Origin of the sequence: Streptomyces sp. NPDC048018 (assembly GCF_043202995.1) — a bacterium.
Taxonomy (GTDB): Bacteria; Actinomycetota; Actinomycetes; order Streptomycetales; family Streptomycetaceae; genus Streptomyces.
The window spans coordinates 113,391-167,731 of sequence record NZ_JBIDBK010000001.1; the positions used below are offsets into that span (position 1 = coordinate 113,391).

Annotated in this window: 56 protein-coding genes (2 of these 56 cut by a window edge); 31 read left to right on the plus strand and 25 right to left on the minus strand. The window is 73.0% G+C overall.

The window, feature by feature from the left end:
* The 3 genes from ACGF1Z_RS00515 to ACGF1Z_RS00525 all read left to right on the plus strand — a co-directional run.
* A protein-coding gene (locus tag ACGF1Z_RS00515) for a helix-turn-helix transcriptional regulator (protein WP_392998318.1) crosses the window boundary here: on the plus strand, positions 1–978 show its 3' portion. 60 nt of this gene lie to the left of the window's left edge; 978 of the gene's 1,038 nt are visible here — the last part of the coding sequence; its start codon lies beyond the left edge, outside the window; its stop codon occupies positions 976–978.
* Positions 979–1,109: 131 nt separating this feature from the next.
* Complete coding sequence (locus ACGF1Z_RS00520; RefSeq protein WP_392998320.1) at positions 1,110–2,093, plus strand: hypothetical protein; 984 nt, start codon at positions 1,110–1,112, stop codon at positions 2,091–2,093.
* A 145-nt stretch (positions 2,094–2,238) separates the two neighbouring features.
* Entirely contained in the window at positions 2,239–2,742 is a 504-nt protein-coding gene (locus ACGF1Z_RS00525) for a hypothetical protein (RefSeq protein ID WP_392998322.1), read from the plus strand.
* Here the strand turns inward: ACGF1Z_RS00525 and ACGF1Z_RS00530 are convergent.
* On the minus strand, positions 2,675–3,064 hold the full coding sequence (locus tag ACGF1Z_RS00530) for a hypothetical protein (RefSeq protein ID WP_392998324.1): 390 nt from the start codon (positions 3,062–3,064) through the stop codon (positions 2,675–2,677). The genes ACGF1Z_RS00525 and ACGF1Z_RS00530 overlap by 68 nt on opposite strands.
* A 177-nt stretch (positions 3,065–3,241) precedes the next feature.
* Here ACGF1Z_RS00530 and ACGF1Z_RS00535 point away from each other — a divergent pair, with 177 nt between their 5' ends.
* The 4 genes from ACGF1Z_RS00535 (at position 3,242) to ACGF1Z_RS00550 (ending at position 5,446) form a co-directional block, all read left to right on the plus strand.
* Positions 3,242–3,463 (plus strand): hypothetical protein, encoded by a 222-nt coding sequence (locus ACGF1Z_RS00535; RefSeq protein ID WP_392998326.1) that lies wholly within the window; start codon positions 3,242–3,244, stop codon positions 3,461–3,463.
* An 88-nt stretch (positions 3,464–3,551) separates the two neighbouring features.
* Positions 3,552–3,908, plus strand: coding sequence for a PRC-barrel domain-containing protein (locus ACGF1Z_RS00540; protein WP_392998328.1), 357 nt, complete (start codon positions 3,552–3,554; stop codon positions 3,906–3,908).
* Between the two features lie 14 nt (positions 3,909–3,922).
* A complete protein-coding gene (locus tag ACGF1Z_RS00545; RefSeq protein ID WP_393000353.1) occupies positions 3,923–4,093 on the plus strand; it encodes a hypothetical protein in 171 nt (56 codons plus the stop codon).
* Between the two features lie 261 nt (positions 4,094–4,354).
* On the plus strand, positions 4,355–5,446 hold the full coding sequence (locus ACGF1Z_RS00550; protein WP_392998330.1) for a PP2C family protein-serine/threonine phosphatase: 1,092 nt from the start codon (positions 4,355–4,357) through the stop codon (positions 5,444–5,446).
* Positions 5,447–5,505: 59 nt separating this feature from the next.
* Here the strand turns inward: ACGF1Z_RS00550 and ACGF1Z_RS00555 are convergent, their stop codons facing one another.
* Positions 5,506–5,910: a nuclear transport factor 2 family protein gene (locus ACGF1Z_RS00555; RefSeq protein ID WP_392998332.1), complete on the minus strand. Its 405-nt coding sequence runs from the start codon at positions 5,908–5,910 to the stop codon at positions 5,506–5,508.
* An 81-nt stretch (positions 5,911–5,991) separates the two neighbouring features.
* Between ACGF1Z_RS00555 and ACGF1Z_RS00560 the strand changes: the two genes are divergently transcribed.
* Positions 5,992–6,558, plus strand: coding sequence for a GNAT family N-acetyltransferase (locus ACGF1Z_RS00560; RefSeq protein WP_392998334.1), 567 nt, complete (start codon positions 5,992–5,994; stop codon positions 6,556–6,558).
* A gap of 39 nt (positions 6,559–6,597) precedes the next feature.
* On the opposite strand, the gene ACGF1Z_RS00565 is transcribed toward ACGF1Z_RS00560, so the two are convergent.
* On the minus strand, positions 6,598–8,994 hold the full coding sequence (locus tag ACGF1Z_RS00565; RefSeq protein WP_392998336.1) for a SpoIIE family protein phosphatase: 2,397 nt from the start codon (positions 8,992–8,994) through the stop codon (positions 6,598–6,600).
* A gap of 435 nt (positions 8,995–9,429) precedes the next feature.
* Between ACGF1Z_RS00565 and ACGF1Z_RS00570 the strand changes: the two genes are divergently transcribed.
* The 5 genes from ACGF1Z_RS00570 to ACGF1Z_RS00590 all read left to right on the plus strand — a co-directional run bounded on the left by ACGF1Z_RS00570 (position 9,430) and on the right by ACGF1Z_RS00590 (position 13,392).
* Positions 9,430–10,938: a DUF4246 domain-containing protein gene (locus ACGF1Z_RS00570; protein ID WP_392998338.1), complete on the plus strand. Its 1,509-nt coding sequence runs from the start codon at positions 9,430–9,432 to the stop codon at positions 10,936–10,938.
* Between the two features lie 169 nt (positions 10,939–11,107).
* Positions 11,108–11,938, plus strand: coding sequence for a Rieske 2Fe-2S domain-containing protein (locus ACGF1Z_RS00575; protein WP_393000247.1), 831 nt, complete (start codon positions 11,108–11,110; stop codon positions 11,936–11,938).
* A 280-nt stretch (positions 11,939–12,218) separates the two neighbouring features.
* Positions 12,219–12,635 (plus strand): phage holin family protein, encoded by a 417-nt coding sequence (locus ACGF1Z_RS00580; protein ID WP_392998340.1) that lies wholly within the window; start codon positions 12,219–12,221, stop codon positions 12,633–12,635.
* Positions 12,632–13,129 (plus strand): DUF3618 domain-containing protein, encoded by a 498-nt coding sequence (locus tag ACGF1Z_RS00585; RefSeq protein ID WP_392998342.1) that lies wholly within the window; start codon positions 12,632–12,634, stop codon positions 13,127–13,129. Before ACGF1Z_RS00580 ends, ACGF1Z_RS00585 begins: the two co-directional genes overlap by 4 nt.
* Entirely contained in the window at positions 13,126–13,392 is a 267-nt protein-coding gene (locus ACGF1Z_RS00590) for a DUF4235 domain-containing protein (protein ID WP_392998344.1), read from the plus strand. The genes ACGF1Z_RS00585 and ACGF1Z_RS00590 overlap by 4 nt, the downstream gene beginning before the upstream one ends.
* A gap of 304 nt (positions 13,393–13,696) precedes the next feature.
* Here the strand turns inward: ACGF1Z_RS00590 and ACGF1Z_RS00595 are convergent, their stop codons facing one another.
* The 3 genes from ACGF1Z_RS00595 to ACGF1Z_RS00605 are packed head-to-tail and all read right to left on the minus strand — an operon-like array spanning position 13,697 to position 15,661.
* Positions 13,697–14,734, minus strand: a complete 1,038-nt coding sequence (locus ACGF1Z_RS00595; protein WP_392998346.1) for an iron-containing redox enzyme family protein — start codon at positions 14,732–14,734, stop codon at positions 13,697–13,699.
* On the minus strand, positions 14,734–14,931 hold the full coding sequence (locus tag ACGF1Z_RS00600; protein WP_392998348.1) for a CDGSH iron-sulfur domain-containing protein: 198 nt from the start codon (positions 14,929–14,931) through the stop codon (positions 14,734–14,736). The genes ACGF1Z_RS00595 and ACGF1Z_RS00600 overlap by 1 nt, the downstream gene beginning before the upstream one ends.
* Positions 14,932–14,974: 43 nt before the next feature.
* On the minus strand, positions 14,975–15,661 hold the full coding sequence (locus ACGF1Z_RS00605) for a HemK2/MTQ2 family protein methyltransferase (RefSeq protein ID WP_392998350.1): 687 nt from the start codon (positions 15,659–15,661) through the stop codon (positions 14,975–14,977).
* A gap of 713 nt (positions 15,662–16,374) precedes the next feature.
* Here ACGF1Z_RS00605 and ACGF1Z_RS00610 point away from each other — a divergent pair.
* From ACGF1Z_RS00610 to ACGF1Z_RS00655, 10 genes are all read left to right on the plus strand, one after another.
* Positions 16,375–17,925: an amino acid adenylation domain-containing protein gene (locus tag ACGF1Z_RS00610; RefSeq protein WP_392998352.1), complete on the plus strand. Its 1,551-nt coding sequence runs from the start codon at positions 16,375–16,377 to the stop codon at positions 17,923–17,925.
* A complete protein-coding gene (locus ACGF1Z_RS00615; RefSeq protein ID WP_392998354.1) occupies positions 17,915–18,211 on the plus strand; it encodes an acyl carrier protein in 297 nt (98 codons plus the stop codon). Before ACGF1Z_RS00610 ends, ACGF1Z_RS00615 begins: the two co-directional genes overlap by 11 nt.
* A 53-nt stretch (positions 18,212–18,264) precedes the next feature.
* Positions 18,265–19,575 (plus strand): flavin monoamine oxidase family protein, encoded by a 1,311-nt coding sequence (locus tag ACGF1Z_RS00620; RefSeq protein ID WP_392998356.1) that lies wholly within the window; start codon positions 18,265–18,267, stop codon positions 19,573–19,575.
* 567 nt (positions 19,576–20,142) lie between these two features.
* On the plus strand, positions 20,143–21,849 hold the full coding sequence (locus ACGF1Z_RS00625; RefSeq protein WP_392998358.1) for a class I adenylate-forming enzyme family protein: 1,707 nt from the start codon (positions 20,143–20,145) through the stop codon (positions 21,847–21,849).
* A 13-nt stretch (positions 21,850–21,862) separates the two neighbouring features.
* The gene (locus ACGF1Z_RS00630; RefSeq protein WP_392998360.1) at positions 21,863–23,293 is read left to right on the plus strand and encodes a KamA family radical SAM protein; all 1,431 of its coding nucleotides are present in this window, start codon (positions 21,863–21,865) and stop codon (positions 23,291–23,293) included.
* Complete coding sequence (locus ACGF1Z_RS00635; protein ID WP_392998362.1) at positions 23,290–24,345, plus strand: RimK family alpha-L-glutamate ligase; 1,056 nt, start codon at positions 23,290–23,292, stop codon at positions 24,343–24,345. The genes ACGF1Z_RS00630 and ACGF1Z_RS00635 overlap by 4 nt, the downstream gene beginning before the upstream one ends.
* A 5-nt stretch (positions 24,346–24,350) precedes the next feature.
* On the plus strand, positions 24,351–25,568 hold the full coding sequence (locus ACGF1Z_RS00640) for a phenylacetate--CoA ligase family protein (protein ID WP_392998364.1): 1,218 nt from the start codon (positions 24,351–24,353) through the stop codon (positions 25,566–25,568).
* Positions 25,565–26,863: an MFS transporter gene (locus tag ACGF1Z_RS00645; RefSeq protein WP_392998366.1), complete on the plus strand. Its 1,299-nt coding sequence runs from the start codon at positions 25,565–25,567 to the stop codon at positions 26,861–26,863. Before ACGF1Z_RS00640 ends, ACGF1Z_RS00645 begins: the two co-directional genes overlap by 4 nt.
* Positions 26,860–27,792 (plus strand): SDR family NAD(P)-dependent oxidoreductase, encoded by a 933-nt coding sequence (locus ACGF1Z_RS00650; RefSeq protein ID WP_392998368.1) that lies wholly within the window; start codon positions 26,860–26,862, stop codon positions 27,790–27,792. Before ACGF1Z_RS00645 ends, ACGF1Z_RS00650 begins: the two co-directional genes overlap by 4 nt.
* Positions 27,792–29,048 (plus strand): phenylacetate--CoA ligase family protein, encoded by a 1,257-nt coding sequence (locus ACGF1Z_RS00655; RefSeq protein ID WP_392998370.1) that lies wholly within the window; start codon positions 27,792–27,794, stop codon positions 29,046–29,048. Before ACGF1Z_RS00650 ends, ACGF1Z_RS00655 begins: the two co-directional genes overlap by 1 nt.
* 69 nt (positions 29,049–29,117) lie before the next feature.
* Here the strand turns inward: ACGF1Z_RS00655 and paaI are convergent, their stop codons facing one another.
* Complete coding sequence (gene paaI, locus ACGF1Z_RS00660) at positions 29,118–29,561, minus strand: hydroxyphenylacetyl-CoA thioesterase PaaI (protein ID WP_392998372.1); 444 nt, start codon at positions 29,559–29,561, stop codon at positions 29,118–29,120.
* Positions 29,562–29,840: 279 nt separating this feature from the next.
* Between paaI and ACGF1Z_RS00665 the strand changes: the two genes are divergently transcribed.
* On the plus strand, positions 29,841–30,032 hold the full coding sequence (locus tag ACGF1Z_RS00665; protein WP_392998374.1) for a hypothetical protein: 192 nt from the start codon (positions 29,841–29,843) through the stop codon (positions 30,030–30,032).
* A 126-nt stretch (positions 30,033–30,158) separates the two neighbouring features.
* Here ACGF1Z_RS00665 and ACGF1Z_RS00670 read toward each other — a convergent pair whose 3' ends face one another.
* The 6 genes from ACGF1Z_RS00670 to ACGF1Z_RS00695 all read right to left on the minus strand — a co-directional run bounded on the left by ACGF1Z_RS00670 (position 30,159) and on the right by ACGF1Z_RS00695 (position 34,419).
* Positions 30,159–30,932 carry a uracil-DNA glycosylase gene (locus ACGF1Z_RS00670; RefSeq protein WP_392998376.1) on the minus strand — a complete coding sequence of 258 codons (774 nt, stop codon included), beginning with the start codon at positions 30,930–30,932 and terminating at the stop codon, positions 30,159–30,161.
* 300 nt (positions 30,933–31,232) lie between these two features.
* Entirely contained in the window at positions 31,233–31,736 is a 504-nt protein-coding gene (locus ACGF1Z_RS00675; RefSeq protein WP_392998378.1) for a DinB family protein, read from the minus strand.
* A 106-nt stretch (positions 31,737–31,842) separates the two neighbouring features.
* Complete coding sequence (locus ACGF1Z_RS00680) at positions 31,843–32,070, minus strand: DUF6479 family protein (protein WP_392998380.1); 228 nt, start codon at positions 32,068–32,070, stop codon at positions 31,843–31,845.
* Between the two features lie 162 nt (positions 32,071–32,232).
* Positions 32,233–33,234 (minus strand): PHP domain-containing protein, encoded by a 1,002-nt coding sequence (locus ACGF1Z_RS00685; RefSeq protein WP_392998382.1) that lies wholly within the window; start codon positions 33,232–33,234, stop codon positions 32,233–32,235.
* 106 nt (positions 33,235–33,340) lie between these two features.
* Complete coding sequence (locus tag ACGF1Z_RS00690) at positions 33,341–33,757, minus strand: type II toxin-antitoxin system PemK/MazF family toxin (protein ID WP_392998384.1); 417 nt, start codon at positions 33,755–33,757, stop codon at positions 33,341–33,343.
* 221 nt (positions 33,758–33,978) lie between these two features.
* On the minus strand, positions 33,979–34,419 hold the full coding sequence (locus tag ACGF1Z_RS00695) for a VOC family protein (protein WP_392998386.1): 441 nt from the start codon (positions 34,417–34,419) through the stop codon (positions 33,979–33,981).
* A 450-nt stretch (positions 34,420–34,869) separates the two neighbouring features.
* Between ACGF1Z_RS00695 and ACGF1Z_RS00700 the strand changes: the two genes are divergently transcribed.
* The gene (locus tag ACGF1Z_RS00700; protein WP_392998388.1) at positions 34,870–35,481 is read left to right on the plus strand and encodes a hypothetical protein; all 612 of its coding nucleotides are present in this window, start codon (positions 34,870–34,872) and stop codon (positions 35,479–35,481) included.
* 235 nt (positions 35,482–35,716) lie between these two features.
* Here ACGF1Z_RS00700 and ACGF1Z_RS00705 read toward each other — a convergent pair whose 3' ends face one another.
* A complete protein-coding gene (locus tag ACGF1Z_RS00705; protein WP_392998390.1) occupies positions 35,717–36,931 on the minus strand; it encodes a glycoside hydrolase family 64 protein in 1,215 nt (404 codons plus the stop codon).
* A gap of 469 nt (positions 36,932–37,400) precedes the next feature.
* Between ACGF1Z_RS00705 and ACGF1Z_RS00710 the strand changes: the two genes are divergently transcribed.
* On the plus strand, positions 37,401–37,796 hold the full coding sequence (locus ACGF1Z_RS00710; protein ID WP_392998392.1) for a hypothetical protein: 396 nt from the start codon (positions 37,401–37,403) through the stop codon (positions 37,794–37,796).
* Positions 37,797–37,889: 93 nt separating this feature from the next.
* On the opposite strand, the gene ACGF1Z_RS00715 is transcribed toward ACGF1Z_RS00710, so the two are convergent.
* The 4 genes from ACGF1Z_RS00715 to ACGF1Z_RS00730 form a co-directional block, all read right to left on the minus strand.
* Positions 37,890–38,306: a hypothetical protein gene (locus ACGF1Z_RS00715; protein WP_392998394.1), complete on the minus strand. Its 417-nt coding sequence runs from the start codon at positions 38,304–38,306 to the stop codon at positions 37,890–37,892.
* Between the two features lie 218 nt (positions 38,307–38,524).
* Positions 38,525–39,220, minus strand: coding sequence for a DUF998 domain-containing protein (locus tag ACGF1Z_RS00720; protein ID WP_392998396.1), 696 nt, complete (start codon positions 39,218–39,220; stop codon positions 38,525–38,527).
* 320 nt (positions 39,221–39,540) lie between these two features.
* A complete protein-coding gene (locus ACGF1Z_RS00725; RefSeq protein WP_392998398.1) occupies positions 39,541–39,912 on the minus strand; it encodes a hypothetical protein in 372 nt (123 codons plus the stop codon).
* Between the two features lie 341 nt (positions 39,913–40,253).
* Positions 40,254–40,901 carry a TetR/AcrR family transcriptional regulator gene (locus ACGF1Z_RS00730; RefSeq protein WP_392998400.1) on the minus strand — a complete coding sequence of 216 codons (648 nt, stop codon included), beginning with the start codon at positions 40,899–40,901 and terminating at the stop codon, positions 40,254–40,256.
* Positions 40,902–40,969: 68 nt separating this feature from the next.
* Between ACGF1Z_RS00730 and ACGF1Z_RS00735 the strand changes: the two genes are divergently transcribed.
* Positions 40,970–42,574, plus strand: coding sequence for an FAD-binding oxidoreductase (locus tag ACGF1Z_RS00735; RefSeq protein ID WP_392998402.1), 1,605 nt, complete (start codon positions 40,970–40,972; stop codon positions 42,572–42,574).
* Between the two features lie 33 nt (positions 42,575–42,607).
* Here ACGF1Z_RS00735 and ACGF1Z_RS00740 read toward each other — a convergent pair whose 3' ends face one another.
* Complete coding sequence (locus tag ACGF1Z_RS00740; RefSeq protein ID WP_392998404.1) at positions 42,608–43,003, minus strand: hypothetical protein; 396 nt, start codon at positions 43,001–43,003, stop codon at positions 42,608–42,610.
* A gap of 694 nt (positions 43,004–43,697) precedes the next feature.
* Here ACGF1Z_RS00740 and ACGF1Z_RS00745 point away from each other — a divergent pair.
* The 4 genes from ACGF1Z_RS00745 to ACGF1Z_RS00760 all read left to right on the plus strand — a co-directional run bounded on the left by ACGF1Z_RS00745 (position 43,698) and on the right by ACGF1Z_RS00760 (position 48,273).
* Positions 43,698–45,734, plus strand: a complete 2,037-nt coding sequence (locus tag ACGF1Z_RS00745) for an RICIN domain-containing protein (protein ID WP_392998406.1) — start codon at positions 43,698–43,700, stop codon at positions 45,732–45,734.
* Between the two features lie 104 nt (positions 45,735–45,838).
* Positions 45,839–46,435, plus strand: coding sequence for a hypothetical protein (locus tag ACGF1Z_RS00750; RefSeq protein ID WP_392998408.1), 597 nt, complete (start codon positions 45,839–45,841; stop codon positions 46,433–46,435).
* 281 nt (positions 46,436–46,716) lie between these two features.
* Entirely contained in the window at positions 46,717–46,872 is a 156-nt protein-coding gene (locus ACGF1Z_RS00755) for a DUF6131 family protein (protein ID WP_392998410.1), read from the plus strand.
* A gap of 21 nt (positions 46,873–46,893) precedes the next feature.
* Positions 46,894–48,273 carry an AI-2E family transporter gene (locus ACGF1Z_RS00760; protein ID WP_392998412.1) on the plus strand — a complete coding sequence of 460 codons (1,380 nt, stop codon included), beginning with the start codon at positions 46,894–46,896 and terminating at the stop codon, positions 48,271–48,273.
* 76 nt (positions 48,274–48,349) lie between these two features.
* Here the strand turns inward: ACGF1Z_RS00760 and ACGF1Z_RS00765 are convergent, their stop codons facing one another.
* The 6 genes from ACGF1Z_RS00765 to ACGF1Z_RS00790 form a co-directional block, all read right to left on the minus strand.
* On the minus strand, positions 48,350–48,955 hold the full coding sequence (locus ACGF1Z_RS00765) for a hypothetical protein (protein ID WP_392998414.1): 606 nt from the start codon (positions 48,953–48,955) through the stop codon (positions 48,350–48,352).
* Between the two features lie 457 nt (positions 48,956–49,412).
* Positions 49,413–49,742: a hypothetical protein gene (locus ACGF1Z_RS00770; protein ID WP_392998416.1), complete on the minus strand. Its 330-nt coding sequence runs from the start codon at positions 49,740–49,742 to the stop codon at positions 49,413–49,415.
* A 287-nt stretch (positions 49,743–50,029) separates the two neighbouring features.
* Positions 50,030–50,890 (minus strand): oxygenase MpaB family protein, encoded by an 861-nt coding sequence (locus ACGF1Z_RS00775; protein ID WP_393000249.1) that lies wholly within the window; start codon positions 50,888–50,890, stop codon positions 50,030–50,032.
* Between the two features lie 633 nt (positions 50,891–51,523).
* On the minus strand, positions 51,524–51,961 hold the full coding sequence (locus ACGF1Z_RS00780) for a hypothetical protein (RefSeq protein WP_392998418.1): 438 nt from the start codon (positions 51,959–51,961) through the stop codon (positions 51,524–51,526).
* A gap of 106 nt (positions 51,962–52,067) precedes the next feature.
* Complete coding sequence (locus ACGF1Z_RS00785) at positions 52,068–52,730, minus strand: deoxynucleoside kinase (protein WP_392998420.1); 663 nt, start codon at positions 52,728–52,730, stop codon at positions 52,068–52,070.
* Positions 52,731–53,051: 321 nt separating this feature from the next.
* Positions 53,052–54,341: the 3' portion of a hypothetical protein gene (locus tag ACGF1Z_RS00790; RefSeq protein ID WP_392998422.1), read on the minus strand. It continues 36 nt past the right edge of the window; the window shows 1,290 of its 1,326 coding nt (coding positions 37–1,326); the start codon falls outside the window, past its right edge; the stop codon is at positions 53,052–53,054.

Consider the following 54,341-nt stretch of genomic DNA (forward strand, 5'->3'; position numbering starts at 1 on the left):
CTGCTGCAGCAGCGCCAGGTCTGGACCGGCCCCGAACTCGCCGACCGGCTCGGGGTCACGACGCGCACGGTACGGCGCGATGTCGAGCGGCTGCGCACCCTCGGCTACCCGGTCCACGCCGCCTACGGGGTCGGCGGCGGCTACCGGCTCGGCCCGGGGCAGCAGCTGCCTCCGCTGCTCCTCGACGACCAGGAGGCCATCGCCACCGCGGTATCGCTGCTCGCCGGGGCGGGCGGCGCGGTCGCAGGCGCCGGGGACGCCGCGCTCCGGGCGCTGACCAAGCTCGACCAAGTCCTGCCCACCCGCCTGCGGCACGAGGTGCGCGCGCTGTCCGGCTCCGTCGAGTCCTTCGACGGAGGCCGCGTCCCGGTCGACCCCACCGTGCTCATGACCCTGGCCAGAGCCTGCCGCGACGAGGTCGAGACGGCCTTCGGCTACCCGTCAGGGAACGACGTGCGCCCCCGGCGCGCCGAGCCCTACCGTCTGGTGGCCTCGGACCGGCGCTGGTACCTCTTCGCCTACGACCTCGACCGCGCCGACTGGCGCAGCTTCCGCGTCGACCGGATGACCGATGTCTCCGCACGGACCTGGCGCTTCCGCCCGCGCCCGTCGCCCGACGCGGCGGCGTACGTCCAGGAGGGGGTCGCGAGCCGGGTCTACCCGCACCGGGCGCGCTTCCTCGTGCACGCGTCGGCCGACACCGTACGCGCGCAGATTCCGGCGGCGGCGGCCGTGGTACGGCACCGGGGGGACGAACAGTGCGAGGTGCTCAGCGGCGCCGCACGCCTCGACGCCGTACTCCTGCACGTCCTCCTGCTGGGGCACGACTTCGAGGTCCTCGACCCCCCGGAGCTCGGAGCCCGTTGCCGCGCGCTGGCACAGCGCCTTTCGGCCGCCGGCGCGTCGTTCGAGCCGCCGCCGGACGGGGACGGGCGGCCCGCCGGGCCGGAGGAGGTCCGCGGGACCGGGAACGAGTAGGAACGGGGGCGGCGCCGCCCGACGCCCCACGCGGTCGGAGGTCGCAGGCAACGCGGGCGCCCGATCCGACGTCTGCCAAGCGGAGAACGAACCAGGTGGACCGACCCCCACCGTGTGAAGGGAGCCTGCTGGTGCTCATAGGACTGCTGACCGCCGTCGCCGCCTCGATCTGTTACGGCACGGGGTCCGTGCTCCAGGCGGTCGGCTCCCGGAAGTCCGCCCGGCGCGAGGCGGCCGTGGCCGGCCAGGTGACGCAGCATGGCGGGCCGAGCCTGTCGTCGACCGCTAAAGCCGCGATGACCTGGGAGTTCATCGTCGGGACGATCCTGGACTTCGTGGGCTTCGGACTCGGCGCGCTCGCCGCCCGCATGCTCCCGCTGTTCCTCTCCCAGACGGTGATCAGCGCCAACCTGGTCATCACGGCCGTCCTCAGCGTGCGGTTGCTCCGCATCCGGCTGACCCGCGCGGAGTGGGCCTCGATCGGTGTGGTCTGCTCGGCCCTGGTGCTGCTGGCGAGCGCGGCGGGCCCGGAGGGCAGCGGACGCACCCCGATCGCGACGCACTGGTGGCTGCTCGCGGTGTCGGTGCTGCTGATGGGCGGCGGCACGGTCCTCGTACGGATGCTCGGCAACCGGGCCGCGATCCTCGCGGGCCTCCTGTCCGGTCTCGGCTTCGGCGCGCTGGGGGTCGGAGTGCGGATCCTGAACGGCATCGACCCCTTCGATCCGGGTGCGCTCCTGACCGACCCTGCGCTGTACGCGATCCTCGTGGCCGGCATCGGTGGCATGTACCTGCACACGCTCGCGCTCCAGATCGGGTCGGTCAACGGCGCGACGGCGGCGCTCGTGGTCGGCGAGACGGTGCTGCCGGGGATGATCGGTGTGTGGTGGCTGGGCGACGCCTCCCGCCCGGGCTTCGCCTGGCTCGCCGTCCTCGGCTTCGTGCTGGCGGTGACGGGCGCGGTGGCGGTGGCGTGGTTCGGTGCCCCGGAGAGCCACGGTTCGGAGGCCGGGAGCCTGCCGGGGGACGAGGGCCTGCCGGCGCCCGGGAGCCTGCCGGAGGGCGAGGGCCTGCCGGGGTCCTCGCCCGTTGCGGAGCCCGCGCGCGTGCCGTAGTCCCGGCCCTCACCCCCACGGCTCCGCACCGGTCCGGCCCCGCCGGCGGGTGCGGGATGGGGAGGTTTCCCGTCAGGGGAAGGCGGAGCACTCCAACGGGGCACCTGCGGCTGCGGTCTCCCGAGCCCGCCCGGAGCCTGAGGGCATGGAACGCCGTACGAAGGTCACCGTGCGTCCGCCGGACAGCCGCGGACTGCGCGAGGTGCGCATCGGCCCCGAGACCCTGGACAGCGCCTGGTCCCTGCGGGAGCTGCGGAGCATCCTCCGCCGCAACGGCTACCCGCGGAACCTGGACCTCGACGACAGGGCGGCGGTGGTCTGGTGCGGCGGCGGCAGCGAGGTCTGGCCCGATCGCGCGTGGCGCAGACGCCTGCTCATCGGGTTCATGTCGTTCGGGCTGGTGGCCTGCATGGCCCTGCTGGTCGTCATCGGCGTTCCCGACGCCTTCGACGCGATCACGTTCGCGGGACGGATGACCGGCTTCCTGTTCATCCTCGGCGGCCTGGTCCAGGGAGCGGCCGCCGTCGCGACCTTCGACTACTGGGGAAAACGCGGGGCAGGCGGCGGGGCACGCCGGCGTTCTAGCGTGGCGCGCGGAGCAGGGCTGCGAGGGACGCGGCGAACTCCACCGGATCCACGGGCAGGGTGACCACGGCGTCTGCGTGGCTCCAGGTGGCCAGCCACGCGTCCTGCGGCCGTCCGATCAGGAGAAGGACCGGTGGGCACCGGTAGACCTCGTTCTTGATCTGCCGGCAGACTCCCATGCCACCGATCGGGACCGCTTCTCCGTCCAGCACGCAGGCGTCGATGCGGCTGGTGTCCAAGGCCAGCAGGACCGCGGGCAGGGTCGCACATTCGACGAACCCGACCGGCGGGACGTCGGACGCGGGGCTGCGGCCGGTGGCGAGCCGGACCTGTGCCCGGACGGCGGCGTCGCTGCTGTACAGGAGCACTGAGACGCTCGACGGCATCGTTTCTCCGACTGCGTGATCGGCCGCTGCGGACCGGAGACCGCACCTGCCCGGCGACCTCCGGAACCTGGATGTTCAAAATTTCATGAATCGGGTATTCGCGCATGTTCGGCACTATCCGGGCACCTGCTCCGCTCTGCGGAGCAGGCACGCGACACGGCACGGCGGTGAGACCCGATGACCCGATGCAAGACCCCCGACTACCGCACCGGACACCGCGGCCGGCACTGGACCCACGCCCTGCGCTGCGCCCAGAAGACCGGAGCCGTCATCGTCACCGACGAGACCGGCGAACCGGTGGCCTACGCCCACGAGGCGTCCGGGCCCGGTCGCTTCAGGCCCTGGGTCACCGAGAGGGGATCGCGGTACGACAGCCATGACGTGCACCCCGAGTGGTGACGCACGGGCCTCCCCGCCTCTCCGTCCGCGGGCGGAACATCGCTCTCGGCCACATGATGGAGTCCCGCCAGCGAACGGAGCCCGACAGATGATCCAGATCGCCGATATCCGCGAGTGGCGCGAGCACGACGTCGTCGATGCGGACGGAAAGAAGATCGGCACGCTCGAGTCGGTCTACGTGGACACCGCGACGGACGAACCGTCGTTCGCGACGGTGACCGTCGGTCTTCCCACCCGGCACCGGCTCGTGTTCGTCCCCCTCGACGACGTCACGGTCGGCCCTGGCTATCTGAAGGTCCCGTTCGCCAAGTCCCTGGTGAAGGACGCGCCGGCCATCGACATGGACGGGGTGCTGGCGGCCGAACGGGAACCCGACGTCTTCGCGCACTACAAGCTGGAGTACCAGCCCGGCGCCGGTGGTGAGCGGCGTCTGGCCAGGCGCTGACGGCGGGAGAGGCCGTGATGATCTGGGTACTGCTGCTCGTGATCGCCGCGATCGCGCTCGGCATCGTCGGCGCCGTCGCCGACGGGCTCTTCTATCTGCTGGTCATCGGCGTGCTCGTGTTCGTCGTTGCGCTCGCCCTGGGGGCCGTGCGCTTCCGGCGCGGCGGGCGCCGCCCGATGCGCTAGCGACAGGACGCGAAGGGCGCGCCGCGTCGTCCGTCCGTTCGTCGCGGCCGCGCCACGGCGTGGCCGCGACGACCACTCCTGTTCCGGACGTGGCAGGGTGAACACTCCTGGTGTCCCCCTCTCGCCTTCCGTGATGACTCCCGGGCCCGTGCAGGTGCCAGCCCCCCCGGTGACGCCACGGAGGCCTGCAGGGGTGCCCGTCGCGCGCGACGCCCGCTCGTCGCGTCGCTGAGCCGGCTCCGCGCGGATACGCTGGGATTCATGATCGAGTCCGGACGGCTGTGGCTCCGCCGGAGCCACGGCTACGGCAGGCTGGTGCGGCTGTCGCCGGTGATTCTGACCGTCGTGATCGCCGGCCTGGCCTACGCCACTCCGCCGGAGTTGGCGTTCAGCCGTCTCCTGCCCGCGGCGCCGGCTCTGGCCGCCTCCATGTGGCCGGTCCTCCCGACCATCCTGCTCGGGACCGTCTGTCTGCTGCTGATGGTCGGACTCAGCTTCGTCTTTCCCGATCTGGGCACGTGGTGGACGTGCGGCGGGATCATCGCGGTCACCGTGGCCGCCGCGTACGGAAGCCATGTGCGGCTTCAGCGGGAGCGCACCCTCTTTCACGTACGGCTCGTCGCCGACGCCGCCCAGCAGGTGGTGCTGCGGCCCCTGCCGCGCCGTTTCCAGAACGTCGAGATCGAGTCGCTGTACCTCTCCGCCGCCGCGGAGGCACGCATCGGCGGGGACTTCTACGAGGTGGTCGATACGCCGTACGGGGTACGGCTGCTCATCGGCGACGTACGGGGCAAGGGGCTGCCCGCGGTGGGGGCCGCTGCGGCGATCGTCAACGCGTTCCGGGAGGCGGCGTACAGCGAGGCCGCCATGACCGACATCGCCCGCAGGCTCGACGCCAGCTGCGCCCGGCACAACACCGCCCATCCGCCCGAGGCGCCGATGGAGCGCTTCGCCACCGCTCTGCTCGTCGAGATCCCGCATCGAGGGAGCCGCATCACCGTCGTCAACTGCGGACACCCCCCGCCGCTGATCCGCAATCCGAAGGACGTACGGGTCCTCGAGCCGTCCGACCCGTCCCCCCTGCTCAGCCTCGCGGAACTGATCGGTGACCACTACCGCGTGGACGCGTTCGACTTCTGGCCCGGTGACGTTCTCCTCCTCTACACGGACGGCATCGCCGAGACGCGCGCCCGGGACGGCGAGTTCTTCCCGTTGACGGCCTGGATGCGGCGTCAGCCCCCCGTGCCTCCCCGCGATCTGCTCACGGCCCTGCACCACGACCTCCTCCGTCACAGCAGAGGCAATCTCGACGACGACATCGCCGCCCTGGCGGTACGCCTGCACACTCCATGAGCCGTGCACCGCGTCTGTCGACACGAGACCCGGCCGACGGGGGTCACGGGCCCGCGCCGTCAGTCGCCGAAGTACGCCTTGGCCACGGCGTAGGTGTCCTCGTACAGGTGGTAGCGGGTGATCCGTCCGTCGCGGACGGTGGTGTGCAGGGCGAAGGCCGTGTCGATGGTCCGGCCCGTCGTCCTGACCTCGGAGACCATGTGCCCGAAGAGCACGACGTCGTCGCCGTCGACGAGCACCTGACGGAGGTCGAACCGCTCGGCGCGCACATGCGTGCGGAGCAGGTCGAAGAACGTGCGCATGCCGTCGGCGGAGTCGACCTCCGGCACCCAGGGCACGCCCGGCGGGTGCGGAACCGAGAACGACACCGAGTCGGCGAACAGGGCCGCCGCCTCCGCGGTCCGGCCTTCGGCGAGCAGCGGGAACAGGCGGGTCACGGTCGTCGCCGGTGATGCGTCCGTCATGCGTGCCGATCCTACCGACGGTCACGGCGGATCACCATGAACAACCCCCTGCATAGGGCGGATTCCACGTACGATCCGGCGATGAACACTCCCGTCCAGCTCCACGTCGCCGCGACGCCGGCCGCCCCGGCCCTCCTCCTCCGCCCCTGGTGCACGGACGACGTCGCCGCGCTCGTCCAGGCGTTCCAGGACCCCGTTCTGCGGCGCTCCACCAGTGCCCCTCCGGAGAGCGAGGAGGACGGCCTGCGGTGGGTGCGGGAGCAGGAGCAGGGCTGGGCGACGGGAAGCCGGCTCGCCTTCGCCGTACTGGAGACGGCGGCCGAAGCGGCGCCCCCTCGCCCGGTGGGCAACGTGGTCCTGAAGGGGGTCGCGCCCGGCAGACCGTCCGCCGAGGTGGGCTACTGGACGGCGGCGCACGCCCGGGGGCGAGGTGTCGCCCCACGGGCGCTGGAGGGTGTCACCGGTTGGGCTTTCGCCGCCTTCGGGGCCGACGGCCTGGAAACCCTCGAACTCCTCCACCAGGTGGACAACGCGGCTTCCTGCCGCGTCGCCGAGAAGAGCGGTTACGGCCTGGACGGGATCCTTCCGGCGTTCCCTCCCGTTTACCCGCTCGACGGACACCGGCACGTACGCCGCGCACCGGCCTGAACACGGTTCCGGCGCCGCCCGCCGGGGCGGCCCGGTCCGTCAGATCCCGGGCAGGGCCTGTTCCGCCCAGATCGTCTTCCCCGTCGGCAGGTAGCGCGTCCCCCAGTGCTCGGTGAGCTGGGCGACCATGAACAGGCCACGTCCGCCCTCCTCGTCGCTTCCGGCGTAACGGGCGTGCGGTGAGGTGTGCTGCGAGTCGGAGACCTCGCAGATGAGGGAACGGTCCCGGATCAGCCGGAGACCGATCGGACCGGCGGCGTACCGGATGGCGTTGGTGACCAGCTCGCTGACCACCAGTTCCGTGGTGAAGGCCAGGTCGTCCAGTCCCCACCGTTCGAGCTGCTCCACGGCCATCGAACGGGCGCGTGCGACCAGGGCGGGGTCCGGGGACAGCTCCCAGGCCGCCACCTGGCGTGCCCCCAGCGCACGGGTGCGCACGACCAGGAGCGTCGCGTCGTCCTGCACCTCGCCCGTGGACAGCTCCGCGACGATCTGGGCGCAGAGGCGGTCGGGCGACGTTCCCCGCTGCTCGCCGAGGACCGCGGCCAACCGGTCCAGTCCCACGTCGATGCCCTGCCCGCGGGCCTCCACGAGGCCGTCGGTGAACAGGACGACCAGGCTGCCCTCGGCGAGCTCCACGTCGACGCTCTCGTAGGGAAGCCGCCCCACGCCCAGCGGAGGGCCCGGCGGCAGGCGGAGGAAGCCGACGGGGCCGTGCGGCTGCGCCACGGCCGGTGACGGGTGCCCCGCCGCGGCCCAGGTGCTCGTCCGGGACGCCGGATCGTAGATGCCGTAGACGCAGGTCGCTCCGACGGCGCCGCCGCCGTCCGCCCCGTTCGCGTTCTGGTCCGGCGCCTCCCTGCCGACCTGGTCGTTCAGCCGGGCCAGGAGTTCGTCCGGCGCGAGGTCCAGCTCGGCCAGCGTGCGCACCATGGCCCGCAGGCGTCCCATGGAGGCGGCGGCCCCGAGTCCGTGGCCGACGACGTCGCCCACGACGAGGCCGACACGAGCGCCGGAGAGCGGAATGACGTCGTACCAGTCGCCGCCGGCGCCGAGGTGGCTGTCGGCCGGCAGGTAGCGGCTCGCCGCCTCGACCGCGCTCTGCTCCGGCAGCGATCGTGGCAGCAGACTGCGCTGGAGCATGAACGCGGCGGTGTGCTCCCGGCGGTACCGCCGGGCGTTGTCGATGCACACGGCGGTCCGCGACGCCAGCTCCTCGGCCACTGACCGGTCGCCGTCGTCGAAGGGCTCCGAGGCGTCGCCCCGGACGAAGGTGACGAGCCCCAGGGATGTCCCGCGCACGATCAGCGGGACGTACAGCCGTGTCGACGCGGCCAGGGCATCGGTGGTCGGCCGGCCCCTGGCCAGGCTCTCGGCCTGCGGGGATCCGGCGGGGTACGCGACGGCCCGGCCCACCCCGGAGGGGGGTCCGGCGGAATCCGCCACGCGGACGAGGTCGGCCGCGGCGACGGTCTTCGGTTCCTCGCCCTCCAGCACGTCCGCCGCTACGTCGACGAGGACGGCGTCGGCATAGTGCGGTACGGCGACCTTGGCGAGTTCCGCCGCCGTTCCGGACGGATCGAGCGTCGAACCGATCCGTGCGCCGGCCTCCGCGAGGAGTTCGAGGCGCTGCTGAGCACGGTAGTGGTCGGTGACGTCGATGGACTGTTCGCACACGCCCACCGGCTCTCCCCGGCCGTCCAGCAGGCGGAAGTAGGACGATGACCAGACGTGCTCGCGCCCGGGGTCGGCCGGGGCACGCCCGCGGAAGTGCACGTCGATGACCGGCTCGCCGGTATCCAGGATCTGCTGGAAGAGGTCCTCCGGCGGCGCGAGATGCTGGGTGGTGAGGACATCGCCGGGAAAGAGCTCGGTCATGGAGCGGCCCAGCAGTTCGGTGAGGTCGCCGCCCATCTCCCGGATGCTGGATTCGTTGGCCCACAGGAGGCGCGCGCCGGGGCCGTAGATGGTGAGGGTCACCGGCGACTGGGTCACGAGTCCCTGCAACATCGCCTGGCGGGTCTCCCACCAGCGAAGCTTCTCCAGCTCGGACGCCATGAGGACGGCGGTGGGGGCCCGGCCGGAGGCTGCCTCGTCGGAGGCGGGCGTCAGCGGATGCAGAGTGACCGCCACCCGTACGGTGTCCCCGTTGCGGTGGCGCACGTCCATGACGGCACTGTGCGTCCCGCCGAACCGCGGCGGCCGGCCAGGCCGTGACTCGTCGGATGCGGCGCGGTCCGCCGGGGAAGGCGCGATCAGGTCGGCCGCGCGGCGTCCCAGTACCTGCGAAGCGGAATAGCCCAGGAGGGCCTCGGCCTCACGACTCCACCCGACGAGAACGCCGTCCGCCGCGAGCAGCGCGAACGCCGCCGGGGGCGGGCCCAGGTGCCCGCCGTCGTCCGCCCCGGCGTGAGGCGTGAAAGGCAGCCCTTCCATGGTCCCATCATGCTGCCGAGCGGTTCCGGCCGCAGTGCGCTCGGTCCGGCCCCGGGTGGCCACGGTACAGCGCGGGCGGGAGGCGGCGGGCCGCCGGGCGCTCCGCTGCGGGGTCGGTGCGGGCAGGGCGCCCGTCGTCGTCGGGCCGTCGCGCTGCCCGGCCATCCGTGTGGCGACAGGTGTCGTACGGCCGCACGGTGCCGGGCGTCGAGTCCGGTCGGCCCAGCTCTCACCGCCCTCAGAGGCCTCCCCGCTCCGGTCACGTCCTCGTGGGCCCGGTTGCCGTGCCGGCGGAGCGGTGTACGCATGCCGTTCCGGCGCGACGGGGCTGGTCTTCCTGGCCGCCGAACGACCACGACGGGGACCACGGCGGCGGTGTCAGTCGGTTCACGTATTCTTCCGGCCACCGCACACCGACTCGAAGGAACAAGAGAATTGACTGGCCTGCCCGCCTTCCCGCTGCCCTTTCAGGCGTCCCGTTCGCTGTCGTTCGCAACACCCCGAACGCTGCGGGAGCTTCAGATGATGCGGTGCAGCGCGCACATCCGGGCGAAGCCGGGGTGGTTCGAGAAGATGCACGACGCCGACATCGTCGCCAGGTGGACGCGTGAAGCGGTCGCCCAGGGCCTCACCGAGGCGCAGGTCCGCTATGTCCTCGACGAACTCGGCTATTACGCCGCCCTGCGGGACGCAGGTACCGGCGTCGAGGTGTCCGCGGTCGACGGGGTGTGGCAGTCGGACACGCTCGTCGACGACGAGCTGAGGGCCCGGCTGCGCGAGGCGGTCGCGGTCCTGGAGCAGGTCCCCGAGGCGGAGCGGGACTGGCATCCCGGATCGGGCGGTCAGGTACTGGATCTGGTTCATCCTTCACTCTTCTGCCTGGTGAGGGAGGCGAGTGGCGGCCCCGAGCGGGCTTGGCGGAATCCGACGAACCCGTACTCGAAGCACGAGTTCTCGGAGAGGTTCCAGTGGCTTCCCACGGACGTCGACGTCAGTGACGACGGCGAGGTCGCCTTCCGTTCCTACGTCAACAACGTCCACCCGGAGGCGCACCGAGAATTGGCGGCCGTCCTGCCGGACCTGTTCGCCCGGATGCGCCCGCTCCTGGAGAACGTGCTCACCGATCTGCGCCATCCGCGGCCGCTGCGGATCGAGGCCGATCCCTACGGATGGTACGACTCCCGGCCGGAGTATCCGCGCAAGTCCTCCTACAGTGACGCCGGGGCCTACGCGGATGCCGTTGCCGTATGGGAAGAGGCCCAGGAGGACTGGTGGGGGAACCGTCGGCCGGTCGTCCCGGACGCCCCGGCCTTCACCCCGCCCGCACTGCCCGACACCTCCGCCCGAGTCGACCTGCGCGGTCGCGGCCTCCAGGTCATCGTCAAGCTCGCCACCATTCATCTCACCCCGGACCGGCCGGAGTACGCCGGCGGTTCCTGGCACGTCGAGGGGATGCTGAACGAGCGGATCGTCTCGACCGGCATCTACTACTGGGACAGCGAGAACATCAGCGAGAGCCGGCTGAGTTTCCGGGCGGCACTCGACGACCCGGACTACGAACAGAACGACGACGACGGCATGCGCGAGGTCTACGGGCTGGAGGACGAAGACGCCCTGAACCAGGTCCTCGGCTCGGCATCGACTCCGGCGGGCCGCTGCCTGGCGTTCCCCAACATCCTGCAGCACCGGGTCGACCCGTTCCGCCTCGCGGACCCCACCCGCCCGGGATACCGCAAGATTCTCGCGTTCTTCCTGGTCGACCCGTCGGAGACGATCGTCTCGACCTCCGACGTGCCGCCGCAGCAGCCCTGGTCCGACACCTCGACCATGACGCTCGAACAGGCCAAGGACTTCCGCGAGCAACTCATGCAGGAACGCAAGTTCTTCGTCGACGAGCACAACGAACAGCTCTACGAGCGCGAATTCTCCCTCTGCGAGCACTGAACCGCGTCCCTGAAGCACCGACCGGCGGCTCCCCCGGTCGCGCAAGGCGAGTCCCGCTCACCGTTTCGACTCGTACGGGGCGGTTACACGCGGGGGTGTGAAGAGCTACGAATCCGCCCTGCGGTCGGTTCTGCCTTCCGGGCAGGAGGCCGGCGTCGTGCTGAGGGCGATGGATCGTCTGGAGAAGTCTCCGCGCAGCGACCGGGTCGTGGACGCCCTCCGCGGAGTGGTACGGCGTCTTCCGCTGGGGTCCGCGCGGGACGCCCTGCACGGGCGGTGGCTCGGGCACCCGGTGCATCCGCTGCTCGTGCAGTTTCCCGTCGGCGCGTGGCTGTCGGCCGCCGTGCTCGACCTCGTGCCCGGCCAGTCCCGCGCCGCACGGTTGCTCGTCGGCGCGGGACTCGCCGGGGCGGGGCCCGCCGCCGTCGCCGGGTGGGTCGACTGGGCCGAGATGCCGCGGCCGCAACTGCGCGTCGGCCTGGTGCACGCCGCGTCCAACATCGTGGGGGTCGGGCTGTACGCCGCCTCGCTGACCGCCCGCTGCCGGGGCCGGCACTGGCGTGGCCGGATGTGGGGCTTCTGCGGCCTCACCGCAATCGGCGTGGGCGGCGCGATCGGCGGACACCTCGCCTACCGGCAGGCCGCCGGCGCCAACCACGCCGAGCAGGTCCCCGCGCTCGTCCCGCCCGGGTGGCACACTGTCGCGGCCCTCGCGGACCTGCCGCTCGGGCGGCCGTACCTCGGGCACGTCGGAGAGGTCGCCGTGGTCGTCGTGCGCACCGGTGAGGACACCGTCCGGGTACTGGCGGACCGGTGCAGCCACATGGGCGGACCGCTCTCCGAGGGCGAGGTCGTCGACGGGTGCGTGGTCTGCCCCTGGCACGGCAGCACGTTCCGCCTGGAGGACGGCTGGAACGTGACGGGGCCGGCCACCGCTCCGCAGCCCGCCTTCGAGTGCCGGATCGTCGAGGGGCGCGTCGAGGCCCGCTTCTCCTCGTGACGGGCGGACCGGGGCCCGCGGTGACCGCAGGGCCAGGGCGTCGCGGCCTGGTCCCGGGCCACGGGACGCGATCGTGCCGGTCGACGGCCGGGGCCGATTCCTTCGCGCGTAGCAGACCGGCGGCCGCCGTCGAGCCCGCGGCCGCCGGTCTGCTACCGCGCGCGCCCGCATGTTCCCCAGATGGCCGCCATGCCGATGCGTGATCGGTGGGTGACCGGCCGGTTGGCGGGTAGGCGCGGCTGGGACACCCCACGCGAAGCCGACGACAAGGAGGAACCGGATGACTTCCGTCGGAAGCCGGCCCGGCCACGGCGGGGACGAGCCAGTGGGCGAGCTCGTCAAGCGCGCGTCGCAGCAGATCTCGGAACTGGTCCGCGAGGAGATGCGGCTGGCCGGGGCGGAGATGGCCGGGAAGGGCAAGCGCTACGGGATCGGCGGCGGTCTGTTCGGCGGAGCCGGCCTCGTCGGCTTCCTGGCCGCTCAGGCCCTGGTCGCCGGGGCGATCGCCGCCCTCGCGCTGGCCCTGCCGGTGTGGGCTTCGGCGCTGGTCGTGGCCGTCCTGCTCGCGACCGCGGCCGCCGTGCTGGCGGCGGTGGGCAGGAAGCAGGTCGCCAGGGCCGGGAGTCCCGCGCCCGGACAGACCATCGACAGCATCAAGGCCGATGTGGCCGAGATCAAGGAAAGGGCACACCGATGAGCCATCAGTCCCCCGGCGACGAACCCGCGCCGACCACGGACCAGTTGCGCGAACAGGTCGAGCGCACGCGCGAGAACCTGGGGCGGACCGTGGAAGCGCTCGCGGCCAAGGCCGACGTCAAGAAGCAGGCCAAGGACAAGGCAGCCGTGGTGAAGGATCAGGCCAAGGACAAGGCAGCCGTGGTCAAGGAGCAGGCCGCAGCGAAGGCGGCCCAGGCCGCCGGGCAACTCCGGCACAAGGCCGTCCAGGCCGTCGAGGCGGCCAAGGACAGGACTCCCGATCCGGTGCGGGACGCGGCTGCCCGCGCCGCCGCGCGCATACACGAGGGCGCGGTCGACGCCGGGCACCTGGCAACGGCCACGGCCCCGGAACAGGTCCGCAAGGGAGCCGCTTCGGCCGCGACCAGGGCGCGGTCCATTCGCCCCGCACTACTGGCAGGGGGCGCGGCCCTGGTGGCCCTCCTGCTGCTGCGGCGCACCTGGCGGCGCAAATGAGGGTATCCAAGATCGCCTACAAGCCCGTCGGCATGACGCTCGGCGCCGTCAGCGGCCTCATCGCCGGTGCGGCCTTCCGGCAGGTGTGGAAGATGGTCGGCCACGAAGACGACGCCCCCCACCCCACCGACGAGGACCGGAACTGGCCCGAGGTCCTGGTGTCCGCCGCTCTGCAGGGGGCGATCTTCTCCCTCGTCAAGGCCGCGGTGGACCGCGCGGGGGCCGCGACCACCCGACGTCTGACGGGCACCTGGCCCGGCTGAACCCGTCCGCCGTGGGCCGGGCCACCCGGCCCACGGCGGGCCGGCCGTCCCCTGCCCCCGCGCCGTCCCCGGCCTCCGCGCCGGCACGGAGGAGGCGGCCCCGGAAGGGCGCGGGGCGCCCGCGCACCCCGCGCCGATGCCGCACCCCGACGGCCGATGCCCGGCGCCCGGCGCCCCGGGGCCGATGCGCCGAGAACCCGGGCCTGCCCCGGGTTCTCGGCGCATCTCCCCACCGCCGCGAACCCGGCCACCCGTCACGGCCGTCCACTCCCCCGGTCGGCCGCTCCCACCCCCCGCCGAAGGGTCATCGCCCGGCTTCGGTCAGGGGTGCACGCAGAGCGCTCCGCCCCTGTTCCCAGGCCTGGCGGATGTGGTGGGCGAGGCGGTCCTCCGTCAGGACGGTGGCCGCGCATCCGAAGGCGACATCGGCCTCCAGGGCGGGCTCGTCGGCGAGCAGCCCGCCGATGACCTCGTGCCGTACGACCTGTTCGTGCACGGCGTCGGCCTCGACGTGCTCCGCGTAGAAGTGTTCGGCGGCGTCTCCGGCGCCACAGCGCCGCATGGCACGGGCCAGGCGCCTGGAGCCGGGGGACGAGGTGACCTCGACGCAGGCGAAGTGGCCCACCAGGGCGCCCCGCAGCCTGCGGTGGAGGCCGAGGAGGGACATCAGGTTCACGGTCGCGAGGAGCGGCGCGGGGGCGTGTTCCAGGTAGCGGCCGTAGGTGGTGTCCAGGCCGAGATCGGCCATGAGGTCGGCGAACAGCCGCGCGTGGATCCGGTCGGCGCGGCCGGCGCCGAACTCGTCGTACTCGATGGCGACCATGGCCGCCTTGGACCGGCCCGTGAGGCGGGGGATCACCCAGGCGTGCGGGTCCGCCTCCTTGAGGTGGTAGAGGGAGCGGAGCGCGGCGTACTCGCGCAGCTGCCACAGCTCCCCGTGGGTCTCCAGGTGGCGGCTGAGGCTCCCGGAGAGGTCCACGGGTTCCACGAGCAGCGGGGCGAAGGCGTCCTCGACGGTCCTGGGGGCGTCGGACAGCTCCGTGCGCAGGGCGTCGAGGAAGCGGGCTTCCAGCGCGGCGCGCAGTCGCAGGAGCTCCGGGTCCCATTCGAGCGCGTCCGAGACCTCGTCGAAGCCCCGGTAGTGCAGCTCGTACAGGAGGTAGAGGGCGAGCTGGAGGTCCTCGCCCCACGGGTCGGCCCGTGACACGGCCGCGGCCTCGTACGCGGGCGCCTCACCGCTGCGCAGGGCTTCGCAGACCGCGCGGGAGAGCGGGCCACGGTCGGCGGCCAGGCGGGGGCCCTGTCCGGTGTCCGGCCGGCCCGGGTGCCGGGGATCGGGCATCAGCGGTTCCTGTCCTCGGGTGGGCGAGCGGCTCGCTCGCGGCGGCGGTGGCTGGTGTCGCACCAGGGGTACGTACGGCTGCGACGGCAGGTGCACACCGCGACCATGAAGCGGTCGGAGCGGGCGGTCGTGCCGTCCTCCAGCACGATCTCCACCGGTCCCTCGACGAGGATCGGCCCGTCCGGTTCGGCGAACACGCGGTGGGCTGGTCCCGTCGGAGGGGCGGGACGCGGCCGGGGGTCAGAGTTTCCGGGCACGGACGACCACCAGCTCTTCCCATTCGTCGGTGCGGTCCGCGAGGCCCCGGCGTTCCAGCCAGTCCCGCCGCCCGCGCAGGACCGGGCCCCAGGGCACGGTGGCCCGGTCGGTGATGCGTGCGTCCAGTCCCGCCCCGGTCAGCCGGTCCAGGGTCTCCTGCGGGCCGCACATGACCGAGTGCACCATGAGCAGCACACCGCCCGGCCGCAGCAGGGCCGGAGCGTCGTCGCAGATGCGGTCGATCAGCAGGCGCCCGTCGTGACCCGCGTCCCAGGCCCGTTCCGGCCCGCGCGACGGTGGCTCCGCCCCCGGGGCGGGCACGTACGGCGGGTTGGCGACGACGAGGTCGAATCGGCGGCCGACCGTACGGGCCGCGAAGTCGCCGTGCAGGACGCGCAGGGACAGCCGGTACAGAAAGGCGTTCAGGCGCGCCGTGACGACCGCCCGCCACGAGACGTCGACGGCAGTGACCGCGGCCCCGCTGCGTGCGGCGTGCAGGGCGAGCGCTCCGGTCCCGGTGCCGATCTCCAGCACGCGGTTTCCGGGGCCCAGGTCCTCTCGGGCGAGTGCTCCGGCGAGCAGACGGGTGTCGGCCTGGGGCCGGTACACCCGCGGAAGGGCGACCAGACCGCCCGGCAGCGCACCCCGGGCCGGGGCCGTACTTGACATCGCGTACCTCCAAGTCGAACGCGGCACCTTGTCGGGCCACCCGCACTGATCCCGACCTGCGCATGCCCCGACCGCGTCACCTCATTCCGGACGCGCGCCTCCGGCCCGCCCGATCGGCCGGATTCCGCAGCGGGGCGGCCTCTGCACGCCTGCCCTCCGGGCGCCTGCGACCAGGGCTCTCGCCGCTCTCCCGCCCCGGACGAGGAGTCCGGGGCGGACGGCTCACCGAACGCGGGGCACCGCCCGTACGGGCGGGAACGCTCCGGATCCCGTCCGGGCGGGAACGCTCCGGACCACGCGGGGGACCCGTCGCACCTGGCGAACGGGGCACGCCGCCGACGGGCTCCGTGCCGCCTGAGCGCACAGGCCCCGTCACTCCGCGCTGCGGCAACCGACGTGCCCGGCGTCCCCTGGGCGCTCACCCGCCACTTTCGGCCTCCGTGCGTGCCGGGGCCCGGAACCGCGGCCTCCGCGGGTTGCCTCCCCGTCGTCGCCGGCCGCTTCCCGACGACTCGGAACCGCGGCCTCCGCCGAAGCGGAAGCCAGGCCTTCGCAGGGGCTCTGACCTGCTGGAGCGCAGGCGCTCACGCCGCGTCCACGGAGATCACCCAAATCTCCTCAACTTCCGTTGTGGCAACACTTGTTCGGAGGTAGAGTCCCCGTTCGTCGGGCACGGACAGGCGCTTTCAAGCTTATTTGGGGCGATCAAGTCGATGCAGTGCGAGACCTACCGAACCACCCCTGACCTCATCGAGGTCTTCACGGAAGCCGCACTCCGCGACCCGGAGCGCGCGGCACTGGTCCACGAAGGGCAGGTCCTGACCTACCGACGGCTGCACGGGCTCGTGACCGGGCTCGCGGAGCGGCTCGGCCCCCGGCCCGGAACGATCGCCGTACCCGCGACGCACACCCCGCAGACCGTGGTCGCCGCTCTCGGCGTTCTCGCGGCCGGCGGCGTCTACTGTCCGGTGGACCCGGCCTTCCCCCTCTCACGCCAGCAGGACATGGCCTCCGCGGCGGCATGCCGCGCGATCGTCGCCACCGGTATGACCCTCAGCCCTGGACTCGGCTTACCCACCGTCGTGCTGGACGACCCGCGCCCCACGGCGGCCATCCCGGAGGGAGCCGGGGGCGTCGGGCCGGCGCCGGACCCGGAAGAGCCCGCCTACGTCCTCTTCACCTCCGGTTCCACCGGCCGGCCGAAGCCGGTGGTGACACCACGCCGGGCCATCTCGGCCTCCGTGCACTCGCTCCGCGAACTCTTCGCCCTCACGCCTGAGGACCGGGTGCTGCAGTTCGCCTCGCTCAACTGGGACACCTCGCTCGAAGAGATCTTCCCGACGCTGACCGCGGGAGCCACCCTGGTCTTCGCCGACGAGGCCCACTCGGGCTCCTTCCCCCGGTTCCTGCGCATGGTCGAACGCGAGCGGGTCAGCGTCCTCGACCTGCCCACGGCCTTCTGGCACGAGCTCGTGATCCACCTCGCGGAGGAGGCAACGGCGCTTCCCGACTGCGTCCGGCTGATGGTGATCGGCGGCGAGGCCGTCAGTCCGGCCCGGCTGGCAGACTGGAGCCGCCTCGGCACCGGCCGGATCCGCCTGGTCAACACCTACGGGTGCACCGAGACCACCCTGGTCACACACGCGGTCGATCTGCACGGCCCCGGCGCCCCCGTCCCGGGCTGGGACTGGGACAGCGGCACCAGGGCGCCGATCGGCCGGGCCCTCCCCCACGTCGTCGAGGACGTAGGCGACCGGGGCGAGCTGCTGATCGGCGGTCCGGCGCTGGCCCTCGGCTACCGGGGGATGCCCCGGGCCACCGAGGAGGCGTACGCCGTCGTGGGCGGAACACGCCGGTTCCGGACGGGCGACCGGGTCAGCAGGACGCCGGACGGCCTCCTCACCCACGAGGGCCGCCTGAACGACGAGATCAAGATCCGGGGCATCCGTGTCGATCCCGGCGAGGTGGAGACGCACCTCGCCGCCCATCCCTCGGTGAACGCGGTGGCCGTCACCGGGGTCACCGCCGCCGGCCGCGCCGCCCTGGTCGCCTACGTCGTGCCGCGGCCGCACACGGAGACCGGGGGCCTGGACATCGACCTGCGGACCTACCTGCGCGAGCGGGTCCCCGCCCATCTCGTGCCGAGCCGGATCACCGTCGTCCCGCAGCTCGTGCTGACCACGAGCGGCAAGGTCGACCGCAAAGCCTCGCACCTCCGCTACGCAACCGTGAACAGGTCAAAGGAGACCGTTGATGAGCGTTGACACCACCGCCTCAGACGCCGGGGGCACGCCCGCCGGCCCAGGCGCCCCCGCCGGTCCCCGGGCCGGCGCCGACACCGAGGGTGTGGTGGCGATGTTCCGGCGCGTACTGGAGGTCGAGGAGATCTCCGCGGACTCGGACTTCTTCCTCCTCGGGGGTGACTCACTCGTCGCCACCCGGGTGCTCAGCTCCGTCGCCCGGTCCTACGGAGTGGAGCTGACCTTCGAGGACTTCATCGGCGCCCCGACCCCCGCGCGCCTGGCCGCGAAGATCGCGGCCGCCCGGTGAGCGCCCGCGACGGGTCCGTCGCCGCCGGGCGATCACGAGGCGTCACCCGGGCCGTGGTGGTCGGAGCGGGCTTCGCCGGTCTGACGGCCGCCACCGAGCTGACCGCCGGCGGGGTCGACGTGACCGTACTGGAGGCACGCGACCGGGTCGGTGGCCGGGCCCGCGGACTCCAGGTCTCCGCCGGGGGCTGGGTGGACGCGGGTGCCGCGTACCTCGGTGACCGGCACACCGAACTCCACTCCCTGCTTGCCGAGTTGGATCTGAAGACGACACCCACCACGATGCGGGGAGCGAGCCGCTTCGCACTCGGGACCGGGGAGACCACCCGGGACGGACGCTTCCCTCCGCTCAACGCCGTGGCCCTCGGCGACCTCTTCGAGCGGCTCGACGAACTCACCGCCGCCGTCCGCCCCGACGCGCCGTGGCTCACCCCCGGCGCCGAGGAGCTGGACGCCCTGACCGCCGCTTCGTGGGCCGAGCGGCACCTGGCCCACCCGGACGCCCGGCTCTTCTTCCCGCTCTTCCTCGGCGAGATGATGGCGGCCGACCCGGCCAGGGTCTCGATCCTGCACGTGGCCTTCTACCTGCGGTCGGGAGGCGGACTGCGCTACCTGAACGCCTTCGAGGGCGGCGCCCAGCAGGACCGGATCGACGGGGGCGCCCATCAGGTGTGCGAACGGCTGGCGGCTCGGCTCGGGTCCAGGGTGCGGCTCGGTGAGCCGGTCAGCGCCGTGCACCAGGACGAGGACGGGGTCACGGTCCGCACCGCCGACGGGGAGTACCGGGCCGACGTCGCCGTGATGGCCGTCCCGCCGCTGCTGGCCGACGCGATCGCCCATCGGCCCGAACCGCCGACGCGCAGGGCCGGCGAGCGCACCGCGCGGGGCTGCGCGGTCAAGGTGCACCTGGTGTATCCGGCACCGGTCTGGCGCGACCACGGCCTGTCGGGGTGGTCGGTGAACGCCGAGGGGCCCCTGCTGTCCACCGTGGACGACTCCCCGACCGGGGCGGGGGTGGGCGTGCTCACCGGTTTCGTCACGGGCAGCGAGGCCCATCGCTTCGCGGCGCTCGATCCGCGGGAGCAGCGCTCGTCGGCGGTCGGGCAGGCCGCCCGGCTGTTTCCGATGCTTCCCGAACCGGTGGCCTTCCATGTGACGGACTGGGTCAACGACCCCTACAGCAAGGGGTGTTACGCGGCCCTGTTCGGTCCGGGCGACTGGGTGCGGCACGGCCCGACCCTGACGGAGCCGTACCGGCGCGTGCACTGGGCCGGTACGGAGACCAGCACCGAGTTCTTCGGACTCCTGGAGGGGGCCGTCCGCTCGGGCCGCCGGGTCGCGGCGGAGGTCCTGGCCCGACCGTAGAGCCGGGGGCACGGGCCCGTCCGCGCCGGTCCGTGTCGGGGGCCGGTCCGCTTCGGGGACCACCGGGCTTCCGGGAGCCGGGGCCTCCGGAACCCCGGGCCCTCGGGGCAACGCTCGCCCCGCCCGAGCCGTACGCCGAGGAGAGCCCCGGTGCGCAGCCTCCCTCCGGCAACCGTCCCTCGCACCTCGCTCCCGGACCGACCGCTCCCCCGCGGCGCCTTCCGACCGCCGCACCACCCGACCACCGCACTCTCGACCAGCACACCCTTCGCCCATCGCCCCCGGCCGGCCTCCGGCCCCGAACACCCACCCTCCGAGCCGCCGCGGGCCGCGGCCCGGCCGGTCGTCGCGGCGCGCCGCCCGTCCGGCCCCACCGGTCCACGCCCGGCCCGCCCCCAGGTGCGTCGCGGCGCACCCGCTCACCGCCCGTGCGGCGGCCCTCGCCACCCACCGCAGGGGCCGGGCAGCCGAACCACGAGTTCCGCCGAGCACAGCAAGTCATCGACCAGTCTCCGGGTCCGGGCCCCACCAGGGCGCCGCCCCGGAGACGCGTAACGGGAGACCTTCATGAGCGACCACACGTCCATCGCCCCGCTCTCGGCCAGACAGCAGCTGATGACCGAGCCCACGCTCGGAGCCGGGAACTTCCTCGACCACGCCATCGCGGTCAATCCCCACCGCGCGGTCCCGTACGCCTTCACCCACCGCGTCGACCACAGGGGAGCCGTCGAACTGCGCGGCCACAGCCTGCTCGACCTCGCCGCGCTGCGCGACCACTACGCCAAGTGGTACTGGGCCAACGGGGTCCGGCCCGGAGACCCGGTCGGCGTGGTGGTCGGGGAGGGGCTGGAGCCCGTGCTCCACTTCCTGGCGCTCTCCGCGCTGGGCGCCGTTCCCGCGCTGGTCAACGACGCCATGCGGCACGAGGTGATGGTGCGCTACCTCAACCACGTGGGCGTCGTGGGAGTGGTCGCGGACGACCCGACCCGGCTGGCCGCCGCATACCGTGAGACGCCCCACCGCCGTCCCCGCTTCATCGCCATGGCGGCCGAACTCCACGCCTTCGACGCCGAGTCCGCCGGGCTTCCCGAGGTCTATCCGTACCGGCACGACGCGGACGACGTGGTGGCGCTCATCCACTCCTCCGGTACCACCGGCACACCGAAGTCGACCAAGCTGGCGCACCGCCAGTTCTGGGAGGGCAAGCAGCCGCGCATGGTGCGCTTCCCCGCCGAGGACCACGACCGGCTGATGTCCCTCATGCCGCACACCCACGCGGGCGGTCTCAGCTACTTCCTCACCGCCACCCTGCTCGGCCTGCCGACGGTGGTCATGTCGGACTGGCGGCGCACCGTCGTCGAGCCGGTGATGGAGGCCTTCCTGCCCACCATGGTCGCCTCCTTCCCCCGCACCTTCGTGGAGCTGGCCACCGGTGAACTCCCGGTCAGGGGCGCGGCGAAGGTGCACTCGTGGTTCAACACCGGCGACAGTGCCCACTACGGACACATCCGCCGGCTGGTACAGCTGGGCGAGCGGCCCGCCGGCCTCATCAGACCCTGGCTGCTGCCGCGCGAGAAGGAGGAGCAGCCGGCCCTCCCCGGCTCGCAGTTCGTGGACGGACTGGGTTCGTCCGAGATGGGCATGGCCCTGTTCGGGCAGATGACCACCCCGGAGAGCGCGCGCGACGACCGCTGCGTCGGCAAGCCCCTGGAGGTGGTGCTGAAGGCGGCGGTGCTCGACGAGGACGGCGAGGAGGTGCCCGACGGCACCGTGGGCCTGCTCGGCGTGGTCACGCCGTCGCGTACTCCCGGGTACTGGAACGACGACAAGCTGACCCGCACGTTCGAACTGAACGGCTACTGGCTCACCGGCGACGTGGCGCGCCGTGACGCGGAGGGGCGTTTCTACCATCTCGACCGCACGGTGGACGTCATCGACACCGCGGACGGTCCGGCGTACAGCCTGCCGATCGAGGAGGTGCTGCTGGCGGACTGCGCCGCGCTGGTGCAGGACTGCTCGGTGATCGGCGTTCCCGCCGGGACGGGTCAGGGCCAACGTCCCGTCGCGGTGGTCCGGTTGCAGGAGGAAGCGGCCGGGAGCACGGCCGAGGAGGTCCGCGAGGCGGCCAACAAGGCACTGGCCGCGGCCGGTCTGACCCCGCTCGCCGCGGTCGACATCGCGCGTGCGCCGGAGGACTTCCCGCTGGGCCCGACCGGAAAGGTGCTCAAGCGAGAGCTCCGGACCCGTCTCGCCACCCTCCTGACCGCCCGTTAGGCCGGGGCGTCAGATGATCCGGCAGCCGTACCAGTACGCGCGGGCCCCGCTGACCGAGCCGGACTGGCGCCGGCTGCCGGGCTGGCGCCACGTCACGGAGGGCGAGTGGCGCGACGCCCAGTGGCAGCGGGCCCACTGCGTGAAGAACCTGCGCCAGCTCGCCTCCGTCACCGGTGGACTGCTCACCGAACGCTTCTGCGGTGATCTCGCCTCCGACCAGGCGGAGTTCGCCACCATGCCGATGCTGCTCACCCCGCAGATGCTGAACACCATGGCGCCCGGGGCCGCCCTGGAGCCGGCGGCGTTCACCGAGGCGTTCCTCACCGACCCCGTCCGCCGGTACATGCTCCCCGTGCGCTCGGACCGGCATCCGCGGTGGCCGAGCCACCCGAAGGCAGGGCGGGACTCGCTGCACGAGGCCGACATGTGGGTGGTGGAGGGCCTCACCCACCGCTATCCGACCAAGGTCCTGGCCGAACTGGTCGCCACCTGCCCGCAGTACTGCGGGCACTGCACCAGGATGGACCTGGTCGGCACCTCCACCCCGCAGGTCACCAAGGCCCGGCTCGTGCTCCGCCCGCGGGACCGGCAGGAGCAGATGCTGGACTACCTCAAGCGCACGCCGACCGTGCGCGACGTGGTGGTCTCCGGCGGAGACGTCGCCAACGTGCCCTGGCCGCAGCTGGAGGCGTTCCTCATGCGCCTGCTGGACCTGGGTTCGGTGCGGGACGTCCGGCTGGCGAGCAAGGCCGTGGTGGGCCTGCCCCAGCACTGGCTCCAGCCCGAGGTGGTCGACGGCCTACGGCGGGTCGCGGCGGTGGCGGCGCGGCGGGGGGTGAATCTCGCGGTGCACACCCACGCCAACCACGTGCAGTCCGTCACCCCGCTGGTCGCCGAGGCCGCCCGGGCCCTCCTCGACGCAGGGGTGCGGGACGTCCGCAACCAGGGCGTGCTGATGCGCGGGGTCAACGCCACCCCCGAGGACCTGCTGGACCTCTGCTTCGCGCTCCAGGGCGAAGCGGGCATCCTGCCCTACTACTTCTACCTCTGCGACCTGATCCCCCACGCCGAGCACTGGCGGACCTCCGTCCACCAGGCCCAGTGGCTCCAGGAGGCGATCATGGGCTACCTCCCCGGCTACGCCACCCCGCGGATCGTGTGCGACGTCCCGCACGTCGGCAAGCGCTGGGTGCACCAGGCCGTCGCGTACGACCGCGAGCGCGGCATCTCGTACTGGACGAAGAACTACCGCACCGAGCTCGAAGTGCGGCAGTCGCCCGAAGCCGACCTCGGGACCGCGCTGGCCCGGCGGCACCCCTACTACGACCCGCTGGACACCCTCCCCGAGTCCGGTCGCCGCTGGTGGACGGACCGCGCTCCCACCGAGCACAGGCCCGCCGGCGCCCCGCACCCCCGACCCACCTCCCCCGAGGACACCCCGTGAATCCCACCCCAGTCCGCTCCCCCGCCGGCCCGCTGCGCCGGATGTGCTGGATCTTCCCCGACCGGGAGTCGACCCGGTCCACCGCGTCCTGGCAGGCCATGTTCTGGGACCTCTACGCAGAGGTCGCCGAGGACCTCGGCATGACGTGGACCCGCCACTCCCCGGACGCGGTGACGGTGGAGAGCACGCAGCCCGGCCGCCCGCGCGTCTACGTGGACGGTGAACCGGTCACCCCCCGCGACACGCTCTTCATCACCGCCCTCTACTCGCTGCCGTACCAGCAGGCGGACATCTTCAACCAGTTCGCGCTGTGCACGGTGCTGCAACAGGCCGGCTTCTACCTGCCGTTCCCGCCCGAGACCTCCCTGATCGGCAACGACAAGCTGGCCACGCTGCTCCACCTCGGGGGCTCGCCGATCCCCCCGATCCCGTCCGTCCGCATCGGCACCGGCCGCGACGTGAGCAGGCACCTGTACGAGGCGGCCCTCGGCACCATGACCTATCCGGCGGTCGTCAAGCCGGCCGGCTGGTGCGGTGGCGGCGGCATCAACCTGGCGCGCAATGCGGGCGACATCCGCGGTCTGGCCAGCCTCGCCCAGGGCGGGGACACCACCCTGGTGGTCCAGCCCTATCTCGGCGACGGCACCGTCGACTACCGGGTGTACGTGATCGACGGGGCCGCCCACGCGGTCCTGAAGCGGACCCCGGAGCCCGGTTCGGCGGTCGCCAACGCGAGCCGGGGCGGCGCCATGGAGTTCGTCCCGGTGCCCGAGGAACTGGCCAAGGCCACGGCCTATTTCGCGGAGCGGCTCCCCATCCCCTTCTTCTGTGTCGACTTCCTCCATGACGGGCAGCGCTTCTGGTTCTCCGAACTGGAGCCCGACGGCGTCATCCCCCACGTGCCCGGGGATCCGGACCGCACGGTCCAACGGGACGTGACCCGGGCCCGGTTCGCCGCGTACCGGGACGCCCATGCCCGGCACCTCGCCGCCGCCGACGGACCCGGCGACGGCGCAGCGGCCCCGATCACCGCACCGACGGAGAGGAGTTGACCACGATGTTCTCCCACACGCCGGAGGCGGCCGCGCCCCGGCTCACGGTCGCCCGGAGCACGCTCGAGCGCCTGCGCCAGGTCCCGGAACTGGCGGCCCGCTACCGCGACCACGCCGGCCTCCGCAGCCTCGACGACGTCGCCGCGCTCCCTCCGCTGCTCAAGGACGATCTCAACCTGGCGCTGGCCCACCTCCGGCCACGCGCCGAGCACGGAGCCACCTGGCTCTTCCAGAGCGGCGGCAGCACCGGGGCGCCGAAGCTGGGCCACGCGCCGACCGGTTTCTACATGTCCGGCGTCCACGCGCACTGGCAGCCGCTGGACCGCGAGGACGTCTTCGTCAACGCCTGGGGCGCAGGCCGCATGTGGGGCGCGCACTTCCTGGCCGCCGCCCTGGCCGACCTCTCCGGGTGCCAGGTGATCGCTCTGGGCTCGGTCACCCGGGACGAGTACGCCGAGTGGCTGGCCTTCTTCGCGGCGCGCGAGGTCACGGCGATCGGCGGGACCCCGAGCGTGCTGCGGCTCTGGTTCGCCCACGCCCGGGCCGCGGGCATCGAGCTGCCCGCCCTGCGCAAGGTGCTCTGGCTGGGCGAGGCCTGGCAGCCGCAGATGGAGGAGGACATGGCCGCGGTCGCGCCCGGGGCCCGGCGCTGGGGCATGTTCGGCAGCACCGAGACCTGGGTGGTGGGGACCAACGACCCCGACTGCCCGGCCGACACCTTCCACACCCTGCCCCATCAACTCGTCCACGTGGACGAGGACGAGCTGCTGGACTTCACCACCCTCGACCCCGAGATGCTCAACCCGGTCCTGCGCTACCGCACCGGCGACGCCGGACGGCTGGTGACCTGTCCCTGCGGCCGGCCCGGGCCGGCCATGCAGGTCGCGGGCCGCCGCGACAGCGTGGTCCAGGTCCGTGGTCTGGGTCTGCACGTGGACGAGCTGATCGCCCGCGCGGAGCGGGAACCGGGCGTCACCCGCGCCCAGGTCCTGATCTGTGAGACCGGCGGCCGCGCCGCGGCCGTGGAGCTCCTCGTGGTGGCCGGACCGGGCGCGGCCGTGGACGTCGAGCGGCTGCGCAAGGAACTCCTGGCCGAGACCTTCACTCTGGGCACCGCCTTCCAGCACGATCCGGAGAACTTCCGGGTGCGGCCCGTCGCCGACCTGATCAGCAACGGACGCACCGGCAAGACCGCCGGCCTCGTGCTGCGGGAGGGACCGTGAAGCCCCTGCGTCCGGCGTCCCTGGGAGCCGAGTTCAACCGATTCTGGATCGGCCAGGCGGTGAGCACGGTCGGCGACCGCATCACCGTGTTCGTCGTGCCGACCGTGATGATCTTCCTTCTGGACGCGTCCGCCTTCCAGGTCGGCATCGTGGCGATGGCCCAGTACCTGGGCATCCCGCTGCTCGGCCCGCTCGCCGGCGTGCTGGTCGACCGGTGGGACAACCGCCGCACCCTGCTCGTGTGCGACCTCGCCCGCCTGGCGGCCGTGGCCGTCATTCCCCTGGCGTACTGGCAGGGCCTGCTCTCCACGCCGCTGCTCTTCGTCTGCGTGGCGGTGATCAGCGGCGCGACGATCTTCTTCACCGTCGGCTACCTGGTCGCCGTGCCCGCCGTGGTGCCGAAGGACCACCTGGTGCGCGCCTACTCACGGCTGGAAGGCACCCGGTCGGTCTCCGAGGTCTCCGGCCCCTCCCTCGCGGCCGGCCTCTACGCAGCGCTGGGCGTGGCCGCCCTGCTCGTCGACGCCGCCAGCTATCTGATCTCCGCCCTGTGCATCCGGTCGATGAAGCCCTGGGGCGAGCGGACCGTCGCCGAGGGGTCGGTGTGGCAGCGGCTCACGGCGGGCTTCCGGCTGAACTGGTCCGACCCCGTGCTGCGACGGGTGGTGGTGGCGGCCGTGACGCTGAACTGCGGCGGCCCGGTCTTCGTGACCGTGCTCCCGATCCTCGCCTACCAGGGACTCGGCGTCTCCGTGGGGGTCTTCGGCGCCGCCATGTCGGTGGCGGCCGTGGGGGCGCTGGCCGGCGCGGCCCTCGCGCCGAAGGCCGGCGAACGGCTGGGAACCGGGCGGATGCTGGCCTGGGCACTGCTCCTGCACTGTCTCGTCGGCCTCGGCGTCCTCGCCGCACCCGCCCTCCCGGCGGGCGCCGTCATCGCCGTGACCATGGGCTGCTACGGCTTCTTCATGTCCTGCATCAACGTGTGCAGCGCGCCCATCCGGCAGTCCCGGATGTCCGCGCACCACCAGGGCGTCATGCACGCCGCCTTCCGCACCGCCACCTGGGGTGTGATCCCGCTGGCGGCGCTGGTCGGAGGCGTGGCCGTCAGCCTGCTCAGCGGCCCGCTCGGGGTGCTGGACGCGGCGCGGGCCACCATGGCCGGCGGCACCCTGCTCGCGGCCTGCTCCTTCCTCCCGGCCCTGCGCATCCAGCCCCTGCTGGACGCGGCCGAGCGGCAGGCTCCGGAGGCGGGCCGGGGGGACGCCGAAGCGGCCCTGGCCGAGGGCACCTCATGACCGCGCCCCTGCCTCCCCCGGGGGACCGCGGGGAGCCGAAGGCCCCGCGGGTGGTCCTGGTCACCGGGACGTCCTCGGGCATCGGTCTCGCCACGGCGATCGCCGCCGCACGGGCCGGATTCGCGACCGTCGCCACCCAGCGCGAGCCCGCCCGTGCCGGGGCGCTCCAGGAGGCGGCGGACCGGGCCGGCGTCGCGCTGGACATCCGCCGGCTGGACGTCACCGACCCCGGGTCCGTGGCCCGCTGCGTGGACGGCGTGCACGAGGCGTACGGGCGCCTGGACGCCGTGGTCAACAATGCCGGCGTCTCCAACTTCGACCCGACCCTGGAGATGTCCACCACGGATGCGCTGCGGGCCAACCTGGAGGTGAACTTCTTCGGTGTGGTCGAGGTGAGCCGGGCCGCGATGCCGCTGCTGCGGGCCGCACGGGGCCGCCTGCTCACCATCGGCAGCGTCCACGGGATCGTCGGACAGCCCTTCAACGAGGCCTACTGCGCGGCGAAGTTCGCCGTCGAGGGATTCATGGAGGCCCTGGCCCCCGTGGCGGCGGCCCACGGCGTGAAGGTGTCCGTGGTGGTCCCCGGCTTCGTCAGGGACACCTCGTTCGGGATCTTCCCCGACATCAACCGCAGGACCATCGAGGCCGCCTCCGGCCCCTACGCCCCCACCTTCGCCGACTACCTCCACTGGGTCGCCCACCAGGGTTGGGAGGGTGCCGGTCAGACCGCGGCCGAGGTGGCGGACGTCGTCGTGCGGACCCTGCGGTCCGAGCGGCCGGCCTTCCGCGTCTCCACCAACCCCTGGGCGGCCGCCTATCTGGAGCACAAGCTGACCGACCGTGACGGCTCCGTCGTCCAGGGTCTCGCCCGTACCTGGATCGGGCGCCCGGCGGAACCCGATGCCGCTGACACAGAGCAGGAGACGTAGTGCCCGCCAAATCGCTCCAAGAACTGGTCGACTTCGTCCGCGCCCACTCCCCCTTCTACGCGGAGGCGTACCGGGACGTACCGCGAACGGTCGCGCACCTGAGCCAGCTCCCCGTCATCGACCACACGGAGTTCTGGGCGGCCAACACCTGGCCGGACAACCGGGTGCTGACCGGACCACTGACCGACGCGGGGGTCTACAAGACCGGGGGCACCACCGGTGTGCCCAAGCTGTCGGTCTGGTCACGGTCGGAACACGCCGACTCGGTCACCGCGTTCGGCGCGGGCATCGTGCAGGCCGGACTGAAGCCGGGGCACCGGGTCGCCAACCTCTTCTGGGCCGGCGAGCTGTACGGCGGGATGCTGTACATCGAGCACGCGCTGCACGCCGCACCCGTGGACAACGTCCGCCTCCCGGTCGGCGCCGGCGCCCCCAACGAGTTCATCGCCGACCTGATCGGCGACTTCGGGGTGAACGTCCTCGCCGGCGTCCCCATGAAGCTGGCCGCCGTGGCGGAATGCCTCGTCCGCCGCGGGCAGACGGCCGACACGGTGGAACTGCTGCTCTTCGGCGGCGATCTGCTCTTCACCGACCTGCGGCCCATCCTGCTGCGCGCCTTCCCCAAGGCGGCCATCGCCTCCGTCGGCTACGCCTCCATCGACGCGGGGCTCGTCGGACGACCCGTACCCGGCGAGGACGTGCGGGTGCACGAGGCGTTCCCGCACCGCACCGTGGTGGAGCTCGTGGACGACGTCACCGGCGAGCCCATCACCACACCGGGAGTGCCGGGCCGGGTGCTGGTCACCAACCTGTTCCGGACGCTGATGCCGGTCATCAGGTTTCCCGCGGGCGACCGCGGCGAGTGGGTCGACGCCGAGTGCCGGCGGTTCCGCCTGCTCGGCCGGTCCATGGAGGGCGGTCGCGTCGGTACGGTCTCGATGCCGATCGAGGACGTCCGCGCGGTGCTCGTGGAGGCGGACCCGGAACGCCACATCGCGGGCATGCAGATGGTGCAGCGGCGCTGGGACGGACGGGACGGGCTCATCCTGCGCCTGGGGTACGTCGAGGAGCCCCCCGCGGACCTGAGCGCCCGTCTCGTCGCGGCGGTCTACGCGGCACGGCCGCTCTTCCCGGCGGAGGTGGCGGACGGCGCCATCCACGAACTGGGCATCGAGTGGGTGCCCCGCTCCGAGCTGACCACCAACCCGCGGACGGGCAAGCTCCAGCAGGTGGTGGACGAGCGTCCGGCCGACTGACCGGGGCGCGCCGCCCGGCGTCTGCCGATCGAGCCGGCAGACGCCCGGGGCGTCCCTCATGCCGTGGCGTCAGTCCGTCCGCGGCTGCGCTCTGCCCGAGAGCATCACGCTCTGTCCGCGGAACTCCGCGACGACCGTTCCGTCCGTCCGGCGGACCGTGACGTCGTAGATCCCGTTGCGGCCGGAGCGCGTCCGCTCCACTGCCTCGGCGATCAGCTCGTCGTCGACGGCGGCCGGCAGCAGAAAGCTGACCTGCGCGGACTGCGCCACCGTGACCGGCCCGTAGCCGTTGCAGGCGAAGGCGAACGCCGCGTCGGCGAAGAGGAACACGAACCCGCCGTGCGCCATGCCGTGACCGTTGACCATGTCCTCGGTCACCCGCATCCGCATCAGCGCCCGGCCCGGCGCGGCCTCCTCCAGGGCGATGCCCAGGGTCCGGCAGGTGCGGTCCCGCTCGTAGAGCTCCGCGATGCCCGCCGGTGCATCGTCCGGTACTCCGCTGTGCCCGCCCACGGCTTCGCCCCTCCCTGGTGGCCGGGCCGAGCGGGCCCGAGCGCTACGCGTCCGCATTAGACCGATCAGGGCCGAGGCCTGTCAACGAGGGGCGACAGCAAGCCCGGTGCGGTCGCCGTCTGCCACCCCGGCCGCGGGGGGCCGGCCAGGACCGGCCACGGGCGGCCCGGCGTGCCCCGATCGGCTGAAGGCCCAGGCCACACGGGCGGACACGCGCACGACGGACAGCGGGACGCCCTAGCTTGGGGAGCGTTTCGTCCCCCACGAAAGGTGCCCCCCTTGCGTTCCCTGCTCCCCGTCCTCGCCGCCGGCGCCATCGTCCTCGGCAGCGCCGGATTCGCCCACGCCGACGTGAACGTCGAATACGAACCCGAGACCTCGTACACCGTCGTCTTCGGCGGCTGGAATCAGGTCGCCGCCGACGACGTGTTCAACGCCGGTCACGACAACACCGTGGGCTCGGACAACTGACCCGTACGCCCCCGGTGCGGCCGGATCGCGGGTCTCCTGCGGCCCCGGTCCGTACCGGGGGCGGGGCGTCCGGCTCGCCGGGGGCGCCGCTCACGCCTCTCCGGTGCGCCGGGGGCGCCAGGGTGGTCACCCTGAGCGTGGCGGATCCGCGACCCGCAGACCGGCGGCGTGCGCGGCCTCGGCGAGGACCCGGCGCAGCATGTCCTGCGTCAGCCTGCCGGTGAACACGTTGCGCTGGCTGACGTGATAGCAGCCGAAGACCGCCAGCGGGTCGCCCGGCCCCTCCGCGGGGGTCAGCAGCGCCCGCACGCCGTGTCCGAACGTCGGCCGAGGCCGCGGCACGGTCCACCCGGCCTCGCCCAGCGCTGCCAGCGCGGCCTGCCAGCCGAAGGCTCCCAGGGTGACGACCGCGCGCAGGGTGGGGCGCAGCAGGTGCGCCTCGCGGGTCAGCCAGGGACGGCACGTGTCACGTTCGCCGGGCGTGGGGCGGTTGTCCGGCGGGGCGCAGTGCACCGGGGCGGTGACGCGTACGCCGAGAAGCTCCAGCCCGTCATCGGGGCCGGTGGCGCGAGCCCCGGAGGCCAGCCCCAGCTCGTACAGCGTCGCGAACAGCAGATCACCGGCCCGGTCACCGGTGAACATCCGCCCGGTCCGGTTCGCGCCGTGGGCCGCCGGTGCGAGGCCGGCGATCAGGAGGGGGGCGTCCGTCGGCCCGAATCCCGGCACGGGCCGACCCCAGTACTCCCGGTCCCGGAACGCCGCCCGCTTCTCGCGGGCCGTCTCCTCCCGCCACCGCACCAGCCGCGGACACGCCCGGCACTCGACGAGGAGCGCGTCCATCTCCGCCAGCGTGCGCGCCTGGGCGGCTGCCCGCGGCGGGTATCCCTCCGCAGTGGACATCGTCGACCCGCTTTCCCGGTGCTCGGTTGCCCCTCCACCGTATTCCGGCCGCGGAACCGGGGCGTCGGCGGCGCCTTCCGGCGGGACCTCTCAGCCTGGCCGACGCCCGGACCCGTCGTCCTGGGGATCGACGCCGGTGAAGGCCGACGCGTCCTTGGTCCCGCTGGGACGTCCGCTCCGCCCACGCGTGCGGTGCAGTGGCCACAGGTCTACACCTACCCCGGAAGTTGCGGGATCGGAGACGGATCCGTGGCATCGAACAACGTGCGCCGGGCGGATCGAGCAGGGTCGCCCTGGGCCCTATTCGCCAACCTCTCCATCGATCGCTTCGCGGAGCAGGTCGGCGTGGCCGTTGTGGCGCGCGTACTCCTCGATCATGTGGGTGAGGACATAGCGGAGCGAGATGACCTCGCCCCGGAAGTCCACCGTGTCGTCGAGGGACTCGACGGCGTCCGCGGCGGCACGGGAGCCCTCGCACGCCTCGCGCCAGAACGCGAACGCCTCGTCCACGTCGGCGTTGTCCACATGGAATTCGGCGAACTCGCCGTTGGTCCTGGGCCAGAGGGCTTTGCAGTCGTCGCCGTTCAGCACCAACCGGAACCAGCTCCGCTCGACCTCGGCCGCATGCCGTACGAGGCCCAGGAGGGACAGGCCCGACGTCGGAACCGCCTTCTGCTTCAGTTGCTCGCCGGTCAGCCCCTGGCACTTCATGGCGAGGGTCGCGCGCTGGTAGTCGAGGAACGCGATCAGCGACGCACGGTCGCCGGCCACCTTGGACGGGTATATGCGCTGGTCATCACTCATCGGGTGATGATTGCAGCAGTCCGCTGTCGCGGGCCTCCCCGTCCGGAGGTTGGACGGGGGCCGAACAGGACAGATCCCTTGCCGACCAAGGATCCGAGACGAGCCGCTAGCGACCCGCGCCCCGGTCGTCGGGTGAGGCCCAGGAGTCGCGCCCTGCCTTGGTGCCCGCCTCGGTGGGATCGCCGACCGGCCGGCGCCTGCGCGCCACTCGGCGACTGCCCCACCAGAACGCACCGACAAGAAGTGCGACGACCACCAGGCCGATGACGACGGCGAAGAGTACGCCGTTCGATCCTGCCGAGGCGAGAACCGGCATAGCTGCGAGGTCTGTCATGATCCGCTCTCCCTGTGCACCGCCCCAGCCGGGTGCTGCGGGCATGCACCGCTGCTGTCCCCTTCCGCTCCCGGCAAACGCCACTGCCCTTCCTGATCATCCGGAAGGACCAACCTCCGGGTACCCGGCGGGGCGGCGGCGCCGGGCTCGGTCACGCCCTCGTCAGCGGGCACCCGAGCGGCCGGCCAGCAGACGCCGGAGCGGCCAGGTCGTGATCAGCCGGTCCGCTTCCAGGCCGACCCGTGCGGCGCGCGCATAGCCCGAGCTCTGCCAGTGCAGCTGTTCCGGGGCGTGGGCATCGGTGTCCACGGCGAAGCGGCAGCCCGCGGCGGCGGCCTGCCGGAGCAGGTCGTCCGGCGGGTCGCGGCGTTCGGGCCTGCAGTTGATCTCCACGGCGGTGCCGGCCTCCGCACACGCGGCGAACACGGTCTCGGCGTCGAAGCGGGACCGGGGGCGCCCCCGACCGGTGATGATCCGTCCCGTGCAGTGCCCCAGGACGTCCACACGGGGGTTGCGCACCGCGGCCACCAGACGCGCGGTCATCGGCTCGGGCTCCGAGCGGAGCTTCGAGTGCACCGAGGCCACGACGATGTCGAGCCGGTCGAGCAGGTCTTCCTCCTGGTCCAGCGAGCCGTCCTCGAGGATGTCGCACTCGATGCCCGTCAGCAGCCGAAAACCCGGGTTCAGCGTGGCATTCAGGGCGGCCACCGCCTCCAGCTGGCGCTTGAGCCGGTCGGCGCTCAGCCCGTGGGCGATGGTCAACCGCGGCGAGTGATCGGTCACGACCGCCCATCGGTGGCCCAGAGCGCCGGCCGCTTCGGCCATCTCCTCCAGTGGGCTGCCGCCGTCCGACCAGTCGGAGTGGACGTGGCAGTCGCCGATGCTCGCCGCCGCGAGGTCCCAGCCGGCGCGGGCGGCCGGGCCGGCTTCGGCCTGCAGGCGTGCGAGGTACGTGGGAACGGCCCCCGTCGATGCCTGGGAGATCACCTCCGCGGTGACCGGCCCGACCCCGCGCAGCCGTCTGACCTGCGCAGCGTCCACGGGGCCCGGCGGCAGGTCGCGTATGGCGTCGGCCGCCGTGTGAAAGGCGCGCACCCGGTACGGGGACACGCCACGCCATTCGAGGAGAAAGGCGATGCGACGCAGGGATTCCTCCGGATCCATGATTCCAGTGTCGGCCTCCGCCGAGAGTGCGCACACGCCACGGCCGGGACCACCGCCACCACCGGGGCCGGGACCACCACCTTCGCGGGCGTCGCTCCTTCATCGTCTACCCGTTCGTCCACCCGGGTTCGCCGCGCCGGAGGGCGTCCCTCATCTCACTGAGCTTCGCGGTCGTCGCCGGGGTCCGCTCCTGTGCCTGTGCAGCGCGGCGGAGGGCATCATCGATCTCGCCGAGCTTGTTGGAGGACAGGACGGCCGCCCGCTCCATCAGGTCCTCCCGGGACACCGTGGTCAGCCACGTGCACGGGGTGAGGCCGGGCCGCGAGAACGCGACCCGCAGCACGCCCTCGAACGGCAGCCCTTCCCCGGCGCCGACCGTCACTTCGATGGCCAGACCGCTGATGTCGAGGCCCGCCGGAGCGACCACCTGCATCACCTGGAATCCGGACGCGTCCTCGCCTGACAGCAGGACGACCAGCCTCGGCTCGTCGAACCGGACCCACCAGACTTCGCCACGTTGCACAGGCCCTCCGATACAGCGGCCGGCAGACGGACGCTGCGCGACCTGACGCGGTGTGGAGACGGGTCCGGCCACCGTTGATCATCGGTGCGTGAAGACAAACGATCATGCGGTGGCCGCAGGTCCCAGCGTAGGCCCTGCCCGCAGGCAGGGGTGACCGAGGGCCCGGCCGCCCCTGCCCGCAGGCAGGGGTGACCGAGGGCCCGGCCGCTGCCGGGAGCGTCTCAGCCCAGTTGCTCGGCCAGTCCGACGATCACACCCTCCGGGCCGCGGAGGTAGCACAGCAGATAGACGTCCTCGAACCGGGCGATCTCGCCGACGAGTTCGGCACCGTGGGGACGCAGGCGGGCAACCGTGTCCTCGATGTCGTCGACGGCGAACATGACGCGGTGCGTGCCCAGGATGTTGTGCGGCCGGTCGCGTGGACCGGTGCTGATCGCCACGGGGTTCCGGTACTTCGCCAGCTCGAGCCGACTGTGGCCGTCCGGGGTCCGGAGCATCGCGATGTCACAGCGGACGCCGTCGAGGCCGGTGCACTGGTCGGCGAAGCGGCCCTCGATCTCGGCCCTGCCCTCCAGCTCCATGCCGAGTTCCACGAAGAACGCGACGGCCGCGTCCAGGTCCTCGACGACGATGCCGACGTTGTCCATCCGCTGAATCGCCATGTCGGTGTCTCCCTCCTGCTCGTGCGGCCGGTGGTGACCGCTTCTCTCCCTGGGACGGAGCCGGTGCCACGTTCTCGACATCCGCAGACCGCCGGGTTCCGGGGAATCCGTCGGCGCCCGGGCGCCGACGAGGCATCCCGGCGTCGGCCTCGCCCGCCCGTACGACCTCGGCCCGGGCCGGGCGGGTGGGTGCACGGGCGGCCTTCGGCCTCGCCCGCCACCATCCCTGTGATCGTCTTCGGGACGGACCCCGGCCGAGGTCCATGCGTGTCCATTCTCGCGCTCCGGCCCGCGTGGGACCTCGCCTTTCCGCTCCGGCGCGGCGCGGGTTCCCCGGCGGGGAGGCACCCGGCTCCGCCGATTGGCCATTCAACAACTCCGTGGGGTAGAAAGCTCCGTCGATCAATCATGATCACGACACGGAGCACTCTCATTCGGGGGAATGAAAGTATGACCTCAACTCGGCATGTTCTCAGCGCCCTTGCGCTCCTCGCCGCCCTGAGCGGCGTCGCCGCCTGCGGTCCCGGGGACCCCACCGCGGCGGGCCCGAGCGGAGGCGCCGGCGCCACCTCGCCGTCGGCCACCGCGTCCACGACCCCGGACTCCGGTGGCACCGCAAGCAGCGACCCGGCCGACGACGTCGACGGTGACGGCAAGGGCGGCGACTGCGGCCGCCCTCCGGCCCTGCCCGCAGGGCACCTCAGGGTGAAGGTCGCGCTGATGCGTGACGCCGGCGGCTTCGAGGCGGCGGAGGCCAAGCCGCACTGCACTCCGAACGACTGGATCTACGGCGCCGAGAAGGGCGCCCAGACCAGGCACTACGTCCTCCCCGAGAACGTCAGGGCCTATCTGGCCCTGGCTGCCGGGCCCGGTCAGTGGAAGCAGGTCGACCACGAGCAGCTGTCGCTGCACATCGACCGCTGCCTGGCCGAGGAGATCGGGGCTCCCACCGAGGACTACCCCAAGGTGGTGCCGCCCTACGGCTGCTTCGGCAACATCTACGAGCTGACGCTGGACGCCAAGGGCGAGGTGGAGACGATGAGGGAGATCTGGAGCGTCTGACCCCGTCCGTCGGCCCGGCCGGAGCCTCGACCCCGGCCGGGGTCGAGGCTCCGGCCGGGTGCACGGCGATCAAGCCCTCCCGGAACCCGGTAAGCCCCGCACTCCGCCGGATCGGCGGCAGCGCCGATCACGATCACCCGGGCCGGGATCGCGTCGATCACCCGCCGGTGATCGACGCGATCCGCCGCGGCCCCCAGCTCGCGCCGCACCGTGATCAGCGCCTTCGCCACCCGACTCAGTCGAACGGGTCGAGCGTGACGTAGGCCTGGCGCGGGTCGCCGTCGTGCACCAGCGACTCGTGCGCGCCGACGTCGTCGAAGGCGAAGCCGTACGCCTTGCCGTCGGCCATCTGGGCGTGGATCTTGCGGGAGTAGTGGTTGGTGACGGCGTCCTGGTAGAAGCCGGCCGACGAGGTGTCGGGCTGGTTGGGGTTGGTGAGCAGGGTGGAGCGGTTGTAGCCCGCGCACAGCGTGCGGGAGATGGGTCCGCGCACCTGGTCGTTCGGGGCGTCGAGGAGCTTGTAGCAGCCGAAGACGCTGTCGGAGTCGGGCTTCTGGAAGGAGGTGACGACGGCCCCGGCGCTGTTGGTGAAGTTCATGACGTTGCCCGAGACCCGGCCGTAGTACTTCACCGACGGCTGGTTCGCGAACGGGGTCACGGTCAGCGTCGAGGTGGCGTACTTGGTCCAGACGCGGTTGATGTAGTCGCTCATCACTCCCGGGGGAAGCGCTCCCGCCTCGATGCCGTGGCCCGGCGCCAGCGCGCGCAGCACCGTGCCGTCGGACCGGGTCTGGATCAGGTTGGCCCAGCCGCCGGGCTGGCCGCGCAGTGCGTCGTAGAACCCGCGGTATCCGCCGGGCTTGAGGTGCCCGGTGTTCGCGACGGTGCCGTCGGGGCGTTTCACGCCGACGGCGTACGGTGCCGAGACCATGTCGACCTGGGTGCTGTTGATCCACAGGCCCGAGTCGTTGAGGGTGTACTCCGACCAGTTGAACAGGATGTTCCTGTTGGGATCGCTGGGGTTCTGCACCGCGGGCTGCACGAGGCCGCCCGTAGCGAGCTTGAACACCAGCTTCTGTCCGTAGCTGAAGTAGATCCGCCCCGAGAACTTCGGCAGCCGGATGGTCATCGACCCGCCGTTGGCCGGGCCGGTGATGGATGCGTCGGGCGCGGGCACGGGCGTGGAGCCCCCGGCCGGCCAGGGATGGAAGGTGCCGTTCGCGTCCGCCCACCCCTGCCGGCCCGTGGAGAGCTCGGTGCCGAGGTTGTAGACGTAGACCTGCTCGCCACGGCCCGAGTTGTTCGTGAAGGTGAGCGGGATCGTCGCGGGGACGGTGGCGGACGCCGGGTCGGGGTCGCCGACCCCGACGACGGTGGCGGCGATGCCGATCAGCGCGGCGGCGGCCAGGGGGATGAGCTTGGTGTGCTTGCGCCTATGCCGTGGGGACATGGAGGGCTCCTCGGAGGTGGGGACTCCGGACGGGGGAAGTGAGCTCGTGAGAGCGCTCTCAAGAATGGAGAGGGTGACCCGAACCTGTCAATGCATCAGGGGGCGGGTGGGTGGGAAGGCCACTTCTGACCGCCCAGCAGCAAGGCCCCGCGCCGGTCGGCGAACGCGGCGGCGCGCGCGAGGGGCCGCGCGGCCGGTGCGACGCCGTGGCCGGCGCCGGAGCCGGCCTGGGGGAACCACCCGCCGTCGGCGGGTCGACGACGAACGCCCCCACGGATCTGAGCGGTGACCGCCCGTCACGCATGAGACGGCAGCGGTGGGTGGCACAGGCGACAGGCGACAGGCGGCAGGCGCATTCCACCCCGTTTGGATGAGGAATTTCCCTCCTGCCGGGGAAAGCGGCCCCCATCAGGGGTGAAGCAGGGTCGCGACCAGTGCCGCCCGGCCCCGGCGGCCGGTTGACCACGGCATGAGCACCGTTGCCAGCAGTCCGATACTGACCACCGCCACGCCGGCCGGCCCCGAAGGGGCGGGCGCCGAAGTCGCGCCCGGAGCCATACTCGGCCGTGCCCGCACCGCCCCGGACATGCCGACGCGGGGCATCGCTCTCAGCGCGCGGACCTCTCTGCGCGTTCTGTTCCCGCCCGCTCCCGTCCACGGACGCGAAGGCCTGATCCACTACTGTCGGGTCCTCGACACCCGGCGTCGTACCGGCACCTGCGGCGAGACCCCCTACGGCCGTCTCGGCAGCTACGTCCGGCTCCAGTGCCGCGCCGCGTTCGGGCACTTCCTCCGCGGCCTCGCCTACGGCAGCGGACTCAGTCTCGCCGGGGCCATCGCCTGCGCAGTCCGCCGTCTGTGGTGATACTTCGCGCGGAGCGGGGCTGACGGCCCCGCTCCGCCGCGCGGACGCCGGATCGCCGCCGGCAGGCCCGGGCCCCGCCGTCCGCGCCGTGTGTCACGGGTGGCCGTACCTCAGGCACTTCAGGTAGACCACTTGCGGACCGTCCGCCCCGTTGTCCAGACACACCCGCACCACCGCGGCCCCGCCTGGAGCGTCTGCCGGCACGAGGAACGAGAAGGTGTCGCTGGCCCCGCACACGTTCCCGGAAAGGCCCACGCCCATCTGATGATTCAGCGAGTCGAGCGTGAACGCCGTGGTGCCCCGGCAGCTGTTCACGTCGACCGACTTGTGCTCACCCGCCACCACGACCGAACGCCCGTACCAGGTGATGGTCCCCCGGGTGTACGTCTGGCCGTAGGTGACGTCGAAGCTGCTGACCGGATAGTCGGCGGCGGCGGCCGGCGGGGCGGCGAGCAGGGCTCCGCAGGTCAGCGTGGCGGAACCAAGGGCGACAGCAAGGCGAGTGCGCACGTCGTCTCCAGGCATCTCGGGACGCAGGGTCGACGGCCAGTATCCGGTGCCCCGTTGACCGCGTCCATGCCGCCTCTTCGCATGGCCGACGACCTTCCGCGCACCGCTCGCGGCAGCGCCTCGCCGCCCCGAGCGGCGGAGCAGCGAGGGGCGTTGCCGATCGGCCCGGTTCCGGCGCGACCGCCCCACCGTGCCCCGAGTGGCGGGAGAGGTCGAAGTCAACGCGATGCGGCACGCGTGACGCCCCGAGCCGCTCCCCGAGGGCTCTCCGCCGTGCGCGCGGCGCCGGGCCGACGCACGACGCCATGAGCGCCTACTGCCAGCGCCCAGAACAGAAGGGGAAGGGCGGCGACGCGTTCCATGCCCCCCATGCCGAGACCGAGATAGTGCCGGGAGAGGAACAGCACGAGAGCGGCCGTCGCTGTCAGTCCCAGCAGACCGGCGCCCCACCGCAGTGCGGCCGGCAGGTCCTTCGTCAGGCCGAACACCGCCAGAACGAGCCCGACGTTGCCCACCGCCATGATGAGGAGGGCGCCCAGGACGTGCAGGTTCTCGTCGACGTCGGCCGGAGCCAGCCCGGCGAGCACGAATCCCACGCCGGCGCCGGCGAGCAGCACCCGGGCCGCGGTGGCGGCACGGCCCCTGCGCCACAGGACGCCGGCCGTCAGCACGACCCCGACGACGAGCAGCACTCCCAGGACCACGAAGGAGACGTTCATCAGACCGTGCTCGGGGGAGCAGACGTACCGCGGCTCGGGCTCTCGCTGCAGGGCGCAGCGAGCGTTGCCCAGGTCGCTGATGTTGTTCCGGGCCCAGCTGTAGGGTCTGGCCCAGGCCGACTCGACGATCCCGTGCGTCACGAAGAACTGGATCACGCCCACGATCCATGCCGAGTATCCGATCCGGCTTCTCACCCGTACACCTTCCGTCGCGCGGATGTCGTACGGACAGATGATCATGCCGCGCCGTCCCCGGGCACTCCGACCAGCCCCCCGGAGCACGGTGGGGCAGACCCCCGGTCGCGGGGCTCCGCACGCGCGGAGCCGCGGCATCCCGCTCACGCCGCGGCCACGCAGGCACGCCCTGACGAGCCGTGGGTGCGCCCCACGTTCGCCCCCGCACGCCGCCGGAGGCCGCTCGGGGGCCGGTGGCGAGGTTCGTCCACCCGGCCGGCGGTCGGGAACGACACGGGGGACCGCCATGCGCAGCCGGGGCCCCGTTCGGCCCCGGTTTCCTACTCGCCGGCGCGAGCGGCGTGGCGGGCCCACAGGATCAGGGGGACCTGAAGGGGGAGCCTCCCGTAGGCGAGCGCCCTGGCCGGCGTGGGCCGATGGCGCCAGTCGTGCGCCATCTGCACGTTGGCCGGGAAGACCGCCGCGAAGAACAGCGCCGCGGCGCGGGCGCTCGTCCGGCGCGTGGCCGGGTGCGCGAGGCCGGCCGCAAGGGCCAGTTCCACGGCACCACTTGCAAGGGTCCAGCTCCGGCGGCTGCCCGGCAGCGCACGCGGCACGATGGCGTCGAACTGCTTCGGCGCCACGAAATGAGCGGCACCCGCGGAGGCGAGCAGTCCGGCGAGCAGCAGAGCGGATCGTTGGGTCGAGGGCATCGGATTCCTCAGGGCGGAGGGGCGCGGGGCCCGGACGACAGTTCCTACTGACCGGTCAGTATGCCTTGTCGCGCGCGACGTTTCCCCCCTCGGTCGGGAAAGCGCACGGGCCTCACGGTCGGCCACCGCACCGGCGCGCCTTCGCGGGCGCGCCGCCAGGGGTCGCCGGGCATCAGGCAGTCATGGCGATGACGCCGAGAGGCCTGGCGGTGCGCTTCGCGGAGCCGCCCGCCGGTTCCGCCCGCCCCACCCACGAGGACGGCGACCCCCAAGGCCCCGCCCCCGGCGGGGTTCGAGGTGGAGGACGAGCTGGCGCCCCGGTGCCGCACCTACCCCGCCCCTCAGGACTCCGCGCCGTCGAGGTCCGCCGTTCCCCCGACGGCGCGCGCCGCGGCGAGGATCCGCTCGCACCGCCGGGTCATGGCCTCCGGCGACTGCTCGGGATGGACGATCCACCAGCGGACCAGGGCCGTGCACAGGCCGCGCCACGCGTACGTGAGGGCGTCGGCGTCGAGCGGGTCGCCGGATCCGGCGGTGCGCAGGAGATCGGCGGTGCCCGTCGCGGCCAGGTCGTCGATGGCGCCACGGTAGTGCGCGGCTTGGCGGGCGGCGTCGCTGTCCGGCGGCAGCGTGGGGTCGTAGAGGACGAACCACGCCTCCCGTTGCCCTTCCAGGGCGTGGAACAGCGCGTCCAGGACGCGCAGGGGGGTGGGCGGCGCCTCGGCGGAGGGTTCCGCCATCGCCGCGCGCACGGCGCCCAGCAGGCGATCGCCGACGGGGTCCAGGCAGGCGAGGTAGAGGTCCTGCTTCCCGCCGAAGTACTGGTGCAGCAGCGGCTTGGTGACGCCGACGCGCGCGGCGACGGCGGCCATGGTGGTGGCCTCGTAGCCGTTCCGGCCGAACTCCTCGGTGGCGGCTGCCAGGACCTGCCGTTCTCGTTCGGCCCTCGGGACGCCCTTGGTGCCCGCCCTGGAAGGAGGTGTTGTCATGCCCCTTATCTTACCCTAGGGTAATTTACCGTTGGGTAAATTCAACGGATCCCGCCGGGAGCATCCTCATGCCTGCCACCGCGACCGTCCCCCGCCCCTCCCGCCCCCGCTCCTGGTGGGGCTGGGGGCTTGCCGACGCCCACCCCGACGACGCCGAATGCCTCGCTCTGGGCGCCCTACTGCCGGGCACCCTGGCCCGCCCGCTGCCGCTCCCCCGCATCGCCGACCTCGCCATCGGCCGGCCCGGCGCCGAACCCCCGTCCTCCCTGGCCCACCTGGTCACCGCCGACCCCGAGGAGCGCGCCGCCCACGCCATGGGCAAGGCCTACCGCGACGTCATCCGTGCCCTGCGCGGACGCCCCGGCCGCATCCCCGACCTGGTCGCCCGCCCGACCGGCGACCGGGAGGTGGCCGATCTGCTCGACTGGGCGGGCGAGCACGCCGTGGCCGTCGTCCCCTTCGGCGGCGGCTCCTCCGTCGTCGGTGGAGTGGAGTACCGCGGCGACGCCCACCGCGCCGTGCTGTCCCTCGACCTGACCGCGATGGACCGGGTGCGGGAGGTCGACACCACCGGCCGCTCCGCCCTGATCCAGGCCGGCGCCCTGGGGCCCGTACTGGAGGGACAGCTCCGACCGCACGGCCTGACGCTGCGCCACTTCCCCCAGAGCTTCGAGTTCTCCACCCTCGGCGGCTGGCTCGCCACCCGGGCAGGCGGTCACTACGCCACCGGCCGCACCCACATCGACGACTTCGTGCAGTCCTTGCGTGTGGTCACCCCCGCCGGCACCGGCACCTCGTGGCGGCTCCCCGCGTCCGGGGCGGGGCCGTCGCCCGACCGGCTGTTCCTCGGCTCGGAGGGCGCGCTCGGCGTCATCACCGAGGCGTGGATGCGCCTGCAGGAACGCCCGCGGTTCAAGGCCTCGGCGTCCGTGGCCTTCGGCGACTTCCGCCGGGCCCTCGACGCGGTGAGAGCCATCGCCCAGTCGGACCTCGCCCCGGCCAACTGCCGCCTGCTCGACCCCGGCGAGGCGCTGTTCTCCGGCGCCTCGCACGACGGGTCGACCGTTCTCGTCCTGGGCTTCGAATCCGCCACCGCCCGGGTGGACGACCGCCTCGAGACGGCTCTGGACCTCGCCCGGGCCCACGGCGGTCGCGGCGAGGCACCGACGGGCGGCCGCGGAGCGGGGGCCGACGCGGCCGTGGGCGCGTGGCGCTCCGCCTTCCTTCGCATGCCCTACCTGCGCGACGGTCTGGCCCGCATGGGCGCGGTCGTCGACACCTTCGAGACCGCCGCCACCTGGGACCGCGTTCCCGCTCTCATCGAGGCCGTACGCACCGAGGTCGGCGCCGCCGCGCTCAAGGCCACGGGGCACCGGGCGACCGTCAACTGCCGCCTGACCCACGTCTACCCCGACGGAGCCGCCCCGTACTTCACCGTGGCCGTGGCCGGCCGTCCCGGCGACGAGGTCCGGATCTGGGACGACATCAAGGCCGCCGCGACCGGCGTCCTGCACCGCCACCGCGCCACGATCACCCATCATCACGCCGTGGGCCGCGACCACCGCCCCGCCTACGACCGCCAGCGCCCGGAGCCCTTCGCGCTGGCCCTCCGCGCCGCCAAGAACAGCCTGGACCCGCACCACATCCTCAACCCGGGCGTCCTGGTGGACTGACGGTCGGCCGGCGAGCGCGCCCCCGGCGCCCGGTCAGACAGGGGTGAAGGCCTCCTGGGGCGCGTCGTCGAGGACGAATCCGTTGTCGAGCAGGACGCGGACCGTGACGTGGCGCACGCGCCGCCGATAGGCGGCCCACTCCCCTTCCAGGGACCCGACCTGCTCCTCGAGTTGCGCTCTGCTCGCCGGGGGCATCTGAGGGCCGAAGTCGTCGAGGAGCGACTTGAGGCGCAGGTATTCCCGGACCTCGTGGCTCTGCTGCCGGTGACGCTCGTCCACACGCTCGACGGTGCCCTCGACGCCCGCCGCGAGGGCCAGCGAGGCGGCGAAGGCGCCCGGCTCCTCAGAGGGCTCCCCCGCCAAGGTCACCGCTCCGGGCAGCCTGAGCTCCGTCGCGAGGCGCACCCGTTGGCCCACGTTCAGCGTCATCGGTCCTTCGTCTTCCTCGTCGGTCACGGTGACCCGGCAGCCGTGGCGTCGTCGCGGGGCCGGGAGAGGGAAGGATCATCCCACCCGCGCCGCCGGTCCTGACGAACGCGCCCCGACCGGTCGCGTCCGGGCGCTCGGCCGAGGCTGCGCGACGGCGCGCCTCCCCGGCCCCCACCTTCCCCCGTCCTGCCCCCCCCACCGAGGCCGCGCGGTGGGGGGCGCGGCGGGTCCCGGTACGCGCTCCCCCGGGGACGGTCCCTCCGCAACGGGCTCGGAAGAGGCCTGCGGGCCCGGCGAGCTGACGGCCGATCACCGGTCGTGATCAGGGGGATTCGCGAGGTGAGAAATTAGGTGAATCCTTTACTGAATTCACGTCAATAACCATCGCCGTTTATTTCAATCAGATAACGGGATTCCCGGAAAGGCCTGGACCAAGACTCGACACCTTGACCAACTGCCTTTCATTCAAAGGCAATTGATTGTTCATCAGATACGGTGGCGTAGGTAACGGAATGGATTCTTCGAGCACTCTCCCCTTTGTCCGAATTCTTCACCGGAAGGTTCTGACAGGCTTCCGCGCACCCAGTCTTCTGACCAAAGAGTTGAGGTGTGCATGTCTAGACATAGGAAGCCGAAGCCGGACCGGGCACGCGAGGCACGGCCTCGCAGACCCCTCATAGGTGTCACCACCGCCATGGCTCTCGCGGCGCTCATAGCCGGGGGGATCGCGTACGAGGCGGGGCGCGCGGACTCGAGCGCGACGCCGCTCGCCCGCCTGGAGACCCCCGTCACCGACATCGCCGTACCCGCCGCGGCACCGGCCCGTGACGAGGAGCCGGAACCGATCCGGAAGAAGCCGTCCAACGAGCCGGCCCGGGGCCTGGTGTACGACGGGCTCAAGGTGGCCCCCCAGGGAGACCGCTGCGCAGGCGTCTACGCCACCGCCACCGGCCTGTGCACCCACGGCCCCGACGCCCCGCCCAAGGGCGTCGACATCAAGAAGGACACGCCGCCCGCGGTCAAGTCCGTCGCACCGGCCGCCGATCCCGCCAAGCCGGCCGCTCCGCAGTCCGCGCCCCGCACGGGCCAGGGCCCCGCGCAGGACGCGCCCGCCGTCGACGCACGGACCCCGCGTGACGCGGCCGCCGCGTCACCGAGCCCCACCGCGACCACCGCACCGGCCGCCACCGGCGCCACGACGACCGCGGCCGCCGGCCCCGCAGGGCAGACCGTCCCGTGCGACGGCGACGGCAGCACCGGCAACCGGGTCCAGGTCGTCTACGTCCACGGCCCCGGAGCCGACCGGTACTCCCAGTACCTCGCCTCCTTCCGCAAATGGGCCGCCGACGCCGACCTCATCTACTCGGCCAGCGCCCAGGAGACCGGTGGCGTCCGCCACATCCGGTACGTGACCGCCGCGGACTGCACGCCGACCGTGCTGAACATCGAACTCACCGACTCCGCCCTGGCCGAGTTCAGCGCCACGAACCGGGCGCTCGCCGCCAAGGGCCTCGACCGGCGCGACCGCAAGTACATGATCTTCGCCGAGGCGCAGGTCTACTGCGGCATCGGCACCTTCGCCGGGGACGAGCGGCCGGACCAGTCCAACCTGAGCAACTTCGGCCCCTCCTACGGGCGCACCGACAGCGGCTGCTGGGGCGGGCACACCGCGGCCCACGAACTCGGCCACAATCTCGGCGCGGTCAACAACAGCGCGCCCAACACCAGCCGGGGCGCGCACTGCACGGACGAGTGGGACGTGATGTGCTACTCGGACAGCCCGTACTACCCGCAGATGCGCAACGTCTGTACCAACCGCGCTTCCGAGAACATCCTCGACTGCAATCACGACGACTACTTCCACACCAGTCCCCGGCCGGGCAGCTATCTCGCCACGCACTGGAACATCGCCGAGAACCAGTTCCTGATGCGCGCCCAGGGCGGCGGCACCGGACCCGACCCGACCCCGACTCCCACGCCGACCCCCACCCGCACCACGACCCCCACCCCGACGCCCACCCCGACCGGGCCGCGGCCCGGCACCGGCCCCGACGTGACGGTCGGCCAGATCCAGGCGGACTCCGTCGTGGTGAGCTGGCCGCGTGTCAGCGGCGCCGCCTGGTACCAGGTGCTCTTCGACGGCCGGCACCTGACGTGGGTCCAGGGCACCGCGCTGCGCGTCTACAACCTGCGGCCGGGCACCTCGCACACGGTCGCCGTCTCCGTCCGTGACGGCCAGGGACGCGACAGCGGTCCGGGCCGCGCGACGAGCTTCCGTACCGCCGGGGCGGGTGGCACCACCGCCCCCGACACCCGCTACCTGCTCTCCAACGGCAGCACCGGGCTCAGCGCCCAGCTGTGGGGCGGCCGCAGCGCCGACGGCACGGTCCTGGTCGGCGCCCAGAGCAACGGGTACGAGCAGCAGCAGTGGTACTTCGACGACGCCGGCGGCGGTCTCGTACGCGTCCGGTCCGCGGCATCCGCCAAGTGCCTCCAGCCCGGCGGAACTCCCGCGCCCGGCATGTGGGTGGCCCAGCAGCCCTGCGCCCCCGGCTCCGCGGCCCAGCAGTGGCGGATGACGGTCGCCGACGGCTCGGTGACCCTCACCGACCGCAGCGGGGCCTACGCACTGACCGTCAGCAGCCGTCCGTACTACGGGTCCTGGCTGCTCGACCTCCAGCGGGCCGACGGACGGCCGGCCCAGGTCTGGACCGCCCGCCGGGCCGGTTGAGCCGCCGGCAGGCCGACACCGCATGACCCCTCGGGCGGGCCGCCGATCGGCGGCCCGCCCCCGCAGACCCCGCATTCCCTCCCCCGCCGGACCGGAGCACCGCCATGCACATCGCCACCCGACCCGCACTCGTCCTCACGACCGCGCTCGCACTCGGCCTTGCCCTGCCGCAGCCCGCCGCCGCCCACGGAGACACCCTGGACGTGGTCATCAGCGGCCACCGGGACGGCCACGTCCTCACGCAGGTGACCTGGGAGAACGACGGCGATGCAGTCGACGGGCAGGTCGCCGGGCTGGTCAGCGCCGTCAGCGCGGACGGCCGCCGTACGGCCGGCCCGTGGAGACTCGTCCGCGGCGCCCGGCCGGCCGACTGGACCACCCTCGAAGCCCTGCCGGCCGGCGTCTGGCAGATCACCGTCGACGCCGGGCAGCCCGCACTCGGACACGCCGAGCGGGAGTTGACGGTCGCCGCGGCGCCCGCGGCCCCCGCCACCGCGTCGGCTCCGGGCGGCACCGCGGCCACGCCCGCCGGCGCGCCGCAGACGTCGCCCACACCCGCCGCCGCCCGGGCCCCGGCCGCGTCGCCGTCCGCTCCCGCCGACCGGTCTCCCGGGCTGACCGTCGTCGGGTTCGTGGCAGCCTCGCTCGTCGGCGCCGCCGCGGGAGTCTGGATACGGCGCAGGCGCGGACGGCGGCGGTGACCGCCCGTACGCCCCCGCCCGATCCGGCGCCCCTCCCCCGCACCGCACCGGAAGCCGTCCCGGACCCCCGGACCCGCAGGCCGGGACCGTGGCGGACGAGACCGGCGGGGGGGCGCCGACCCGGCCGGGCGGCCGAGGCCCGCGCCGGATCGCCGCCGTTGTTCCCCTCGGCGCTTGCATAGCCCGGGCGGAAACGGGTAGCTGCGGCTCTGCAAGAGGGGCCGCGCCAAGGCCGGGAACCAGTCCGGTGCAGCCCGCCGCCCCCGGAGTGGAGAGCAGCCATGATCATTCTCGGCATCATTCTGCTGGTGCTCGGCTTCGCGCTGGGTATCTCGATTCTCTGGACGATCGGCATCATCCTGCTGGTGATCGGCGCCGTGCTCTGGATCATGGGGGCCATGGGTCACGCGGTCGCCGGCCGCAACCACTACTGGTGACCCGACTCCGGCCCGGTAGTCATGGCGCACGCAGCCGGCTGGTGGCGGAGGCGGCTCGGTCCCACGGCCGCCTCCGTGCGGGCGCGTCTTCAAGCCGCTGACCAGGAGACCGACGACGTGCCCGCTCGCGGCGCGGCCACCCGCGCACCGCCCCCACGGCCGCCTCCGGCGGAGGTCGTGCCGTGGGGGCTGAGGGTGGCCGCCGAGGCGGCCTGGCGGCTCCTCGTCATCGCCGGAGGCCTGTGGGTGCTGTTCCGCGTGGTGTCGGCCCTGCGCGTCGTGGTCCTCGCCTTCGTCGTGGCGCTGCTGGTGACCGCCCTCCTCCAGCCCACCGTGGCCCGCCTGCACCGGCACGGCATGCCCCGCGGCCCGGCCACCGCCCTCACCGCCCTGTGCGGCTTCGTCCTCCTCGGGCTGGCGGGCTGGTTCGTCGTCTGGCAGGTGATGGACAACACGGACGTCCTCACCGCCCGGGTGCGCGAGGGCGTCGGGGAGCTGAAGCAGTGGCTGCTGAGCAGCCCGCTCCACGTGACGGAGAAGCAGATCGACTCCGTCACCGACAGTCTGGGGAAGGGCCTCACTTCGGGCGGAGTCGCGTCGAGGGGGCTGCAGGGCGTCACCGTCCTCGTGGAAGTGCTCACCGGCATGCTGCTGGCCTTCTTCTCCACGCTGTTCCTGCTGTACGACGGTCCGCGCATCTGGCGCTGGACGCTCCTCGCGGTACCCGCCGCCGCCCGGCCCGCCGTGGCCGACTGCGGCCCCGCCGCCTGGGCGACCCTGACCGGCTACGTCCGCGGAACCGTGCTCGTGGCGCTGGTCGACGCCGTGTTCATCGGGCTCGGCGTGTACTTCCTCGGGGTGCCGCTGGCGGTGCCCCTTGCCGTCTTCATCTTCCTCTTCTCCTTCGTCCCCCTGGTGGGCGCCGTGGGCTCGGGCGCCCTGGCGGTGCTCGTCGCGCTCGTCACCGAAGGGCTGTTCGCCGCCGCGATGGTGCTGATGGTCGTTCTGATCGTCCAGCAGATCGAGGGCCACGTGCTCCAGCCGTTCATCCTGGGCCGGGCGGTGCGGGTGCACCCGCTGGGCGTGGTCCTCGCCGTCGCGGCGGGCGGCACCGTCGCGGGGATCGGCGGCGCGGTGGTCGCCGTCCCCCTGGTCGCGGTGCTGAAGACCGTGGTCGGACGGCTCCGGCGCACCGCTGCCGCCGGCGGACCGGCCTCCGGGCCGGCGCCTCGCACGCCGCGGACTTCCGCCCCGCTGTCTCCGGCCCCGTCGTCTCCCGCCCCGCCGTTGCCCGCCCCGCAGCCTTCCGCCCCGTCGTCCCCCGCCGCACGGCCGCAGGACGACCGGGCGCCGGACGGACCTTCTGCCACCGGCCCGCCCTCCCCGGACCCTCCGCCGTGACGGCCGGACAGAGCTCTGCCGCGCGCCACCACCCGGGCACGGCCCGGGACCCGCGCTCGTCGGCGTGACTCAGGCCTCACGCGCGCAGGCCGGCCCGGCTGAGCGCCGTCCGGCACAGGTCCCCGATGGCCTTCTCGTCGCCACGCCGCCATGCGTCGGCCAGGCCGCCGGGCGGGACCGGAACCGTGGCCAGGTCCTTCAGCGGTCCGGTCAACGCCCGCAGGGCCATCAGATCGGCTCCGCCGGGGGTGTCGAGCAGTTCGCGGATCCGGGCGCTGCGCCGGATCCAGCGCACGCGCGGGGGAAGCCAGAGCACGAGCACGAACGCCACCGAGAAGAGGATCAGGGCGAACGCCGTCAGGTTGGCCACCCGGCCCACCAGGTCCTGCATCGACTGCCCGGCGTCCGAGAGCCCCGAGCCGGCATCGGCGGCGGACCGGAGCGGCTTCTTCAGCACGCCTCCGATCAACGGTACGCGCGATGCCGCGTCCCCCGCGTCGTCCAGACCGGAGGCGAGGCTACCACCGGCGTCCTCCACCTTCTTCCCCGGCTCGGCCAGCAGCATGACGGTGTCACGGACGGCCAGGGCGAACCACACGGCGACAGCGATCAGGAGGACGGCCGTCAGATCCGCCAGTACCTGGCGCGAACGGCGTGCTCGGGTCTGGGCGTAGAGGCGCATGGCGTGCTCCTGTTCCGACGGCGTCGGCGGACGAGACCGGTCGGGACCCGACGGCGGCACGAAGTCCGTGACGCCACGTCATGGTCCGGCCCCGACCGTACGGGTTCATCTCCCCTCCGGTCGCCTCTCCATGCCGTTGCCGGACCGTGCCGTGCCGCCCGAGGATGCGAAGGCGCTGGGCGCCCCCTCCCGATCCCCCGGGGCTGCGCACCACCGGTGGGCGCTCTCGGTGCTCATGGGAGCGGAGGCACACGAGTGAGGCCGCCGCGGGTCACGAGGCGTCCGGTGGACGGCCTCGTGACCACACGGCGGCCTTGAAGACCGGCATGGTCGGCTCCGGGCCCGGCCGGCGCGCCGCGTTCGCGAGCCGGCCGGGGCCAGGAGGTCCGGCTCCCTCGTGATCGCCGTCGACGGCGCCGGCCCTACGACCACGGGTCGTACAGCGAGGACGTCGGGATCAGCTGGGGGTTCCGTAGGCCTGGATGACGGTGGCGTTCAGGTCGCACCAGACGGTCGACGTGCCGCCCGAGGGAACGCGGTTGCCGAAGTGCCGGTACACATAGCCGTTGTCGACGCGCCGGCAGTCGATCACCCCGGTGAAGGAGGATCCGGTGCACCTGATCTCGGCCCCTCGGTGCCCACCGCTTCCGGTGACCAGCCGTGAGGAACAGCTGAGGGCGGACGGGGCGGACTCCGACGCGGATGCCGCGGGCGAGGCGGCCAGCAGGCCACCCGCCGCGAGCGCCAGAGCAGCGACGGTCCCCGCGACGCGCTGTCGAACATGCATGGGCTCTCCTACCTGGTGATGAGCTGAGCACTGACTGTCACCTACAGGAACCTACGGAGTGTGCGGGGCACATCGACAGCGATGCGAGGGAAGTGGCGAAGAGACGCCAGCCACCCGGAGCGCACTCCTGTCAGGCCTCTCGCAGGAGCACCGAGCCCGATCGCACCGTCCTTACCGCCACCGGGCGGTCCGCGAGGGCGCACAGCGGCGTCGCCGGGCCCCGTGGCCACGGCGACGGCCCCTCCCCTTCCGCCTCGGCCCTGTCCGGGGCCCGGAACCGTCGCCGCTCAGGAGGCGCGCAGGTCGGGCGAGGGGAGGCCTGCTCCCGGTGCGCGCGCCGGCCGTGGCGCCGCGGGCATGATCCAGCGGATCGCCGCGACGACCGCGTGCCCGCCGGGCCGGGCCAGCGGCAGCAGAAGGCGCGTGGCGTAGGGCAGGTCGAGACGTGCCCGGGCCCAGGCGGGGAGCAGTTCGACCGCCGCTGCCGCGAGGAACGCGTAGGGCAGCCGGGCGGGCCACGGCAGCGGAGGACGGGACAGCAGATAGCGCGCCGCCGCACGCGACTGCGCCGTGGCGCGCAGCTCCGGGCGGTACTCCGCGAGGCGCGCCGCCAGTTCGCCGGTGGTCCGCGGCGGATCCGTCACGCCGAGCGGCCGCGCGACCTTCGCCATGTCGGCGACGTAGCCGTCCGCCGCCCCCTGGTCCAGCGGGCGCCGGCCGTAGCGCTGATGGGCCCTCAGGAAGCAGGCGGTCTCGGCGGCGTGGACCCAGGCGAGGAGATGCGGATCGGAGGCTCGGTACGGCACGCCCTCCGGGGTCCGCCCCTGCACCGAGTCGTGCACGCGGCGCACTCGCTCCACCGAGCGTTCGGCGTCCTGTGCCGTGCCGAACGTCGTGACCGCCAGGAAGGTGCTGGTGCGCTGAAGCCGCCCCCACGGATCACTCTCGAATCCCGAGTGCGCCGCGACCGCCGCCATCGCCACGGGGTGCAAGGACTGCAGCAGCAGCGCGGCGAGCCCGCCGACGTACATCGCCGCGTCCGTGTGCACGACCCTCACCGGGCGGTCGGGGGCGAACCAGCGTGGCCCGGGCGTCCCGTGGATGCGGGCCCGCTTCGCGTGCGCGGTGGGGCCGGCGACCCGGTGCATCAGAGCCTCACCGGCCCGCTCGCGCAGCGCGCCGAGACGCGAGGGAGGCAGGACCACCCCTCCAGTGTGCACCAGAACCACGGACGGCCCGGTGTCCAGCGGTCCCTCCGGACGCCGCCGGACCTCCCCCACGAGAGGCCCGCGCGACCCGGCACTCCCGTGCGGCCCGGCGCCGCCGGTCACCTGCACGGCGGACGCGTGCCGTGCCGCCACGGGGGTACGCGCGTGACATGAGTACGCCACCGAACGACCCTGTTCCGCCCAGCCCCACGCCGTCGCCGGGGCCCGGTCCCGGGCCCACACCCGGGCCGCTGCCCGGTCCGGTTCCCGGGCCCGGCGGGCCCGACCCGGTCCCGCCGGCACCGCCGCAGCCCGAGCCCGACCCGCCCGCCCCCGACCCGCGCCCGGAACCGTTTCCGCAACCGGGACCGCTTCCTTCTCCGGGGCCCGGCCCGGAACCGGTGACCTGACCAGGACGGCACCGACGGCGGACGACGGCCCGCATCCGGCCGTCGGATCGGCGGCTCCCCCCGCCGGTCCGACGGCCCCGTCCGCAGCCGTCGCGCAGAGGTCGACGGCTCTGCCGCCCAAGGAGCTTCCCGCAGCGGCCGCGTCCCGTTCCGGGGTCGCGGGTCAGACCCGGTCGTTCGTGCCCCGTGGTGTCCAACTCCAGGGCTCGACGGGAAGCGGCGGTCCCTCCACGGCGGTCCGGAGCTTCTCCTTCAGGCTTTTCGGCGGCGCCACCTTCTCCTCCCGCGCGTGCACGAGCCGGGCCGTGGTCACCCGTATGTGGCACTCGCGGTGACGCTGCCTCACCCTCACCACCCATGCGCCGTCCTGGGCGAGGAAGGCGTGCCGGGCCGGTTCGTCGCCCGGTCTGGCGTGCCGGGCCAGGACGCCCGGCACATGGTGCAGCGCCGCGTCCTCGGCCGCCGCGACGGCCTCCGCCTCGTCCTGTCCGATGTGGTGCGTGCCCACGAGCATCCACCGGTGAAGCTTCAGCTCCACCCCTTCAGGGCGTTCGGTGATACGGGTGTCCTCTTCGATGAGGACGTACCAGTCGGCGGTCATGGCCGGTGTCCACCTGTCCTTCGGAGTCTGCGCATGCCCACGGGACCGGGGCAGCGTGCGGCCGTGGACGCGTCCACGGCCTGGGCGGCAGTCGCCGCCGCCGGCTTCAGGCGCGGCGCCTGGCGGCGGTCAGGGCGTCCTTGACCTCCTGCGCCACGCGGGCCGCGTCGGCGGGGTTGTTCACCACGTCGGTCCGGTTCATGTCGATGACGAGGACGTCGCTGGCCGAGTAGTGCTTGTGCACCCAGTCGTCGTAGCCGGACCAGAGCGTCCGGTAGTACTCCACGAGGGCCTCGTCCTGCTCGAAGTCACGGCCGCGCAGCCCGATGCGCTTGAGCACCGTCGCGAAGTCCGCCTTGAGGTAGACCATGAGGTCGGGCGCCTTGCGGTAGGGCAGGCTGTCGATCTCGCGCATCATCTCGTTCAGCAGCCCCTCGTACACCTGCATCTCGAGGGAGCTGATGCGGCCCAGGTCGTGGTTGACCTTGGCGAAGTACCAGTCCTCGTAGATGGACCGGTCGAGGACGTTGTCGCCCTGCTTGTACGCCTCCTTGATCGAGGCGAACCGCGTCTGCAGGAAGTAGAGCTGGAGCAGGAAGGGGTAGCGCTTCGCCTGGATCTCCTCGGGGCTCGCCGTGTAGAAGAGCGGCAGGATCGGGTTGTCGTCCACGCTCTCGTAGAAGACGTCGCTGCCGAGTTCCTTGGCGAGCAGCTCGGCCACGCTCGTCTTGCCGATCCCGATCATGCCTCCGACGCAGATCACCGACATACCTCACTTCTCCCTGGGGGCTTCTGTTCGCGGGCGGGAGCTGGGCCACCCCCACCGCTGGGACGCGTGGCGGCGGTCAGTCGATTCCCCAGGACCTTCATGACCGGTGTCACGTCGTCCCCCGCCCGGGTCTGGGCCCCGACGCGGGCACTCGCCCCCGGCCCGACCGTCCGCTGTGCGGTGCCGCGTTCAGGAGCGAGCCATCGCCTCGTGGCCGCCTTGAAGCATAGATGACGACTCACCCCAGGTCAGCACGGCAACGGCGGCCTCCGCAGCGCGCGCCCCCGGTCGCCGTGGCCGGCCCCGCGGCCACCGCCCGGCTCACCCGTCTGCCGTGTCGTTCGTGGAGGCCGCCAGGAGGCCGAGTACCGCCAGGACGCCCCCGGCGCACAGCAGCACGAAGGCCACGACCGTCGGCGTGGGGTAACTCCAGAGGAGCAGGGCGAGGGCCCCTGCCGCGATCACGGCGCCGGTGGTCAGGAGGCGGTGCCCGCGCAGCCAGGCGCCGACGCGGCCGGTGTCCCATCCCCTGCGGACGAGGGCGCGACCGGCGGCGTCGAGGCCCCCTCCGGTGGCCGTGCGGACAGCGCGGGCTCCCCTGCCCGGCCCGCACAGATAGCCCGCCAGGGCGGCGACCAGCGCGATCACGAGCACCGTCGCCGTGGCCTGCCGGAGGTACCGGACGAACGTGTCGTAGACGGCCACCGCGGCTTCCTGCGACTGCACGGCGGGGGTCACCGCGTCCAGGTACACCTGTCGCAGCACGGAGAGCCCGACGAACAGGCCGCACATCGACACGGCGACGCCCGTCCCCACGGCCATCACCGCCCTCCGGTGCGAAGGGGCGGCCCAGACGCCGAGGCCGGCGAGGCCCACGACGGTCACCGGCAGCCAGGGGCCGAGGACACCGAGCCAGCGAACGGTGTCCCGGATCTCGCCCAGCCGGTCGCTCCGCAGCAGCACGACCGAGGTGTCGGCTCCGGGGATCTGGTCCGAGTCGACGAGGGTCGTGCCGATGAGCTGCATCTGCATCTCCTCGACCACGACCCCGACGTTCAGGACCAGGCGGTCGTCCCTGACCTCGATCGGGCCGCCGCCCTCCCCGGTCAGGACGTTCATCGCGGCGGTGTGGGCGCCGTGGTTGACCTTGTCCCAGGCCTCGGCGAACGCGTCGCTGGTGACCACCTTCCTCACCACGTAACGCACGGCGGTACCGAGGCCGCTCTTGAGCTGCTCGTCCATGGACCGGGCGGCGTCGACGAGGAATCGGGGTGCGTCGCGGTCGGCCAGGATGTCGGCCAGGGCATCGGAGACCTTGTGGACGTCGACGCGTGCGAGAACGCCGTCGGTGGCGCGGTCGACGAGCACGTCCTGGACGGCGGGATCGCGGGCCAGCGGCGCGACGGTCTGCCCGTACCGGTCGACGTCGTTGATCTCCGAACTCGCCCATGCGGCCAGGACGCCCACGGGGGCGAGGAGGACGGCCAGCGCGAGGAGCACGGAGGCCACCGAGATCCGCAGCCTCCGGTGGCGAAGGCCGGCGTGCCTGCGCAGCCGCTCGTACTCCGCGCGCTCCGAGGCGTCCAGGGGTCCACCCGGCTCCCCGGGCGT

What these genes read in the sequence shown, in the direction of transcription:
- ACGF1Z_RS00525 (WP_392998322.1), top strand. Translation starts at nt 2,239, where the DNA reads ATGGAACGCCGTACGAAGGTCACCGTGCGTCCGCCGGACAGCCGCGGA.
- ACGF1Z_RS00530 (WP_392998324.1), bottom strand. Translation starts at nt 3,064, where the DNA reads ATGCCGTCGAGCGTCTCAGTGCTCCTGTACAGCAGCGACGCCGCCGTC.
- ACGF1Z_RS00535 (WP_392998326.1), top strand. Translation starts at nt 3,242, where the DNA reads ATGACCCGATGCAAGACCCCCGACTACCGCACCGGACACCGCGGCCGG.
- ACGF1Z_RS00540 (WP_392998328.1), top strand. Translation starts at nt 3,552, where the DNA reads ATGATCCAGATCGCCGATATCCGCGAGTGGCGCGAGCACGACGTCGTC.
- ACGF1Z_RS00550 (WP_392998330.1), top strand. Translation starts at nt 4,355, where the DNA reads ATGATCGAGTCCGGACGGCTGTGGCTCCGCCGGAGCCACGGCTACGGC.
- ACGF1Z_RS00555 (WP_392998332.1), bottom strand. Translation starts at nt 5,910, where the DNA reads ATGACGGACGCATCACCGGCGACGACCGTGACCCGCCTGTTCCCGCTG.
- ACGF1Z_RS00560 (WP_392998334.1), top strand. Translation starts at nt 5,992, where the DNA reads ATGAACACTCCCGTCCAGCTCCACGTCGCCGCGACGCCGGCCGCCCCG.
- ACGF1Z_RS00565 (WP_392998336.1), bottom strand. Translation starts at nt 8,994, where the DNA reads ATGGAAGGGCTGCCTTTCACGCCTCACGCCGGGGCGGACGACGGCGGG.
- ACGF1Z_RS00575 (WP_393000247.1), top strand. Translation starts at nt 11,108, where the DNA reads ATGGATCGTCTGGAGAAGTCTCCGCGCAGCGACCGGGTCGTGGACGCC.
- ACGF1Z_RS00580 (WP_392998340.1), top strand. Translation starts at nt 12,219, where the DNA reads ATGACTTCCGTCGGAAGCCGGCCCGGCCACGGCGGGGACGAGCCAGTG.
- ACGF1Z_RS00585 (WP_392998342.1), top strand. Translation starts at nt 12,632, where the DNA reads ATGAGCCATCAGTCCCCCGGCGACGAACCCGCGCCGACCACGGACCAG.
- ACGF1Z_RS00590 (WP_392998344.1), top strand. Translation starts at nt 13,126, where the DNA reads ATGAGGGTATCCAAGATCGCCTACAAGCCCGTCGGCATGACGCTCGGC.
- ACGF1Z_RS00595 (WP_392998346.1), bottom strand. Translation starts at nt 14,734, where the DNA reads ATGCCCGATCCCCGGCACCCGGGCCGGCCGGACACCGGACAGGGCCCC.
- ACGF1Z_RS00605 (WP_392998350.1), bottom strand. Translation starts at nt 15,661, where the DNA reads ATGTCAAGTACGGCCCCGGCCCGGGGTGCGCTGCCGGGCGGTCTGGTC.
- ACGF1Z_RS00610 (WP_392998352.1), top strand. Translation starts at nt 16,375, where the DNA reads ATGCAGTGCGAGACCTACCGAACCACCCCTGACCTCATCGAGGTCTTC.
- ACGF1Z_RS00615 (WP_392998354.1), top strand. Translation starts at nt 17,915, where the DNA reads ATGAGCGTTGACACCACCGCCTCAGACGCCGGGGGCACGCCCGCCGGC.
- ACGF1Z_RS00625 (WP_392998358.1), top strand. Translation starts at nt 20,143, where the DNA reads ATGAGCGACCACACGTCCATCGCCCCGCTCTCGGCCAGACAGCAGCTG.
- ACGF1Z_RS00630 (WP_392998360.1), top strand. Translation starts at nt 21,863, where the DNA reads ATGATCCGGCAGCCGTACCAGTACGCGCGGGCCCCGCTGACCGAGCCG.
- ACGF1Z_RS00640 (WP_392998364.1), top strand. Translation starts at nt 24,351, where the DNA reads ATGTTCTCCCACACGCCGGAGGCGGCCGCGCCCCGGCTCACGGTCGCC.
- ACGF1Z_RS00650 (WP_392998368.1), top strand. Translation starts at nt 26,860, where the DNA reads ATGACCGCGCCCCTGCCTCCCCCGGGGGACCGCGGGGAGCCGAAGGCC.
- ACGF1Z_RS00670 (WP_392998376.1), bottom strand. Translation starts at nt 30,932, where the DNA reads ATGTCCACTGCGGAGGGATACCCGCCGCGGGCAGCCGCCCAGGCGCGC.
- ACGF1Z_RS00675 (WP_392998378.1), bottom strand. Translation starts at nt 31,736, where the DNA reads ATGAGTGATGACCAGCGCATATACCCGTCCAAGGTGGCCGGCGACCGT.
- ACGF1Z_RS00680 (WP_392998380.1), bottom strand. Translation starts at nt 32,070, where the DNA reads ATGACAGACCTCGCAGCTATGCCGGTTCTCGCCTCGGCAGGATCGAAC.
- ACGF1Z_RS00685 (WP_392998382.1), bottom strand. Translation starts at nt 33,234, where the DNA reads ATGGATCCGGAGGAATCCCTGCGTCGCATCGCCTTTCTCCTCGAATGG.
- ACGF1Z_RS00695 (WP_392998386.1), bottom strand. Translation starts at nt 34,419, where the DNA reads ATGGCGATTCAGCGGATGGACAACGTCGGCATCGTCGTCGAGGACCTG.
- ACGF1Z_RS00700 (WP_392998388.1), top strand. Translation starts at nt 34,870, where the DNA reads ATGACCTCAACTCGGCATGTTCTCAGCGCCCTTGCGCTCCTCGCCGCC.
- ACGF1Z_RS00705 (WP_392998390.1), bottom strand. Translation starts at nt 36,931, where the DNA reads ATGTCCCCACGGCATAGGCGCAAGCACACCAAGCTCATCCCCCTGGCC.
- ACGF1Z_RS00710 (WP_392998392.1), top strand. Translation starts at nt 37,401, where the DNA reads ATGAGCACCGTTGCCAGCAGTCCGATACTGACCACCGCCACGCCGGCC.
- ACGF1Z_RS00725 (WP_392998398.1), bottom strand. Translation starts at nt 39,912, where the DNA reads ATGCCCTCGACCCAACGATCCGCTCTGCTGCTCGCCGGACTGCTCGCC.
- ACGF1Z_RS00730 (WP_392998400.1), bottom strand. Translation starts at nt 40,901, where the DNA reads ATGACAACACCTCCTTCCAGGGCGGGCACCAAGGGCGTCCCGAGGGCC.
- ACGF1Z_RS00735 (WP_392998402.1), top strand. Translation starts at nt 40,970, where the DNA reads ATGCCTGCCACCGCGACCGTCCCCCGCCCCTCCCGCCCCCGCTCCTGG.
- ACGF1Z_RS00740 (WP_392998404.1), bottom strand. Translation starts at nt 43,003, where the DNA reads ATGACGCTGAACGTGGGCCAACGGGTGCGCCTCGCGACGGAGCTCAGG.
- ACGF1Z_RS00745 (WP_392998406.1), top strand. Translation starts at nt 43,698, where the DNA reads ATGGCTCTCGCGGCGCTCATAGCCGGGGGGATCGCGTACGAGGCGGGG.
- ACGF1Z_RS00750 (WP_392998408.1), top strand. Translation starts at nt 45,839, where the DNA reads ATGCACATCGCCACCCGACCCGCACTCGTCCTCACGACCGCGCTCGCA.
- ACGF1Z_RS00755 (WP_392998410.1), top strand. Translation starts at nt 46,717, where the DNA reads ATGATCATTCTCGGCATCATTCTGCTGGTGCTCGGCTTCGCGCTGGGT.
- ACGF1Z_RS00760 (WP_392998412.1), top strand. Translation starts at nt 46,894, where the DNA reads ATGGCGCACGCAGCCGGCTGGTGGCGGAGGCGGCTCGGTCCCACGGCC.
- ACGF1Z_RS00765 (WP_392998414.1), bottom strand. Translation starts at nt 48,955, where the DNA reads ATGCGCCTCTACGCCCAGACCCGAGCACGCCGTTCGCGCCAGGTACTG.
- ACGF1Z_RS00770 (WP_392998416.1), bottom strand. Translation starts at nt 49,742, where the DNA reads ATGCATGTTCGACAGCGCGTCGCGGGGACCGTCGCTGCTCTGGCGCTC.
- ACGF1Z_RS00775 (WP_393000249.1), bottom strand. Translation starts at nt 50,890, where the DNA reads ATGCACCGGGTCGCCGGCCCCACCGCGCACGCGAAGCGGGCCCGCATC.
- ACGF1Z_RS00780 (WP_392998418.1), bottom strand. Translation starts at nt 51,961, where the DNA reads ATGACCGCCGACTGGTACGTCCTCATCGAAGAGGACACCCGTATCACC.
- ACGF1Z_RS00785 (WP_392998420.1), bottom strand. Translation starts at nt 52,730, where the DNA reads ATGTCGGTGATCTGCGTCGGAGGCATGATCGGGATCGGCAAGACGAGC.